Raw genomic sequence first — 57,671 nt, 5'->3', positions numbered from 1 at the left:
AGTTTCCTTAGTATATTAGACACACTTAACAATAAATCCACAATTACATTAGAATTAACAGAGTATTGTTAAACAGGTTCAGTATTTGACTACATTCAACAGTTTTTCTCTGGCATATATAGCACCTCCTCTTGCTTCCGGCATAGGGTCACACATAAATACTTTTTTCGTTGCAAAACCATCCATAACAATTGATTTTACCCACGGCATAAGGGTTCCGCCGCCATACAAAACAACACTATCAGCCTGTAAGCCTCCAAATTGGAACATTTTCTTTGAAATATTTCAGAATGACTGTAACAGTTCTACTTTATAATCATTTAAAACTTCATCCATGTTGCATTCGTAGTCAAAGAGGTAAGTCATTTTGTCTCTTATCCAGTTAGGGTCATACCTTGCTAAAATATCATGCCTCTGTATCACATTAAGTTGAAACGTAAAATCAGGATAGTATCCCTCTATCACACAATTCTCTTTTGCCTTTCTAATTTCGAAAAGCAACTCTAATAGTATGTTAACACTTTCCAAAGCATCACTCCGCAACTTATCCATCGTTTTTTGATAGACCTCCTGAAACCTCTCTTGTTTGCTATAATCAGCCAATATAATTTTTTCTATATTAGAAGCACCAAGCGAATAATCCGACCATGATAATTCAGGTACCACTATTCCATAATGCATAACTGTATAGTTTATCGCTGTGGGGCCGTAATCAATCAACAACACACATTTGTCTACATTTTTCTGTGAAACATCTTGCAAATAATAATTCGCATAAGCAGCAATACTTTCATTAATTGCCCACATTATCTCAACGCCAAACGGCTTAAGTGCATCATTAAGAAAGTTAGCATAATCCTGACCTTCCTTTTTTGTCCAGTTAGACGGGTATGTGACACAAAGATAAAAATTAGTACTGCCTTTACCATCTACCTTAAGTATATCGTTGTATTTAAGCATCAAGACATACAAAGATTTTATAAATGCAGTCAATGCTTTACAAGCTTTGCCATCACATCGAAGTACATCTATTTTGCGTATAAATCCAAATACCAATTCACCAATGTATGTTTCATATGAAAAATTTCCTACCCCATCATCATAAACTACAGTATTTAATTGTTGATCACTCCTGTAACATCCTTTCAACTTTAATACGTCTCCATATGCCCCAAATCTTTTGTCAAATCCGACAACCCAAGCACTCGTTTTGTAATTTCCAATCTTTATTGAAACTATGTATTCTTTCATCATGCAAAATTTAATACCCCACAATGCCACATCAGCATTGTGGGGCAGGAGTAAACAATTTTACTTTATGCTAAGCAAGTGCAACAATCAATATTTTATCCCTTGAACGTAGTCTGGAAAAGCTGATATTTGTAGAACACCTCTTTTGCAAGCGTTTTTACTTGCTGTTTTATGTTATCTACAGACGAAGCTAAACTGTTCTCATCGTATTTGAACCCCTTGCTGACTCCCTTTAACCAATTATGAATAGTCCCTATAATCTTTCTACATTCCGAAACAGTTCGCATCTTGTCCCATGTTATAGAAAAGAATGGTCTAGATATTTCACTTGATATCTTTTCATAGTATTCACCACCTTTTTCAAATCCTATTTCTGGAAAATTCAAAATATCAGGATTGATGTCTATATGAATGTCATCAACAGAAATGTCTATAGAGAACACAGATTGTACCACTTCCTTAATATCATTTGCTACTTTTTGGCTTATTGTCGTGCGAATGGTATCTGTCATTATGTTGCAGTATTTCTGGTTTTGGCTATTGAGACAGAATAGGAAATTTAAACCTTCGTCCCTTAACTCAGCTGCTGTATGGGAATTCTCACAAAGTTTGTCTGCAAAAGGTGGAAACAACTCGTCTACAGCTACATTCGTGGCTGTTCTGTCAGCATCAATATAAACTTCCTTATACTCATAGGCCTCAATCTTTTCCATAAAAAGCTCAAATGCCTTTATCTGATCACGCGCATAAAGAGCCGCGCCTTTTGACACTACAAAACTTGCATTGTTGTCAAGTTTGATTTCTGCTGTAGGAAAAGTGCTTTTCACCATTTCTTTAACCCATGGCATGAGGCTGGCACCACCGCTCATAATGACAGTGTCAACTTTTTTGTCCTTAAGTTTCTGAGAAATGTTTTTTGCAAGATTGGTAAAAGAGGAATGTACACCCTCCTTGTAGTCCCGCAAACACTTATCCATATCACATTCATAATCAAAGAGGTAAGACATTCTGTCTCTTCTCCAATTAGGATCAGACCCTACTAAAATATCATGCCTCTGTATCACATTATGTCGAAGCATAAAATCAGGATAGTATCCTTCTATCACACAATTCTCTTTTGCCTTTCTAATTTCAAAAAGCACTTCTGGCTGTATGTGAAGCCAACCTAAAGCATCGTGCCGTAGCTTGTCTTCTGTTTTTTGATAGACTTCCTGATACTCCTCTTGAGAGCTATACTCCATCAATATTGACTTCTCTATGTTGGAGGCACCCAAATAGTCGTTCGACCACTGGTCGTCAGAAATTTTCTTTCCATTATACATTAAGGTGTAGTCGATTGTACTTGAGCCGTAGTCGATGATGAGTACACACTTATCTGCAAATTCAGATGTAGAACCATGTGAGAAATATGCGGCATCGCTCTCGTTTATAACCCACATAACCTCAACGCCGAATTCTTTGAGAGCTTCATTGAAAAAGTCGACATATTCTATACGGTCATCATTGCTCCACTTTGTAGGACATGCTATACAAAGGTAGAAATTTGTATTTCCTTCTCCATCAGAATGCAAGCGGTCGTCGTTCATATTAAGAAGCCTTTTGTATATAGCCTTGATAAATTCTGTGTACGCTTTGTATTTCTGCGTATCTTTTCTCAAGTCACACACCTTTTTCTTAAACCCTCCAATCACATTTCCATCAGTATTATCAAGGCTAAAGTTTCCATTTTTGTCTTGATAGATAACGGAATAGATTGTGCGTAATTCTACTTTATTACTAGTCCTTAGTTTTAAAGCGTCACCTTGATGCTCCATTTGATTCTCCATTGGCACAATCCATGCAGACGTTTCGCCATGACCGAAATCCACTGCAACAATATACTCTTTTCTCATAATTGATGTTGTTTTTTAATAATTACATAGGAAACAACACGTTGCCCCTTACCACTATGTCTCCATTGCCCTTGTTGCGAACTGCTGGTTTTGTAGTTGCGGGTGATGTTATAGAGGGCGACTTGTCGGCATCAAAGAAGTCGGAATATTCAGGTGCAAAATCCACAAGCTCATATTTTATCTTCACAAGTAGCTTGCGTACCCCATTCTGAATTTCTTCATCACCTTCTACCCAAAGATCCTGTATCCACCGTAAAACCGAGGCATACTGATTCTCAAGTTGATTGCGGCGCACTATGTTGTGCATTGACTCATATATAAGGTCAATCTCATTAATGATACTTTGGGCCTCCTGATCAATTTTCACATTTATACTACCAAACTGACTGACCTTACTCATTGTAATTGCCTTACCCAAGAAAAAGCCTCCAATTGCCACTGCCAAACCGCCGCACCATCTTAGCATACTACTGTCATTCTGTATGAGCCATAAACCCAAGGCTCCAGCGATGCCACTACAGGCTAACTTAGACACCGATAATGGCTCGTGCTTAAACATCACAGTGCGTTTAATAACCAGTCTTGGAGTCACAAAATTAGCCAACTCGGCAACCATATCATGCAGAACATTGTCAGCATAACTATCCTCTTCCACACGCTCTTTAAGAATCTGGCGTACTGCCGCCATCGTTTCTTTCTCAACATCCTTAGTCCCAAGAGCTTGGATTATAAGGCGTTTCTCTTCATCTCTTTTCATAATAAATCGTTATCATTAGATTCTGTTCGTGGTTTTAAATATACACCCTTTGAAAGGCAAAAAGTGCTGTCGCGATTCGACATTACGGCTTTACACTGTGTTTCTGGTTCACTATTATTGCCCTCATCTGTTTCAAAATAGTCTACAGAGCTGTATTCATCGACACATTCCACATATTTTATGTCAAAATTTCTCGTCATCACCCTTTCAAGCAATTTTTGGTCCTCTGGTACCAAGTTCTTGTACACGTACGTATGCAAGTCGCCTATAAAAGCTTTATCGTCTTTTGTCATAAAATGCGCTTCAAGATATTTTCTAATCTTCCCCACAAAGACATCTATTTCTGACATTATTGACTCAGCCGTAGACGACATATTGACAGAATAGCCTTTTTTCTGCTTAATCACCAATTCATCATTTCTTTCACTTGGTTTCTCCTCATACTTGGTGTGTGTAATCACCACATACCTTAATGGCACTTTCCACAAATCTATCATGGTGTCAAACAGTTCTATATCGGCTTTAGGCACAGTAAGCTGCCCTTTTTGTGGGGTCTTGAAATTATCATCCAGCATCTTATGCAGTCTATAATGCATGATGTCATGTACCACCTTTTCCATTTCGCCAAAAGCTTTAGACGGATCAAACACGCCTTCGACAAAATTATTACTTTTGATGTCGTCAATTAACCTTGACAGTTTTTCTTCATCCATAGTTTATTTTCCCTAATGATTGACATTGTTTGTCGCATAAAACACATAGTTGTCATCGCTCTCTTGCACAAACGCCAAGAAATCATTGGCGTATTTCATTTTCTTGAAAGCCTCTTTACGCTTAATAAATGCATAGCAGCAATCAGGACAACGTATGTCCCCGTCTGATGTAGCCCATACAGGAAGACCATTCGCTAATGCCATCGACACGACATCGTCATGGTAGACCACACCATCACTTGGGGTATGCACTTCCATGCGTGTCCTTTTGGTTTCCACGTCTGCCGTCAAGCGCAACGACACCTTGTTCTGGTAGCTTGTTATCTTTCCTGGTAGTAAAACATGGCAAGCGTTACCGTAAAACAGACCTATAAGACATTCTTTTGGCTGCAGTACAGTATTCTTGATTCCCCATGTAACTGTTATTGGCTTTTGCGGATTGGCATTAACAAAGATACGGCGGTGAAGTGGGAACATCAGACCATCACCTTTTTCTATATCCACATCATCCCAGCACTCATTAAAATCTTTCAGTTGTAAACCAACCGTCTGTAGTTCATACACAACAGGAATATCGCTATCTTGCTCGTTTGCCCCTAATAACAGATACAAAACTGTTAGTCCGAGAATTGACTTTTTAGTCAGTCGGTTCTGCTTTTTTGCCTCATTTATGTAAGGCACGAGTCGATTAAGTTGAAATAATACCTTTTCACCGTTTTTTCCTGGCACATATAGTACATCTTTGTCCAACGTTGATACGGTTATTTCTTTGTCAGGATTTTCAAGCCATTGGCACAAAATGCGCAAAAGATAAAACTCTCTTTCATTATCGACAAACATCAGTGCATCACTCTTATTGCCAAAAGCACAATAACACCTTTGTTCCTCTATAAACATTTGGTAGAATTGTTCTTTCTTGTAAAGAAATTCGCCCAAGGTAAAGAACCTTCTGAAATCCGATATGCGCAATATTGTCACGCCTTGCATTGTTATCATTGCCATCTTTGTTTTACTATTTCCTTTGATATGCTATTAATTGTATTACGCACTATCACATACATACATTTGTCATACTTGCATGAGAGATGCTGATAGTGAACATCTTCCTTGTTACCTGTACGGTTAAGATCATAAAGCAAAGCCTTGCCGTTGTTCTCTGCTGACATATACAAAAGTTCATCATAGCCGTCAAAAGGCAATACCAATGAGTTCGAAGCATTCTTAAAATTATTAACAGACAATTGCCCATAGCAGCGTGCTATGTCGACAAGATTGGTTTCACCATAAGTCTTGGTCTCACGGATGGCTTCTCTAAGACATTCACAAAACTGCGGTGTATCAAACACGGCATCACCCACAGGTGATACATCTGAAGCATAGCCATTAAGAAATAGATTTTTCGCATTTTTTATGACTTGTTCGATGTCTGCACCAGTAAAGAATTTATTTAAGCGGTTAACACTTTTATCACAAAGTTCTTCCGTCAGCCATCCTTTCAGGCACAGAGATGTATCATTAAGCATCTTTTCAAATAAGGCAGCATTTACTTTTGACACATTGAAGAGAGGTAAAGCCTGTAGATTCTCACCTCTATCAGCTTCCTTGGTCTGCTTTCTGACAATAGATTCAAAAATCTTTCCACACTCCAGTGATGTAGGCATAAAGGTAAAGAACTTCTCATCAAATCGTCCATTGCGAAACATCTCGGGAGGCATCTTCGATATGTCGTTGGCCGTAGCAAACACGAAGCAAGACACATCACGATTGCCTTTTTCTTGCATCCACGTCAGAAACTTTCCGAACAAACGTTTGGTAACTTCTGAACCATTGACACCACTTGACCCAGAAAAAGCCTTTTCCATTTCGTCAACCCACAGTACACATGGGGATAACGCCTCTATCTTGGCCAATGCACTATCCATATTCTTTTCAGATTGTCCCACATACGTTCCTCCAAGATTTCCAAAATCCAACCTTACAAGGCTCAAACCAAAGCGTCCTGCCACATATTTTGCCATCATCGACTTACCAGAACCTGGCAAACCCGACACAAGAAGACCTTTTGGAGCCTCTTGCCTGTACTTCACGTACAAATATGGATTGGCCACTTGGTCACAGTGGTCGTTAAGCCATTTGGTCAAGCATCCAAGACCCGCAGGTTCGTTGACTGAAGGATTTTCTATTATCAACGCACGCGAATCTTCTATTATGCGGTCGGCATTTTTTCTTATACACTTCTTCAATGCGGCCATTCGCTCACTGCCGTTGCATGCAGATGTCTCAAAATATATTTTGCCAAGCTGCATACTACAGTCTTTTAGAACACTGTATATCTGCAGGTGTGTCATGCCACGCATGCAGTGATACAACTGCCTTAGAAAATCATTGTTACCAGCCATCAAATATCCATCGCTGTTCTTTTTCAACGAAACATCCTCTGTCTTGTTGAGATAAAGCGAAATCCATTGACAACATTCCTGCTCATCCATATAAGGGACAACAACTGTTGCTGTATACGGCTCTATGTATGACGGTATTTGAGGCTTCGACTTGGCGGGAATCAATATAAGCGAATTACGCATACAACACAATGTACGTTCGTTGCCTTTGGTCAATCGCATGTTGACATCAGCCAGACCGCAGCAGATATCAACATAGTTAGTCAGTGACATCAAAGGCAATTTAACCTGTTCGTCAACGGTATTGTCTGTAGTCCTGTACTGCGACTTGCCCATATAAACGAACAAGCGCGGTTTGCAGAACTCTGTCTGCTCGCCGACAGTGCTTTTTACAAACGTGTCATTATCAACAAACTTTACAGTAGGCGTAGGTGGTGTGTCATTGTTAGACGAGTTGTCACCAAGGCTATTGGGCAAAATTGCGGCTGAAGATACTATCTCTTTCGTGACATAACTATCTGCCCCAACAAGAAAACAAATATGTTTTCCCGAAAGATACGCTTTCTTCAGTTCCTCTATAGTTCTGCCAATGCAGCTCCTCAGATAAATACTAGCATTTTGCATAACAGTACAAGTACCTTTATTAAAGTTCTGTTTCAATCATTTGCTCATAATTGGTCTCAATATCTTTCAATTTCTGAGCCTCCCTTTCACATATCTTCTGATATTCATTCCAAACACCAGGGTTGTTTTTCCTTATATTATCCTTTATGACATCTATTGAACGGCGCGTTTCGTCCTTAACAACATGTTGTCCATTCACAAGAACAGAGAGGAGCGCATCAAGTTCTTCCATATTGCCATCAGCCTGCGCTTTCTTTATGTCGCCTATCATAAGCAAAGCCTGCAAGTCTTTGAATCCATACAAGACTTTCAGCTCCTTAGAGGTAATGTCGACATAATTACCAACAGAGTTTTTAACGCGTACAGTCAAGACGGGGAGTTCTTCAAACTCCTTATACTCCTTTATTGCAGCCTTTATTTCGGGGGATGAGTTATATATGCGATATGCTAGATATACTCTTTCTTTTGCTGTACTGAGCAAATTTATAATATCTTTTATTTTCATAAGAATTTTCTTTTTGTCATTATTTTTATACTAAACCACACCCTTACACTCATGAGTTTAATGCATTAAACACACTATTAGCGAAAAGATTGGCATCAAGCTCTATCACCTGAGCTACATACCCGCTATAATCAGCTTCGGTCTCACAACTCTGATAATGCTCCCAACTGTACAGCCACTGTGCAAGTCGTGCGTCAGAATAGCCGTGCTTGTTATCTACCAAAGAACAGAACTGTAGGCAATGGCGCAACTCGTGGCATATTGTCTTGACTGTCTGCTCTGGATCACTGAGCAACACGGCCCTGTTAATAACGATTCCTATAGAGTCTTGCCGAGGCTGTGCATAACCACGCATACATGGACTAAGATCCTCAAACTTAATCTCTTTCACGTCCACACCCATCTCTTTTGCAAGACCATTCACCACAACCTTGGTGAACTGCTCCTTTTCATCTACTGTGGAAAGTTGGGCATACCTACCGACTATATCGTCGCCAAAAATTTTTTGGAGATAGTCCTTGCAATTTGAGATAAGCTGATTATCAACCTCCTCAAACTGATAAGTTTGTGTGTATGACGCAAGAGCTGTCTGTAAAGATGATATCTGTTTATTCTTATCTTTCACTGCAGCGTAACATTTCATAGCCGCTGCTGTTACAGCAGAGACTAAAAGTACGGCACCGCCTATTATTACTGTAATTGGTTCCATAGATTAATCGATTTTTAAATGAGTTTCCAAACATAAACATTTAACATATGGAAACTGCCAAGCATGGGCAGTTTCCATACCTAATATTGCAACTTAAGCCATAGCTGGCTGTAAAGACTGCTGTGTTTCAGTCTCACCTGCAGGCTGTTCTACATTTGTACTGTTCTCCGAGGTTTGCGCTTTTGTTAAGACAGTACCGTTACATAGCGTGGTAGTAGCACTCTTAACTCGCTCCACCGCTTCTGCCGCCCATTCTTTAACCTTCGCTGCAAAAGTTTTCAACTTTGCGGTAAACGTCCCTATGTGGCTGTTATAGAATGTAACAAACATGTCAATAAGTTTTTCTGTTGCCTCAAAACCACGCTTTGACATATCAGACATAATAAACACCCCAACAATCAAGGACAGAAGAGAGGCAAAATAACCTATACCAATGATGTCCCAGATAACACTCATAACAGCCAATCCCACAAGTATAGAGAATGCGAACACTGCCAATGTGAGAGCTATGCCTATGGCTGCGCCCAGTATCCATTTCATAACAGTCTGCCATCTATCGAGTGAAATTTTTCCTTCCTCAAGTTCACCTGTAGTGATGATGGTTTCAATGCCAGCAGCGGCGAGAGAGCCAATCTGTTCAGCCGATAATTTATCACTACCGAAAGTTACATTCTCTTCACGTTGCTTGACATAGAGCCATAAAGCGACCATAAAGCGATTGTCATCCTTATGCAGTTTAATGTTTTCTGCAAGCTGCGCCATACCATCGGCACCAATACTTTCCATTAGCTTACCGGACATCGCCTTTATAGGCAGATTTGCATCAGCTACAGTCTCTATTGCCTTTAAGAGTTCATCCTCCGACATATTTGTGTTCTGATCAAGGACCTTTTGTGCTTCTTCCTTTGTGATTGTTTCAGCACCGGCAAGCTGGAGCGCAGTAAGCACGTTCACATAGCATGCCTTACGTTCTGCCTCACTCTTGTCTTTGGTAGCCTCTACAAGCTGACGAGCTATACCTGTATTGTTAGCTTCTGCATTGGCAGCAAACTGCTTGTCAAACTCAGCAATGCCTTTTTTTATGTCTTTCACAATGTCTTCTGCCTCAATTTGTGCCTCGCCAAATTTCTGCATTATCATTATCTGTGCCATTTCTTCCACTGACGTTACAGAACTATTCTCCCTTATAGAGTCAAAATCGTTCTGATAGTTTCTAATTGCCTCCACTGCTTGGTGAATGGTCTCTGCTGAAAAATTCTGTGTGTTCATAACAAATAAGTTTTTAATATGTTTTTACCTTATAGAGTACGTTAAACATCCCAATAAAGCAACTCAAGAGAATTTTTTATTCATTGTCATCTTTTTTTTCTTCGAAAGACACATCTGCAGCCATCCTTGGTAAAGAATTTAGGCTCTCTGTTCTGCCAATCGATGTCATGAAATCATCCTCACCTATCAATTGTTCAGCCTTTGCTTCACAACCTGCCTCATAAGCCAGCTGTAAGTGATAAAGCACGTCAAGCTCGCCGTTTTCTGCAAGTCGTTTTTTCAGTACTATTTTTTCGCTCTTTGACAGCCTGTCTTCAAGATAGTCCATCAATTCAATGTCTTTTATCAAATGTTTCATAATGTCTTTTTTCTTCTATATTCCTCAATAAGTTTGCGAAGGTGTTTTTTGGCACGCTGCTTCAATAGCGACATTGCATTCTGTCGCTGTGTGCGCGTGTAGCACGACGGCGGTATTTTGCTATCAACATATTGAATCAGTTCGTCAAACACGTCAAGAGAATTGCGTTCCTCCATCACAAGATATTTGAGCACAACGCGATCTTTCTCAGGAAGGTGCTTCCACGCCCAACCTATTTCTGTGTCTGTATCACAAACTTCGCCAATCTCGATTTCATCAAAACCGCTATACTTGTTTAGAATATCAAGACCTACATTTTCAATCACACAAAATGAGCTATTTGCATGTTTTTTTTCATTATCTTCTTTTTTCTTCAGCTTTACAAAGTAACGCATACTGATGGTACTAACATAAGAATAAAGCCTTGCAGGACGTTTGTCGCTAACAGTTCCCTTATACAGTTCTATCTTATGCCATGTCGGAATTCCATCATGAAATGCAGCTCCTATAAACTCAAAATATTCAGTTGTTACTGTAGGCGAATAACAGTATACACCTTTAACCAAGACTGGCGGACGGCACATAATGTTTTTGCCAATATAATCAAGAATTTTAATAGAAAACTCTTCTAAGAAAAAGTTCACCGCTAAAGAGTCATTTTTTACTACACGTCTAGCTATCTCAAGATCAGCATTGACATCTTGCATCTTTTTCAATACATCGAATGATAGACTGTTCATATCAGATAAACTTACATTCATAAAATCAATATTAAAGGTATTTTTCAATGGTTACACGCAAATCTTGTGTAAATATCTTTTTTACAATCATTGCTATGTCTATATAATAATGTATAGAAACCTTTTAATTCTGCTTATCTTATACCACCTCACAATAAGCACTCGGCACGTATGCCGTCATAACAGTCAGCAGGTTGTCCACTACAATACCCACTCGCTGCTGTCCTTTATGACGTGCCACTCTTCCCACAAAACCTTTAAACTCACCTTTAACCACTCGTACCAACTGACCTTTCTCAAATTTTTGAATTTCTTCAGAAACAATGATAACATCATCTTCTTCTGAAGTACACGCAATTTTGAGGCTTTTCATCTGATAGTCGGGAACTATTAATGGAGTCTTTTCGATTCTGCGACCAATGTGGACGTGTCGATAATAAAAACGAAGGAAGGAGAGGTTTACGTTGTCGTAAACATAAGTCTTGAGTTGTTCTTCGGTGCCGTAGGCGAAGAAAATGTTTGGTAAACGTGACTCGGTAACAACTTTGCGTTTACCATTTATGAGTTTAACCGAATTGATTGTAGGATAGAAAGCCGTAACACCTTTGGATTTCATATAGTCGTATGCTGTCTTTTCTCTGCCGTAAGTGCATCGTAGAGCATACCAATGTGGAGTGTCTTCCCCCGTTTGTGCTTTAGGCATTACTGCTAAATGTGCACTTCTGGTGGACACCCCTGTATGTGAGCTCTCGGCTTTTATAAAACTTTGAGCTTCGGGGAGGGCGTTGGAGATAAATCCAGCGCTGGGAGGGATTTCACCACCTCCATAGGTGTGTACATCTTTTAGTGTACGTTCATCGACTTTCATATCGGTGTTAACTTATTCTAAGCAGAACCCAGTTAAAAAAAGGCAAAAAAAGAGCGTGGAATCGTCCTGTTGTCCATTCCACACACTGAGGCTCTTCCAACTGCCTATCAAAGTCGAACAGACAACGTCAGAGCCCACGCCGATATGAAATCGATACCGTAAAGAGACCTATATAATACATTTGATTGCACCCAACAGGGTACAATCTATGCTTACAAGGTCTCCACGGGATTGATATAATCACACTCGGGACATCTACCGTTGACTATATTCGAGACTTTGATACTGATAGTTTTGGAAGATTTCAGTGTGTCTCAAACACAGCGTCGATAAACGCCTTCTATGTCTGGATTGTATTCCCACCCAAGCCCGCTTTCGTATAGATATGTCATGGTTGACTTCGCTACACTCAGCACGGCGTAGGCTGCCGACCCAGTTATCATGAAAGAACTCGTCTTACAGCGACAACTACAGTCTGGCTATACAATCCAAACGCAAAGATATAGAAAATAATTAAGATAACAGCAAGAAAAAATAAGAAATATTTATAGTTATATGCAAATTCAAGATTATTTATACTAACATTTTTGCAAGTCAAATATTTTGTATAAGCCAAAAGGTCAGGATGTATAAACATTGCATCCTGACCTTTATATTTATATTCGAATTTTATACTTCTACCACTATTGCTTCACCGTGCGGAACCTCTTCACTATACCTATCATGAGCGAATGGGTGTAGATGTGGGTCTTGAGGTTGTTCACCTGCGACTGTTCGATGGTTCCCAGGTAGCCGATGCGCCATGTAGTGCGGGCCAGACGGAAGTCGAGGGTGAGCATCTGACGCAACGACGGGGTTGACCCTACGGTCGTCGGCACGCAGTTGTGGTCGTAGTTGCCACGGTTGAATATCTCGTAATACGACTGTCCGTAGTTGGGCGAAAACATCAATCCGAACAAAGGTGCCGAGGCTTCGTAATGCAATACTACCGGATAACGAACTGCGTCGCCTGGTCGGAAGGCAATGCCACACTTGCCGTTTGGGCGTCCTATAGGATAGTCGAAGCCCACTGTAGGCTCTATATGGAGCGAAAGGCGCGCATTGGCAGGGTTGTTGCCGTTGCGGGTATTGTATATCATACCGATGTTGGCGGCTGCCGTTCCACCGGCAATGAGTTGCAACGGATGGCTCCACAGGCTTACGTTCCACTTGCGCAGAAGCGAGTAGCGAAACGTATAGCCTCCCGCCATCTCACCGCCATTGCCTGAGCGGTTGTCTGCATAGGCTACGTTGCCCTCGTGCTGGAACTGATTGATCCACACGGTGGAGTCCTTCTCGCGACGAGTGTGCGAGAGGAAGCGTATGTCAACGCCACGATACTTCTCGGGCGAGAGATAGGTGTCGAGCATATTGGTTGCTCCCACGCCTATCATCATGGCATTGGTCTTGAGTGTTGGACGCTCTCTGCGCACTGCTTGAGCCTCATCCTGAGCTGAACAGCACTCCGTTTTAGCCGAACAGCACTCGGTTTGGGCAGAAGCCGAAAGAGCGCCATTGCCAATCAGCGCGATGCCAATGAGTATATACTTAAAGATCTGCATTCTCAGTAAATATGTTGAGTTGTCCGGTCATTTCGTCTATCACCTGCTGCTGGCTCTTACCAGCATCGGGATCGAGGTTTTCGGGTTCTTCATCGGCAGCGTCGTCAGCCTCTTCTGTCTCCGGTTCGGGGAATCGTGTAGGCTCCAGTTCCTTTACGTCGGCTACTTCAAGCGTAGTCACACGTTTGCCCTTCGCCTTGAATCCCTTGACAGCGATAAACTCTTCGGCATCGATTTCGAGTGGCGGACGTTGCATGGTCGAGCCGTCAGGAGCCGTCGTCGGAGCATAGTCAATCTCGAAACGCGGATAAGCGGTATCGGTAAGCAGCACAAGTCGGCTATCGGGATTCTCACCAAGATAGTTTTGCTGACGCTTGGTTGCCTCCATACGGAATCGCTTCAAGTACAGGTTGTTGTCGTTGTCGGCATCGTACAGCACGGCTGTCCACACCTTGTCGGGATCCCACTTCTCGATTATCTTGATGTTCGACTCGTAATGGTTGTTGGCATCGAATGTCGAGATGTAGAAGTTGCAGTCGTCGAGCACTACGAGTATTGAGTCGTCGTCGTAGAACTCACCGAGCAGTCGGCCGTGCTCGTCGTAGTTGAGTCGGTTGACATCGGGGTCGTACCACACCTTGCGACCGCCCAGAGTAGAGTGTCCATGACTCTTCAGTCCGATGCGGTGGATGGGGTTGCGCGTCACGAGGTTGCCCTTCGATGTGCGTCCCTTGATGCCAATCTCCGAGAAGTCCTTGTCGATGAATATTCGCTTCAGCTTCGGATTGGCTTCGAGCGTAACCTTGATTACCTCAGCCTCGCCATTGGGGTTGGCTGTGAAATAGAGCACGCGCGAGCCAGGGGTGCCCTGCGTGAGGTCGTAGTCCTTGCCCACTGTCATTGTAGGCACAAAGAAACGCTTGATGTATGCGGGTCCGTTCTTGCCGTCGCGGTATACTACATTATAGATAGTACGCTTGTCGTTGCGCTTGAACACCTGAACGTGCAGTATGTTCTTGCCCACGAATATCTTGTCGGCAGCACGCACCATCTTGTATTTTCCGTCCTTGAAGAACACTATTATGTCGTCGATGTCGGAGCAGTTGCACACAAACTCATCCTTCTTAAGGCCGGTACCGATGAATCCTTCCTGTCGGTTGATGTAGAGTTTCTGATTAGCCTCTACCACCTTCGAAGCCTCGATGGTGTCGAAACTGCGTATCTCGGTGCGTCGCGGATGGTCCTTGCCATACTTGTCGCGTATGTATTCAAACCAGTGTATGGTGACGTCGGTCATGTGGGCGAGGTCGTACTCTATGTCGGCAAGTTCTGCCTTGATGCGTGCAATGAGTTCGTCGGCCTTGTCCTTGTTGTACTTCAGTATGCGCTGCATCTTGATTTCGAGCAGTCGCAGAATGTCGTCGCGTGTGATTTCGCGGTGGAACGTGTATTCCACCATCTCCTGCTCCACAATGCCTTCAGCCGAAGTCTTGGCAGAAGGCACCCGGAATATCTGGTTTTTGAACGGTTCGAGCTTTGAGTCGATGAACGCTACGACCTCGTCTTGCGACTTCGACTGCTCGAACTTCTTCTCCTTATATATACGTTCCTCAATGAAAATGCGCTCCAACGACGAGAAGAACAGCTGCTCTTCAAGTTCAGCCTTGCGTATGAGGAGTTCCTTGCGCAGCAGACCCATTGTGGTGTCGGTGCTGTGGCGCAGCACGTCGCTGACGGTGAGGAAGCACGGTTTGTTGTCCTCGATTACGCAGCAGTTGGGCGAGATGTTTATCTCGCAGTCGGAGAATGCGTACAATGCGTCGATGGTCTTGTCGCTCGACACGCCCGGAGCGAGGTGAACCTGAATCTCAACTTCGGCTGCCGTGTTGTCATCTACCTTCTTTGCCTTGATCTTTCCCTTGTCAATGGCCTTGAGTATCGAATCAATGAGCGTTGTGGTAGTCTTCGAGTAGGGTATCTCGCGTATGACGATGGTCTTCTGGTCGAGCTTCTCTATCTTGGCGCGCACCTTTATTATGCCTCCACGCTGGCCGTCGTTGTATTTTGCCACGTCAACCGATCCGCCTGTAGGGAAGTCGGGATAAAGCTGGAATTCCTCGCCACGCAAGTAGTGAATGGCTGCATCGCATATCTCGACAAGGTTGTGCGGCATTATCTTCGAGCTGAGTCCTACGGCAATACCCTCAGCTCCCTGTGCCAAAAGCAGCGGAAACTTGGCAGGCAGCGTTATCGGTTCCTTGTTACGACCGTCGTAAGAGAGTTGCCAGTCGGTAGTCTTGGGATTGAAAACCACGTCGAGCGCAAACTTCGAGAGGCGTGCCTCGATGTATCGTGGAGCCGCAGCACGGTCGCCGGTGAGTATGTTTCCCCAGTTACCCTGGCAGTCTACGAGCAGATCCTTCTGTCCCATCTGCACCAGAGCGTCACCTATCGAGGCGTCACCGTGCGGATGGAACTGCATGGTATGGCCCACAATGTTTGCCACCTTGTTGAATCGGCCGTCGTCCATGCGCTTCATCGAGTGCAGGATGCGTCGCTGCACGGGTTTCAAGCCATCCTCAATATGAGGCACGGCACGCTCAAGTATGACGTACGAGGCATAGTCGAGAAACCAGTTCTGATACATGCCGCTCAGATGATGAACAGCCGATGCGTCAAAACGGTTCACCGGCTTGTAATCGGAATGTTTGGTTGGAGCCGATGTCTCTGCCGCAGCATCGTCGTCGACTGTCTCAGTGTCAGCACTTTTTGTGGTGTCGTCGTTCGATTCTACGTTGTCCATCTTCATTTCTTCATTATCTCTTATCTCGTCGTCCATATATTGCCGTGTGGGTTTATAATTTTAAGTTGGGAATAAATTCAGTTGACTCGCAAAAGTACGAAAAAAAAGTGGAAAATCAAAATATAATGTGTACGTAACTACTGACGTAGCATTTTTTTCACATTCTCATATACCTTGTTTTGGCATATAATTTATAACTTTGCACATTGTGAACGTTAACAACATCAACAAGAATATGGAATCCAAACATCACTACACTGGTCTCACCGCGGCGCAAGTGGCAGAAAGCCGAGCTAAGTATGGCGAGAACGTGCTCACTCCGCCCGCTAAGGAACCGCTGTGGCGGCAGTTTCTCGACAAGTTCCGCGACCCGCTCATCATCATACTGCTCATTGCCGGCGTGCTCTCGATTGTAATTTCATGCTACGAGTACTTCGGTATGGACGACGGTATGACGGTCTTCTTCGAGCCTGTAGGCATATTCGTTGCAATTATGCTGGCCACGGGCCTTGCGTTCTACTTCGAATATCAGGCCGATAAGGAGTTTGCCATTCTCAATCAGGTCAATGACGACGAACCGGTGGAAGTGATACGCGACGCTAACACTACGCAGATACCGCGACGCGATGTTGTTGTGGGCGACATAGTGCTGATAAACACTGGCGAGGAGATTCCTGCCGACGGCGAACTGATTGAAGCCACACTGCTGCATGTCGACGAATCAACGCTGACAGGCGAGCCTATATGTACCAAGACGACCATAGAGAGCGAGTTTGATGCCGACGCCACATTCCCATCCAACCACGTAATGAAAGGCACCAAGGTGATGGAGGGACACGGCATAATGCGCGTGCTTGCCATTGGCGACCATACCGAGCAGGGCAAGGTGTTCGAGGCGGTGCAGATAGACAATTCGGTGAAGACTCCGCTCGACGAACAGCTCGACGGACTGGGTCGGCTCGTTGCCAAACTGAGCTACTGCGTAGGCGCTGGCATCATCATTGGCCGTATTCTGATGTATTTTCTTTCACCCTCTTACGAGCAGTTCGAATGGCTGCCGTTCATCGCCTATATGCTCAAGACGCTCATGATAGCCGTCACACTGGTTGTGGTTTCGGTGCCCGAGGGTCTGCCTATGGCGGTGACACTGAGTCTGGCGTACAGCATGCGACGCATGCTCAAGACCAACAACCTCGTACGCAAGATGCACGCTTGCGAGACGATGGGTGCCACAACAGTGATATGCACCGACAAGACGGGCACACTGACGCAGAACCAGATGCGTGTGGACAGCCTGCAGCTGTACGGACTCGACGAAAAGAGCTCGGCTGTGAGCGAGGCTATGGCGCTAAACTCTACAGCACAGCTCGACTTAACCGACCCCAGCCACCCTACCGTACTCGGTAATCCAACAGAGGGCGCACTGCTACTGTGGCTCTGTCAGCACGGCGTAGACTATCGTGAGCTGCGCGACTGTTCAAACATTGTCGACCAACTGCCGTTCAGCACCGAGCGCAAGTATATGGCAACTGTGGTAGACTCGGCGCTGATGCTCGGCCGACGCATTCTGTACGTCAAGGGCGCGCCCGAAATCGTGTTCGGCATGTGCCGCACTATGGGCGAAGGCGCTACTCGCGAACGTGTGGAGAAACAGCTGCTCGACTATCAGAACCACGCCATGCGCACACTTGGCTTTGCATTCCAGATACTCGAAGACGGCGACACCGCCATCAGCAACGGACACGTCACTGCCAACCGACTGCACTTTATCGGCATCACAGCTATTGCCGACCCCGTACGCAGCGATGTGCCGGCTGCCATCAAGGAGTGCATAGACGCCGGTATTAGCATCAAAATTGTTACGGGCGACACACCTGGTACGGCTCGCGAGATAGGCAGACAGGTGGGATTGTGGACCGACAAGGATACAGACCGCAACATCATAACCGGACCTGAGTTTGCCGCACTGAGCGACAACCAGCTGCTCGACCGCGTGCTCGACCTCAAGATTATAGCACGCGCACGACCTATGGACAAGAAGCGACTGGTAGAAGCTCTGCAAAAGCTAAATCAAGTGGTAGCCGTGACGGGCGACGGAACCAACGACGCCCCTGCCCTACGGGCTGCACAAGTGGGACTGTCGATGGGCGACGGAACATCGGTGGCTAAGGAGGCATCCGACATCACCATCATCAACAACTCGTTCTCGTCAATAGGCAAGGCTGTGATGTGGGGACGCTCGCTGTATCAGAACATACAGCGATTCCTGCTCTTCCAGCTCACCGTCAACGTAACGGCGTGCCTCATAGTGCTCATCGGAGCCTTTATAGGCACCGAGTCGCCACTCACCGTGACACAGATGCTATGGATAAATCTGATTATGGACACTTTCGCAGCCATGGCGCTGGCATCGCTGCCCCCGTCGGAGAGCGTAATGCACGACCGTCCGCGCGACCGCCACGCATTCATACTCACACGACCCATGTACGGCGAAATATTGGGCGTAGGCGGACTGTTCTTCGTGTTGCTGTTCTTCTTCCTGCTAGTGTTCAAACATGCCGACATAAGCAGTCTAAGCGATATGCTTACGCTCAACTATCTGCAGATATTCGCAGGATTTGGCACTCTGGCGTTTTGGACAGAGGGACATCTCACTGCCTACGAACTGACACTGCTGTTCACCATATTCGTCATGACACACTTCTTCTACCTGTTCAACGCCCGCGCCTTCGAGACGGGACGTTCGGCGCTCCACTTCGGCGGATGCAAGGGTCTGCTCACCATCGTTGTGATAATATTCGTAGGACAGGTGTTGATGGTGGAGACTCCGATACTGCAGAACTTCTTCAACGTGGTGAGCCTGTCGCTGCAGGACTGGATAGCTATAATCATAGGTTCGAGCCTCGTGCTGTGGGTGCGCGAGGCTTGGCACCTTGCAACTGCAAGACAACTCAAATGAATCTTTAATATTATATTTTAAATTATGACAAAACATTTACACATGATGACCGTAGCAATGCTGTTAACAGCATGCTCTATCGTAAGCAACGCCACAGAGGCTAACACTTACAATCAGTTAACTAACACTTCAGAAGAGAACGTAATCAATGCAGATGACAACAAAACTGAGAAGTGTGTAGAATTTGTAGCTGGTACGGACAATGGTACAACAGGAACTCTTGGAGGTGGTTTTGTTTCAGACGAAATCAGCAAGGACGGTGTAAAGGTACATTGTAGCCGTGCATCATTCAAGAACAATCCCTACCGCTTCAACGGCTCGAGCACAACAACCATTTCAACAGAGACCGGCAACATCGTAAAGATTGAAATCGTTGGCGACGGACTGACAAAGCTCGTAGAGAATGGTGAGGGCGAATACAGCATCACCAAGAACTTAATCGTATGGACCGGCTCATCAAAGAGCGTATCATTCAAGAACAATAAGGACTGGGCTAACTACGCAGCTGCTACCAACATCCGTGTATACGTAGAATTGCCAGGTACAACTACAGGTATCGGTTCTGTCAACATGGATACAAACAAGGCTGGCAACAACGCTGTATACAATCTCAAGGGTCAGCGCGTCGACGGCAAGTCGCTGCCTAAGGGCATCTACATCAAGAACGGCAAGAAGTTCATGGTGAAATAAACAACATAGAACATCAACCTATAATGCTCATGACGAGCATAAATACGAAAAAGGCTGTTTCGGTATTGTCCGAAACAGCCTCTTATTATTTTAAAATTATTATTTTCCCATTTAATTAGCCCGACCTCATTGCGTTTTGACTTGCGCTCCGTCTTGCCTCAGTGGGAGGACAAACGATCATTTACCGTTGCCTTCTCCCCACATTCCTATTGCAGCACTGGCTGCAAATAGGGTCATCATCATTGTCATCAACATAACCTTTTTACCTTTAAAACCATTAAACCTATTAACTTCCAATACCTTTTATAAATCTACCTATTGACTTCTCTTTACCTATTGTCTTTGTTATCCCTTCTATGCAATCTTCTGCTTTACCTTTGACTCTACCTATCTGCTTTGTTATCCTTCTTGCAATCTTCTGTCTTTACCTTTGCTAATACTCAAGAGTCAGTGTTGTTATCTGAATCAATCACTTTTTACCTTTCTCAAGTCATCCTAATCTTCTACCTTCTCTATTGAAGAATATCCTGATAGTCTATTTACCTTAAATCTCTCAAATTTTCAATACCTTCATATAGTGTTGTCTTTCGAGGTTGCCTCACGGTTCCCTTGTTTTGACGATGCAAAGTTACAATTGTTTGCGTACACAACCAAGAGTTTACCCCTAAAAATGCATCTTTTCGTATGATTTTTGATGTATGTCAAAAGAAATGTGCACGCACACAATAATTTTACAATACAATATTTGCATTTTCTGTCGCTGAGGAATGCGAGTTGAGCGAGCAAGACAATCGTTGGGTCGAAATTCGCGAGTTTTGAGCGTGCAACTCATAAATTACTAATATACAGAGCATTACAGCTACTGCGACTGAAGATGTGCAATAACGTAGTGCATAAAAACAGTACATTGCAGTGTAAAACGAGTACTATTACGATGCAAATGTGGTCGTTTTGCAATGCAAATGTGGTCGTTTTACACTCCAAATGGAGTACATTTGACTTGCAACTGTAGTCCTTTTGCAATGCAAAAGGGGTACAAATGAAGAAAAACATGGTGTAGCCGCCAGTGCGAACCCATAAAAACAGCTACGGGAATCTCTATAATCGATTTTTGATTTGTAACAGTTTTTTACTGCTTGGATTATATTTGCATAGGGTACAAAAAAAACAAGAACAACATTGCCTACTCAATGCGAGTGAAGCAATGTTGTTCTTGTCATTATTTATAATGTCTGATTGCCAAGGCTACGACGCTTACGTCATATGCCTACTAATCTAATTATTCGTAAATCCAGCGACCGGTAGACTCAGCAGACTGAGCATCGGCTACACGCGAGATAGACAATGGAACGTCGTTGGCACGATAGTAAGCCACGAGCGTTACGTCGAACACGAGTGTAGAGTATGCTGCACCAGGTGTGGTAGACGAGCCGTAAGCCAACTGCTGCGGAATGATTACCTGCCAGCGGTCGCCGATGTGCATATACTGCAGAGCGGTGCTAAATCCGGTGACAACACCTTTCACGGCAAACTTCACAGGCATCATTGTTGTGAGGTCGTAATCGCCTGTCCACGACTGGTCGAACACCTTGCCGTTGGGATAACTGGCAGAAGGCAGCAGTCGTCCACTGTAGTGTACCTTCACAGAGTCGGTATAGAGCGGGCATCCCGAGCCGTTTCCAGCCTTGAGCACGTTCACGACGATATGGTCGTAAGAGTGGGTTGCCACCTTCTCGTCAATGTTGTAAGCGCGCAAAACCTTACAGCTTGCGTCACCGGCATCAGCCTTCTTCTTAGCCTCGGAATAAGTCTTGTCGAAGTAAGTAGCGTTGACGTTCTGCCAATCGGCATACTCCTCAACCTCGTCCGATGTCTCGCTGCACGAGGCAAGTCCTGCAATGAGAACCGCTACGAGCGCCGAGAGTGCGAAAATATTAAAATTCTTCATTCTTTATATTACTGTAATTTCTTGAGGAGACTGGTGATGCTCACCTTGTCCTCGATGATGCTCTGAAGCTGATCGATGCTTACACGCTCCTGCTCCATAGTGTCGCGGAAGCGAAGAGTAACGGTATTGTCCTTCAGAGTGTCATAGTCGACAGTCACGCAGTAAGGAGTTCCGACTGCATCCTGGCGACGATAGCGCTTACCGATAGTGTCCTTCTCATCATAATGAGTGTTGAAGTGGAACTTGAGGTTGTTCACTATCTCGCGAGCCTTCTCTGGCAGTCCGTCTTTCTTTACGAGTGGGAGCACAGCCAACTTCGTCGGAGCGAGTGCAGGAGGCAGAAGCAGAACGACGCGGGTCTCTCCGTTGTCGAGCTTTTCCTCACGATAAGAGTGGCACATGATGCTGAGGAACATGCGGTCAACGCCTATTGAGGTCTCAATTACATACGGAGTGTACGACTCTTTGGTCATCGGGTCGAAGTACTTGATTGAGCGACCAGAGAACTTCTCGTGCTGTGAGAGGTCGAAGTTTGTACGGCTATGAATGCCCTCAACCTCCTTGAATCCGAACGGCATGCGGAACTCGATGTCGGTAGCGGCGTTGGCGTAGTGGGCAAGTTTCTCGTGATCGTGGAAACGGTAGTTCTCTGCACCGAAGCCGAGAGTCTGGTGCCACTTCATACGGGTCTCCTTCCACTTCTGGAAGTATTCGAGTTCGGTGCCTGGCTGAACGAAGAACTGCATTTCCATCTGCTCAAACTCGCGCATACGGAAGATGAACTGACGTGCAACAATCTCGTTACGGAAAGCCTTACCAATCTGAGCGATACCGAAAGGAATCTTCATACGGCCAGTCTTCTGAACGTTGAGATAGTTGACGAAGATGCCCTGAGCAGTCTCAGGACGCAGATATACCTTCATTGCGCCTTCAGAAGTAGAACCCATTTCGGTAGAGAACATGAGGTTGAACTGGCGTACGTCGGTCCAGTTCTTGGTGCCGCTGATGGGGTCAACGATTTCCTCGTCCGCGATAATCAGCTTCAGCTCGGCAAGATCCGGACCCTGCATAGCCTTGGTATAACGTTCGTGCAGAGCGTCGCGCTTCTGCTGGTGCTCTATAACGCGTGCGTTGGTGGCACGGAACTGAGCCTCGTCGAACGAGTCGCCGAAACGCTTGCGTGCCTTGGTAATCTCCTTCTCAATCTTCTCATCATACTTTGCTATCTGATCCTCGATGAGAACGTCGGCACGGTAGCGCTTCTTTGAGTCGCGGTTGTCGATGAGTGGGTCGTTGAAAGCGTCAACGTGTCCGCTGGCCTTCCATATAGTAGGGTGCATGAATATGGCTGAGTCGATGCCCACGATGTTCTCGTGGAGGAGCACCATGCTCTGCCACCAGTATTGCTTGATGTTGTTCTTAAGCTCAACGCCGTTCTGTCCGTAGTCATATACTGCGCCCAGACCGTCATAGATTTCGCTGCTTGGGAATACGAAACCATACTCCTTGCAATGACTCACAATTTTCTTGAAAACGTCTTCTTGTGCCATTTTTTCTTTATTTTGTTATTCTGATATCTGTCCTAAATTCACTATAGGATGCAAAGTTACGCTTTTTTGGTTGATTTTCTTGTCTTTATGGAGTTAAATGTTATGAAACCCGAACATTTGCGCTTATCGTTTCGGGGTGAGATAAAACTCCTCGTATCGTTGCTGCATGCTGCGTATGGAGAAATTAAGGCGTGCATACTGCTGCGCCTTGTCGGCTATTCGGGTGCGGAAAGCGTCGTCATAAAGGCACTCGAAGATGCGGCGATAGTCGTCCAGGGCATTGCCGTGTGCCATAAGGGGCCAGTCGGGGGGCAGCGTATCGCGCAGTCCGGGAGCGTCGTTGGCTATGACGGGCAGACGGTTGATGCTTGCCTCCATCGAGAGCATGCTCAGTCCCTCAAATACCGAGGGCATAAACAGATAGTGGAACGATGCCAGATATGAAGGGAGTGAGTATATAGGCGGAAGAAGACGGGCGTTAGTGAGCGGCAGTCCGGTTTCGCCGCCTGCCAAAGTGTACTCCACGAGTGGGCGTTGGGAGCCGTCGCCAGCTATGGTGAAGAAGAAACGCTGGTCGGCAGACATCATGCGCAGCACGTCGCAAAGCACGTTCACGCCCTTCTGCGGTTCGAGTCGGCCGGCAAAGAGGATGTTCACCTTGCCCGGATGCAGCTGTGTCCATGGCTGCTGGGGCACCTCGCCCACCCCGTTATGTATTATCGGCGGCTCCGAGCCGAAACGTCCGGCATAGGCGTCGCGCACCGAATCGGATATGGCTACGTTAGACTGACGCTTTATGAACATACGTTCCACCCAGAGGGCTGTGCGTGGCAGTCCGGTCCAGAGCCTCGTATTGTGTATGGTGCGCACTATGCGTGTATGGTGAAAGAGCCACGGCATGAGTCTGACGCACACGTACAGAGCGAGGTCGGGGGTCTCGGTGTGGGTGTGTATGACGTCGGGGCGCAGTCGCAGCATAATATACAGCATGCGCAAGGGGAACAGCAGGGCTGCAATACGTTCCACAAGGAAGTGCCAACTGATGTCGGGTATCCACGAACGGTGGCACTTCACGCCGGCGGCGCGCAGCTCCGAGAGAAACTTGGGGGTGTAGTCTGAACGTCCGCGCAGTATCTCAACGACATGATATTCCATACCTTCGCTCGTAGACGCGGCTATGTTGGCGGCGACACGTTCGGCTCCGCCAAGGTCAAAATGGGTTATCAGATGTAAGATTCGCATAGTTTTATCTATCACTATTTATACAGGCTGTGCCTGAAATATACACGTATAGGCTGAAGGGCTACAGCAGATAGCCTACGATTATTGTTCCGTTCCACGCCCACAGCCATACCGTCAGCGCAGCAACGAGCAGTCGAAGCGCTCCCGAGGGGCTACGGCGCAGCAGATAGGCGGCACCTATAGGGAAGATGAATGCCCAGTGGGCGGTCATGATGTACACCTCGTTGAGTCCGAATCCGAAGCCCATGTGCATTGTCATGTCAAATATAAACCACGAAGCTACTACGAGGAAGAAGCGTTCGCGACGCGCCACCCATGCACTCACCACAAGCAGGAGTACGAGCACAGCCTCAACGACGTAATTAATAAAGGAACGATAGCCCACGAATACGGGGCGCTTCTGTTGCACATCCTCCATAAGGTGGTCGCGATGCAACTGCAACGACTCGCCCATAAGATTGTGTACTGCCGACTGCCAGCGCGATGTGGTCATGTCGCTCCATTCAAGCAGGGGCACCTTCTTGGTCATAGCCTCACCGTTTTGACGGCGAACGAACTCGTCGTGCTTCTTCAACCGCTCTATACGTGCAGGATCTTTCTTAGCCACATGCGCCTCAATGCGCTTGATGCTACGCTCCTGCGGGGCTATGATGATGTTCTGCGTACCTATATATATGGCTCCGAGTATGACGGTTGGCACCACGAACGACAGTATGCTGCGCAGCGTGAAGATGCGCTTTCCGTTGGCTATCCATGCTGCCAGCGCCACCTTGACGCCATTGGTGAGCGTAACGCCGGCGGTGAAGAAATACAGAACTGCCGACTGCCACAGCGGCATGCGTGTGCCGTGCAGCAAGTGCTTGCCTGTGACATAGAGCGTAAGCATGAGCAGGGGCAGCGACAGTGCGAAATGGTCGGGCACCATCGTTGCCACCATCACGTGCGCTATGCCGTAGAACATGGCTGTGAGCATGGCGGCATCCGAGCGGTTGGCACCTACAATATCGCGCAATATGCGGTGCAGAAGTACAGCTCCTGCCACGTCGCACACTATGAGCAGCACCGCCATGAGGAACGGTGCGAAGTTGAACTCGGTCGGTGGCATGAGCTGATGGTTGATCCAGTAGAGCGGCAGCAGCAGGAGCACGAAGAGCGGATGGCGCAACGAGTTCCAGTGCAGGCGCATGCACGAGATGAATATCAGCGAGAACACGTCGTAGCCCGACATGTTCAGGTGGTTGTAGAACACCGACCAGAAGCCCACATGTGCTCCACGTGTAAAGGAGTCGTAATGGGCATATATGAGCAATGCGTTGAGCAGGGTGAACACTATTGCGGCAACGAGTGCCACGGGGCGTTCTTCTTTTCTTATCAACATGTTTGTCAGCGATGAGTATTATGTGTTACTGTTAGTACAGATAGCCTACGATGAGCGTCACGTTCCACGCCCACAGCCACACGGCGAGCAATGCAAGCACGCCTTTCAGCGCAAGCTGGTAGCGGCGGCGACCCACGTTCTTTAGCAGGAATGCCACGGCTATAGGTAAGGCGTAAATCCAATGTGCCGACATGATGTACACCTCGTTGATGCCGAATCCCAATCCTATGTGCAGCACCATATCGAGAGCGAAATAAGACATGACAAGCCACATGAAGCGCGAGCGGCGTCCTGCCCATACTCCCAGCACAAAAAGAAGGGCTATAAGTCCCTCTACGGCGTAGTTGTACCAGTGGCGATAGTGTACTATCATAGGGCGCGACTTGAGCACATCGCCCAGCACATTATCTTGATGCAGCTGTATCGACTCGCCCAAAAGGTTCTCGACTATCGACTCCGAGCGCGAAGTGGTGATGTCAGTCCAGCCTATGAACTCGCCGTTGGCTATCGGTTTGCCGTTCTTGCGGCGACGTACGGGCTTCGGCTTTGCCTTGGCTATGGAGTCGCGCTGCACAGAGTCGCGGCGTAACGAGTCCATCTGCTCCACGGTAAACGATGCTATGCGAATGGAGTCCTGACGGTAGCGTTCGGCAGCTTCAGCCTTCTTCTTTGCCTCTTTGGCTGCCTTTGCCTTGGCACGTGCCGCCTTGGCAGCCACATCACGCGGCCATACGATGTGGTCATAGCTCATGCGTGCCGCTCCCCATGTGAGTGCGGCAGGCAGAAGAATGGCAAGGAAGAGAAACTTGGGGCGGAATATACGGAATCCGTTGACAAACAGATTCGACAGGTATATCTTCAGTCCGTTGTTGAGCGATGTTCCGGCTGTAAGGAAGAAGTAGAGTGCCGACTGCCAGATGGTGAGCTTGCGGCGGCGTATCATCAGTTTTCCGCTGACGTAGAGGGCAAGCAGCAACAGCATCATGGATATGATGAAGTGGTCGGGCACCATCGACGAGAGCATGACGAAGGCGAAACCGAAGAGCAAGAAAGTAAGCAGCGTTGAGTCGGTGCGGCTCACGCCCACTATCTCACGACAGATGCGATAGAGGAATATGGCTGCGTAGAAAGCCGAGAACAGCTGTATGGCTGTGACGATGAATATGGCGCAGTTGATGCCCGTAGCCCATATCAATGCCTGATTAATAAGATATGGCACGTACATGTAGAACGCCAACAGCGGATGGCGATAGACATTGTAGCCTGCCGTCCAATCGCTCACCACCGAATAGGTGATGGGGTCGAAGCCCGAAATGTGGAACTTGGATATGAACAGATGCCAATAGTGGGCGTTGAGCGGTGTGAACACGTCGTAATACTTGCACACGACGAGCGCATCCAATGCCAAAAACACCAGCAACAGCACTATTGCCAGCGCGCGTTCCTCACGCTTTATGCGAAAGAGCGACGTGAAAATCCTAACCAGGGGGTTGTCTTTTATATTCATATCAATATCTCAATTGTAGCTTTATTACTCGTTTTACTTTTTTACCTTTTTACTCTTTTACCTTTAAAAAGTATCTCACCAGCACGAAGTTGACTGGCACGCATACGGCAAACATCGGTATGGGTGCCAGTTGTTTGGACAGTCCCAACCAGATGAACAGATTGAGCGTGAGCATCTGAAGTACATAGTTGACGGCATGGCTTAGGGCGAAACCGGCTCCACGACGTGCCGAAGCCTTTACGCGGAACGTGTAGCGTGTTGATGCTACGAAGTTGAAGGCGAAGCTGACGGCATAGGCTATTGTCATGGCAAGCGTTGGGTTGAGCCACAGCACCAGCACGAAATATACTCCGTACTGTATCAGTGTGGCTGCGACACCTACTATGGCGAAGCGCAACACCTCGCCCATCTTACCGTCAAATTTATTCTGAATGTCTGTATACATTATATTATCAGGTTTTTACCTTTCGACAAAGGGGCGGTAGAAGGCATTGTCGGCGAAGGCAAGCAGTTCGCGGTCGCCACGACTGTCGCCATAGGCTTCTACTATGTACGAGGAGCGATTGCCGGCAAGATCGGGATATTCGGCAAGTACACGACGCACCTTCTCCGCACCGTAGCAGTTGTTGGTGAGGAAGCGGCCGGTGAGTAGTCCGTCGTCGTCTACCTCTACCTTGGTGCCTATCACACGAAAATCAGAACAACTTCCTACTATGAGCTGGTCGAAGAACGGACGCACCCAGTTGTCGATGCTCGCACTGACTATTGCCACAATACAGTTACGGGTAAACAGCTCGTGCAACTTTTCGAGAGCCAGCGGTCGCATCAGATGCTTGTTGTCGGCAGCAAAACGACGACACAGGTCGTCGAATTCGCTGAGCTTCATTCCGCGGAAATACCATGAAAATAGGTGCTGCTTGGCTCGCCAGTTGGCATACAGATGCAACTTCATCAACACCAGTATCGGACTGAACAGCACAAATCCCAACACAAAGCGCCACTTGCCGCAAGCATAGCGTATGAAGCACAGAAGGGTGTCGGCGGAGGTAAGCGTTCCGTCGAAATCAAACAGATACAGTCGTCGCATCATATCACGTATATCATAAGGAGGAACGATAGAATCCACGCCACTACTATAATCTGCGAGAAGTGGTCGCGCAGGATTATCTTGGTGGGGTCGCCACTCTTCTCGTCGACTACGGCTATCTGGATGTAGCGCAGCAGTCCCAGCAGCACGAATACGAACGTGAGGTATAGATATGGCGTGTCAAAACGCTCGCTCACCTCAGGCGACACGCAGTACATGATGTAGCATACGAGTGTCACGGAAGCGGTGATGGTGATGGCCTGGTTGATGAAGGTGAGATTGTAGCGCACGGTATTCTTGCGCGGTGCCTCGCCTGTCTCGTTCATGCGCAGCACGTCGTCGCGTCGCTTGGCAAACGACATGAACAGTGTGAGCAGGAAGGTCATGATGACAATCCAGTTGCTCAGCGCCAACTCGCAGGCGAAACCTCCTGCCAGTATGCGCAGCACAAATCCGAAGGCTACTATACACACGTCGAGAATGGCAAACTGCTTCAACTTGGAGCAATAGGCAAGGTTGAGCACATAGTAGAACACGATGACTGCCATGACCTGACTCATCACTTCGGGGGGGAGCAGGAACAATACACCCATACCGAGGCAGAACGTCAGAATCATGAGTATATAGCCCATGCGTATGCTGACTTCGCCCGAAGCTATCGGACGCAAGCACTTGACGGGATGATGGCGGTCGGCATCTACATCGACAATGTCGTTGTAGCAGTATATCGACGAGGCTATCAGACTGAAGGCGAAGAACGTCAGCACAGCGAGCCACACGCTGTGCAGGTCGAACAGTTCGCCACCAAAAAACATCGGGATAAAGACGAAGAAGTTCTTTATCCATTGCTTAGGGCGCGTAAGGCGCAGGATGCTGTTTATCATATTTGTTATTTTTTTAATTGTTTGTCTATAATCGGGCAGACACGAAGCCTATGGCGCGCTGCAACAGCCATGCTATGGGCAGCGTTATGGCTACGGTGATGAGGAAGGTGGGCCAATAGCCCATATGATAGGGCTGCACATACACAAGCACGAAGTGGATGTGGATGAGATAAGCCTCCAGACTCAAGGCTCCAACAAAGCGGAACGCACTGTTCACCCACTGCGGCGTGCGGCGGAAGATGCGGTTCATCACGAGCACCGTACACACAGTGAAGGGTATGTAAAGCATTCGCTCAACGAAGAGCGGGAAGTGGCCGTGACGCACTTGCTCAAGATAGAGGCACGTGCCGAATGTCATCAGGAATGTCAGTAGCAGCAGCCAGACTGACTCGCCGGGCAACTGACGGCGTGTGCGCACCAGCTCGCCGAAGTTGATGCCGATAAAGAAGATGGGCACACGACTCCAGAATATCTCCAGATGGCCCACCGCATGATGTATGGGCAGCACCCACTGCACCATGACACACCACACCACCATCAGCAACGGCAACCATCGGTAGATGGGGCGACTCTGCACAAGGCGCATATACCATGGCGCCACGAGATAGAGAGCCATGATGGCTGGTACGTACCAGAACGTAAGCTCGTCGTGAAGCCAGAAGTCCCAGTTGATGGTGATGTCGCCTATGAGGTCGACAATGCTGCGCGAGAAGCGACGCGCCCCAAGATAGTCGGGCAGATAGAACGCTGTAGCAACGACAAGCCATGTGGGCACTATGCGCAACAGGCGACGGCGGTAGAAGCGGCGCACGTCGGGTGTCTTCACCCACGAGAACCACAGCCCTACTCCACTCAGAAACAGGAATATGTCGACACCCACATTGCCACAACGCCGCAACCCGTAGAACTGGTCGCCACGGTCGAGAGCAACGTGGAAGAGTATGACGAAGAGCATTGCGGCTCCCATCTGCTCAGCACGAAATCGTGATATGTTACCTAATTCAATGTCGGGTATCTTCATTGCGCAACTTGAAGTTATGATAGAACCATGCCAATGCTATTGACGCTACGATATAGAGCAGCAATCCCGTATATACGTCGCCGTGGCGCGATATGGGGATGAATATCTTGCGTGTGATGGGATGCAGCACGAAGAGGGCTGCCGATATTGATCCCATCCAAGCTATCCACTTGTTTATCTTGGCTGGCGTGAGCTTGGCTATTCCTACTGATGCCGAGCACACAAAGAGCGGTGCCCACAGCCACATCTGGAAGTTGAAGCTGAAGAAGAACACGAGCACTATGCTAACAATGGTCTGTGTCACCCAGAAGGCGTGGCTAATCTGCTTGTTGCCATGACGGGCATAGAGCAGTCCGGCGCAGAACGGCAACACTCCGCCCATGAAGTTGTAGCGCACGCGGTTGAGCGTGTCGCCCTCGGGATCGCAGAATGCCTGCATAGCCCAACATATCACGATGAGCAGCAACGGGAAGATGTCGCCCTTGCGCCAAAGCAGCAGACGATAGACTATGTATAATTGCATCATGAGTCCGAAGAACCAGTATGGTCCGGGCCAGATTACGTGGTCGGGGTCGGGCATCATGTTGTTGAACATAAACAGCTGACCGAGTATGTCCATCACCTGATAGTTGTGACGACCTGGTGTAATGGCATCCACCATGGTGAAGATGACAAAACCTACTATCATCATCTTGAAGAGCTTGACATAATGATGGCTTACAAACGGTAGAAAGGCGGTCTGCTTTGCCGATGGCTTGCGGTCGCCACGGTTCTCATATTTCATCACCAGTCCGTAGGCTGAGAGAAAGAGAAAAACAGGCACGCCATAATGGCCGAAGAACGAGAGCAGATGGATGGGCAGATTCCAGTCGGGCGACATAATAGCCTGAATGAGCTGCGAACTCTTCGATATGGTGAAGGTATATTCGTTCTCCTTCACGGCAAAGCCAAGCCAGTGGCAATAGTTGTGAAGGAAAATTCCTATGATGGCAAGTCCGCGCAAGGCGGAACATTCGGTGCGGGTGAGCATGTTCTTGAGTTTTGAATTTTGAGTTTTGAGTTATTCTAATTCAACTTGTCGTAGTCGGCTGAATTCTTGAGTATTCGCGGACGTGACTCGTCGTAGTGCGGTGACAGCAGATTGAGTCTGTCCTGATATTCGGGACACGAAATTCCGGCAAGATATAGTAGCAGGTGGGGCAATGCGTCGGTCATATATCGACGGTTGCGCGATGCCATTATCTCGTGGAATATTTCCGGACGACGGCGTATGTACTTGCGCGAACACCATATCCACATCGATATGTCAAACTCGGCGTGAGCAAGACGGGCGTCTACCTTGGCAGAGTGCATTCGGCAGAAGAAGTGCATATCGCCCTCGTAGCATTCCTCGCCATGGTCGGGAACATAGAGCACAATGGCATCGTCGTTCTCAAACTTCTTCACTATCTCGGTCACGACAGAGTCGTTGTAGAGTATGGCATTATCGTAGTCGGCAAGTATCTGACGCTCGCGGGCGTTGAGATTTGGCTTGAGTTCCTTGTAGTCGTTGCCGTGGAAGTGCTTGCGATTCCTTGGCGAGCGCTGACGATATGCCACATGCTGACCCAAAAGATGGAATATGATGAGATTGTTTTCGCCGTTCTGTCCCTGCAGCTCGTCATAATCCTTGAGAAGGTCCTCATCAAACTCGTGCAACTTGGTGTTGCGAGTGTCAAACTGTGCCGCACTCAGCTTCGGGTTGTTCAAGAAGAAACCGCCACTGAAGTCGTACACAGCCTCGCCCGCCTTAGGCAGAAACTGGTTGGTGATAAAGGTAACGTGATAGCCTGCCTTGCGGAACACAGCAGGGAAAAGCGGATAGTCGCACCACTCGCCCTTGTCGCCTACGGTGTAGAGCGAGAAGATATGCTTGAAGACAAAGCTCGTAAGATTCCACGGACTCACTACGTCGGTATATTTCACAAGTCTGCCCTGCTTCTCAAGCTTCTGCTGACGTGGCGTAGTAGGCATGCTGTAGCCATACTGTGCAGAGTGATGGCGGTTGTAGCTCTCGCCTATGATAAGCACGATATTTGGCGAGCGGAACGAACAAGAGTCGACCTTCACCTTGTCTACTCTTGCCACCAAGCGGTCCACCTGCTTTGCGGTGAGCGTATTGGCGTATATACTGAACGCCAATCGGTAGACGGGCTGGTAAAGGTTGGCTTTGTCCTTCTCTGTAAGCGTATGCTCTACTTCGCCTATTGTACGGCCCGACATCAACTTGATGAAGGCAGCCTTGTTGTGAATGCTGTAGCACGTCGACACAACAAGCAATATAAGCACAGCCCACTGACTTACGGGACGCACTCGCTTAAACATCAGTCCGAAACGGTCGAGCAGCGACCAGAACAGACGACACCAATTCTTTGGTACAAAGTGAGGAAAGCGCAGCTGCAACGTCACAAGCAGATGTATGAACATAAGCAACACCACCCATCCCACGTTGCTGAACAATATGTCGGGCGCCACACATGAACGCAAGAACTCGCCTGCTTCGCGGGTGTCGGTTTCGCCTACAAGCAATAGCATCGTAGGTGTGAGCGACGAATGGAACTTGACAAAACAATAGACATCGACCAATGCCGTCACATACAGTATGAAATAGAATATGCCACGCACCCATGGACGCACACGACGGGGCAGCAACGTGAGCACCAAGGTAAGCATATATACATCGAGAAAGAGTTCGGGAAACAGGTTCTTGTACAGATGTGCTCCTCGAACATCAGGCAATGTCGCCCAGGCGCATATACATCCAAGGACATACATGAACACAAAAAAAGGGGCATTGCAACGCAACGGTTCTGACACAAGAGCCACGAATCGGCGCATCATTTGTAAGTATCTCATTCGAATGTTGATTTATTTTACGCAAATTTACATATCTTTTTTCAATTATGGAGCTTAAAACAACCAATTATAGAACCTATAGACATAAAAAAAGGTGCCTTCCTTGCGGAAAACACCCATAATATTTGTTTTTTTTGACTATTACGTCTTGTATAGCTAAGCGTTGCCGAATTACTCAGCAATCTTAACTGTAGCACGACGGTTGTAAGAAACCGGTGAGAGGTCGCTTACACCACCCTTACCCTGTGTAGAAATCTTGTCGCGGTTAACACCCATCTTAACAAGCTCGCTAGCTACAGTCTCAGCACGACGCTCAGAGAGACTCTGGTTGTAATCAGCTGCACCAGTAGCGCTGTCAGCATAACCTGTTACTACGAGGTTTGAGTTGTTCTCCTTAGCATAGTCGGCAAGCGACTGGATGTTAACGAGGTCCTTACGTGAAGCAATGTTTGACTTGTTGATGTTGAAGAATACTGACAACGGAGTGTTGCTGTAGTTCTTAACGATAGGAGCCGGCTCTTCCTTCTTCACAGAAAGAAGGTTCTTCAGACGAGCGTTCTCTGCATTAGCATCGTTGAGCTGTGCATTGAGGGCATCAATCTGGCTCTGTGAGAGAGCCTTGATAGCGTCTACGTCAGGAGTCTTGCTCCAAGTGCCCTTACCAAGGTTGAATGTAAGACCAACTTCAGCATAGAGCTTATTGTCGTGGCAATCCCAACCACGGTTGCCTACACCGCTTGTCACACCGTCGAAATCACTCTCAGCCCAGTTCCAACCAAGCTCGAAGTTGACAGCAACCTTATTGCTTACACGGAATGTGTTGAGGATACCTGCAGAGAGGTTCATTGCATAGCAATTGTAGTCACAGTTACGGCTGATACCACCACCAACAAAAGGAATGAAGTTCCATACACGTGTCGGATTGTAACCGTAAATCATATTGCTGAGGTTGAAGAGTATGTTCTCGTTGAGAGTCCAGTACTTGTTAGAGTGCTTGTTCTCGTCGATTACAGTACGACCCCAAACGCCAGAGAACTTAGTACGAAGACCAAGACCCGGTGTGAACCACTTACCAACAGCTACAGACAATCCAGGAGCAGAACGGAAACTCTTGAACGGACTGCGTGAAAGTCCAGCACCATGCTCTTCGTTTGAATAGAAAGCGTTCCAGTCAGCACCTGCCTGAATAAACCAATTGCTCCAGAATGAGTTTGTTGCAACGCTGTACTTCTGTACTGGGTCTGTTGTTGTATCCTGAGCCATTGAGCTCATAGTCAGACCACACATTGCTAAAACTAAAAATAACTTTTTCATAACCTTTATTAAATTAACAATCTTATATTTTTCCTTTTTTCCTTTCGAATAAATGCTAAAGGGCATATTCCCTATCAAATTTTGCGCAAAGTTACTAATAAAAACCAAATAAGCATACTATTTTGACAAGATTATTGTCAGAATGGCTAAAAAAGATAAATAACGAATATTCTTTCAAACATTCATTTTGTCTCTAACCAAGCATACGCTGTATTTCAGTCTGCCGCAGAATAGAAAGTATCTTGCTACCATCGGGTGCATAGTTGAAGTTGGAGCACGCAAAGAGGTCGTTTACGATATTTTCCATCTCTTCATTGCCAAGCACCTGACCATAAGCTACAGCGGCACTGCGAGCCAGACATAATGCCACAGTATGAGTAGCATGATCAAGTGCCGAACTGGTATTGTCGGCTGACGAGGCTACAATGTCCTGCACAAGCGACACGTAGTCGAGACCGTCAAGTCCTGAAGGAACTCCACAGATGGAATACACACCGCCTCCAAGTTCACTCAAATCGAAACCTGCCGACTTCAATTCGGGCAACAGTTGCTGCATAATGACATCTTCCGACTGGGCAAACTGCACTGTCTCCGGAAACATCAACTTTTGTGTAGCCGACTTGTGCGCTTTTATCTGCTCGGTATATCGCTCGTACAATATGCGCATATGAGCACGGTGCTGGTCGACAATCATCAGCCCCGACTTAACAGCTGTCATTATATACTGACCCTTATATTGATAATGTACTGGCGATTTATCCTCTATCGGTGATGCAAACACTGCAGACGGAACTTCTGCCTGAGCCATACTTGATGCAATAGGCACGTCGGCTGAAGGTGTCGACATATTGACAGATGGTATAGGCTGACTGCTTTGTGTGGCTACGGGCTGAAGGTCGGGTATGTCGGGCATTGGTTCCATTATGCTCTTGTTGGCCTTCGACCCTACTATCACGTCGTTGCTGCCATCGAACAGCGAGGTCTGACGCTGACGTGACGTGCTGCTCTCCAATCCGTCGAACATTCGTTCCCACTCCGACGGAGCCGAACGGCGGACAGACGGTTCGTTGAACGGATTGTACGAGGGATTGTACTGCAACTTGGGTGCACGCACCTCTTCTGCCGACCCCAATGCGGGGATTTCAGGCTGTCCCTCGGTGTCAAACTCAATGGCTGTTACGTCGCTGAACATTCCTACAGCATCTTTCACTGCCGCTGCAAGAATCTGCCATATTGTAGGCTCGTTCTCAAACTTTATTTCGGTCTTTGTCGGGTGTATGTTTACGTCGATGTCTTCGGGCTTGACGGTGAAATATATGAAATACGGCACCTGGTCGCCTTCGGGCACAAGTCGCTCGTAGGCTGTCATCACTGCTTTGTGGAAGTAGGGATGCTTCATGTAGCGGCCGTTGACGAAAAAGTATTGGCGCGCTCCCTTACGTCGTGCCGACTCGGGTTTGCCTATGAATCCTGTTAGTTTGCACATCGTGGTGTCGATGTCAATAGGCAGGAGGTGCTGGTTTATCTTCTTGCCGAACACGTCTACTATGCGCTGACGCAGACCGGCAGCCTTCAGATTGTACAACTCGTTGTCGTTGTTATAGAGTGTGAATGCCACGTCGGGATTGACAAGGGCTATACGTTCAAAGGCAGTGACAATATTGTTGAGTTCTGTAGCATTCGACTTGAGGAACTTGCGCCTCACGGGAACGTTGTAGAAGAGGTTTTCCACCATAAAATTGCTGCCCACTGCACACGAACATGCCTCCTGCGACACAAAGCGCGACCCTGCCAATGAGAGTTGTGTGCCTAAGTCGTCGTCAGCCATGCGTGTCTTGAGCGTCACCTGCGCCACAGCGGCTATCGAGGCGAGTGCCTCACCGCGAAATCCCATCGTGTGCAGATTGAAAAGGTCGTCGGCCTTGCGTATCTTACTTGTAGCGTGGCGCTCAAACGAGAGTCGGGCGTCGGTCTCCGACATTCCCTTACCGTTATCTATCACCTGTATCGAAGTGCGACCCGAATCGACACACACCACCTGTATAGACGTAGCTCCTGCGTCAATCGAGTTCTCGACAAGTTCCTTAATGACACTTGCAGGACGCTGTATCACCTCGCCTGCCGCAATCTGATTGGCCACTGAATCGGGCAACAGTTGTATTATATCACTCATAGGGTTTTACAGTTTGATTAATATAACAGCAAGTAGGAAAGCAAGTATTACCACTATCATGACTCCTATCATGAGGAGCAATCCTCTGCCATGTCGGCGGCTTCGTCCACGACTGGCATGCTGTGCTTCCTCTTCAAGCGAGCGTTGCGCCAACACATCTGGCGGAACGCCACGACGCAGGTTGTCTATCAGGTCGCGGCGCTCATTACTGAAGCGCATTGTATAGTGAAAGCCGCGTGGACGGCGGTTGAAAAAATACATGCTTTTTATATTATTCTAATTTCTGCAACGGTGCCTCACGACGCGGTATAGCCTTCAATTGCGAGCCACCCTTTTTACCTCGCCACTCAAAAATATCGTTCTTGTCGAGCGGACGTATATAGTCGAACCATTCGAATGCGCCAAGGTGCAACTTGTCAGGCGGCACCTGGGTGATGGGATACATTGTACCGGAAGCCTTTGATGTCCATATACGTTCAAGCTGACGATCTGCCGAGATAAACATCCGCATAGTATCTGTCTCGAGATAATTGAGTTCGGTGAGTACAGAATCTTTTGAATCGGCATTGTAATATATTGTCATCACATTGCCTACAGCATCTGTACGGCGTACCGCTCCATCGGTGAAATAGGTGTCCATACGCTTTGAAGACACCTGATTGAAGCGGTTTTTACCGTCAACCAATTCCACTGATAGAGCCTGATCAATGACCTCGGCTTTGCGAACAGTAGAATCGGCAAAGTATACCTTTATCTCTTCGCCAAGTATCTGGCGGTTCAGATTCCATGCAATCGGGTCGCGATACATTGTCATACACGAGTCGAGCGAGCTGAATACGAGCGAGTCGCACACAGCCTGCACGTCCTGACGATAGGCTCGCACATGCGGAAAGGCATGCACCTTACGATAAACCGAGTCGGTATTGATATGGAAAGTAAAAATCTTCAATGAGTCGGCATGCATCCACAGTGTGTCACGCTGCGAGTAGTCGAGCAACATGGCGCGGTCGGTGCCATATCCATATCCGGTCTTCTCGTTATAGAACAGACGGTTGGCATGTAGCTCGTTCTTGTTCTTCTTGTCGATATACACTACGTTGCCAAATCCCTCGTTGTCGCCGTTAGAGTTGTCGTGGTATAGCGAATCGCCCGTAATGGTCTTGTCACCATCAACGATTGTTGAGCGGCCGAACAGCTGCGAGCGGTCGGTACGCGAGTTGGTATAAGCATCGGTAGTGTGTATTATCGTACCCTTGGATGTTATGGTCGACGGTCCTACAACATGTGCTACCGACGTACGAGTATCATAATGCAACGTATCAGTAGTAATATGGTTCTGGCCTGAGAACATCTCCACTCCATAGTAGAATGAAGCCTCGCGTGTTGCTGTGCTGTATGCACCCCAGTCGCTGACAAGCCGGTCTTTGCCGTCAACCAGTTTTCCGCCCTCAAAGAAATAAGCGAGGTTGTACAAGCGGTCGTAATCGAGCGAGTCGGTATACAATGTCTGCTTACGATGCTTGAGAACCACATTATTGCGGGCATGCATCATCTGGTCGGCACCATTGTAGTCAGCACGGTCGCAAGTGAGCGACAGGGTATCGCCCTGCTTAAAGCGGACATGTCCGAAAGCCATAACCGAATTTTCTACCTGAAAGAAGTAGGCACTGTCGCACCACAATTGCGAGCCGGCATGCGTGAAGTGTACCTTACCTCGGAGTATCTGTGCTCCTGGTACAGCTCCCCACTGGTCGTAAGTCAACTCATCAGCGTGCTTCAGATACACACGTTCGTCGGTTTTCTGGCGCTTCTTCTTTTTGTCAGGAGCCGCAACTGTTGTTATAAGACTAAAGCCAAAAAGGCATAGAATCGTCATTACGACGACTCTATGCCACTTTATACTTGTATGATTATTTTCATTCATTGCCATTAAACAATAAGCCTTTTAAAGCATAACTATACGGGATGAGAGACACTACTTTATCCAACCCTCGTACTCAAACTTGCACTTCTTGCAACGGTCGTTCATCTTGACATATGTAGTCTTAATTTTGTTTACCACCCACTGGTGCAAGAAGTCGGCACGTTGTTTCTGTAGCACCACATTCTTCATCACCTGATAGTCTTCGGTGATTGTGGCACGGTGGGCTGGGGTACGGCTCTTAAGCTTTACGATGGCTGCCACAGTCTTGCCTTTTTCGTTAATCATCTGGAACGCCTTGCTCACATCGCCCACTTCCATGTTTTCTACCTCGCGAGCCACCTCGGTTGGGAGGTCCTTCATCTGGAACTTCGATGTGCGTCCGTCCTGACTGTTATACGACATAAGACCGTGATTGTTGCGTGTATCCTTATCGTCAGACACAACCGAAGCAGCCTCCTCAAAGGTCACCTTTGCTGCACGTATGTCTGTTGCAAGCGAGTCAAGACGTGTGCGCATTGAGTCGACAGCCTCGGTAGACACACGTGGAATGCGCAGTATGTGGCGCACCTTGATTTTGTCACCACGCTTGTCGATGAGCTGGATAATATGGAAACCATACTCCGACTCTACAATCTTCGAAATCTTCTTCGGGTCGGTCAGATTGAATGCTACGCTTGCAAATGCGGGGTCGAGCATACCACGACCTACATAGTCCATCTCTCCACCCTGACGTGCCGAACCCGGATCCTCTGAATAAAGACGTGCCAGTGTACCGAAAGAAGCCTCGCCCTTATTTACACGGTCGGTATAGTCGCGCAAGTCGTTCTTCACACGGTTTATCTCATCTTGTTCAATCTTAGGCTGACGGGTAATGATCTCAACCTCAACCTCGGTTGGAACGAAAGGAATGCTGTCCTCAGGCATATCGCGGAAGTAGTTGCGAACGTCAGACGGTGTAACCGTTATATCGCTCACCAACTTCTCCTTCATCTGCTGAATAAGCTGATTGTTCTTGAAATCATCGTGCAACTGTGAGCGCATCTGTGCCACAGTCATTCTCTTGTATTCCTCGAGTTTCTCCTTCGAGCCAGCCTGCTGTATCCAGCGGTTTATCTGCATGTCAATGTTCTGTGCAATCTCACCCTCAGTAACTTCAATTGAGTCGATTGCAGCCTGATGAAGGAAGAGCTTCTGCACAGCTATCTGCTCGGGGATAGCACAGTCGGGGTCGCCGTGCCACGTAACACCTTCAGCCTCACCTTGGAGTCGTGTCATCTCGACATCCGACTTGAGTATAGGCTCATCGCCTACAACCCATATCACCTCGTCTACCACACTGTGCTCAGGTGCCTTGAAATCAGCATTTACAGCACGGGCGTTTGCCGTATCAGAAATGGCAACAGCTGCCGTATCAGTCTGCGACTTGGCGTCAACCATATGACCCTTGCCACGCTGTGCATTGGCTCCAATACCAGCACAAAGCAACACGGCTACAAGAGCTATCAATATTGATTTTGTTTTTTTCATTTATCTCTTTTTGTTTTGATCTATTTCCTTACTTATATCTCTCTATACAGTATTGACGGCATTTTATCAATGCTTGTTGACAGTATTAAGCACCTCACGGTTGACATGCACAGCATATTTGCGTCGCAAATCAGCCACCCATTTATGTTCGAGCTGCTCCTGAAGGTCGGACACTACCAGTTCGCGTACATCGACATATGTCTGCGGACGCTTTATCTTCTTGCCGAAAGTTCCTTCAACTTTATATACATTATCAATAGCTGATTTCGCTTTTGTCTTGTCAACACCATACTCAGCGCGGTCAACCGTGGAATTGTCGCCCTTGGCAAAGATGCCTATTGTGGCCTTGATGCGTTCTGTAGAGTCGTTGAACTGTGTCTTCAGTGCCTCTGCCCACTTGTCGAATGGCGTAGAGCGCAGCAGTTTTCTCACAGCCTCGGCATCTGTCTGATTGCGTGTATAGAATGCCACTCCCTTGAATCGCGGTTCAGCCCACGCATATTTCTTGCGGTTCTTCTTGAAGTAGGCTTGTTGTGCCTTGGTGTCGTTGGCGGCGCGTTCCCACACTGTGCGGTTTGATATTTCGTACAGCAGGAGTCCGTCGTAATACTCGCGTATCAGTCCGCTCATCTCCGGCGACTTCTCTTCCAGTTCCTCGGCACGGCGTTCTATCACCTGTTCGGGTGTGAGTGCCGGCTTCGAGAGCTTGGCTATGGAGTCGATGCGTTGCGAGATTATGCGCTCGCGCAGTCCGCGGCTTTCGATAAATCGGCGTATGTCGGCTCTTACTGAGTCGTATGGAAAGAAGTTGCCCCTGTCTACCACTCTTATAATATGGTATCCGAACGGTGTCAGGAACGGCTTTGATGTCTCGCCCTTCTTCAAGGCATACGCCTGGTCTTCAAACTCCTTTATAGTCTGTCCGCGCTGTATCCACGACAGATCGCCTCCGCGCATGCCCGAGGCCTTGTCGTCCGACAGTCGGCGTGCCATGTCGCCGAAGTCGGCACCTGCCATCAGGGCTTTATATATAGAATCTGCCTTGAGAGATGCGGCGCGCTGCAGCTGTGCGTCAGCCTGCTGCGACAGCGCCACGAGGATGTGCAACGGATGCACCAGTCCGCCCCCGGCGTCGATTCGTGTCTGTGTCTGCTTGTATATGTTACGTGCCTCGCGCTCTATGTCGTCGTCGACGATGAACGTAGGACGTATCTGTTGGTCGCGATACATGAGAAATTCCTTGCGAAATGCGGCTGTGGTATCAATGCCTGCCTCTTCGGCGGCTATCACCTTCAGCTTGTAGTTGACAAACAGGTCGACATATTCGTCTATGCTCTTCTTGTCTATCGTTGTCTCAGCTGCATTCTTATTGTAGGCATACTCAAACTCCGACCGTGTGACGTTCTTGCCACCGATGGTCATTATTATCGGGTCGGCGGTCTGGGCGAATGCGCTGCCTGCCATAAGCGACATAGCAACCAACAGTGATTTTATCTTCATCGTATGTAAATATGGAGAATCCTCCTTAATTTATAGTTACATTATAACCCGTGAAAGCAATGGTCCGTGTCGCAGCCTTATACAGTCTGCGACACAAGCCATTGCCTTTTATGCTTTTGCCCTATATTTAGGGTTTCGCGTTGTCATGTTCGTAATGCTACAGTGTGATTACTGCGGACGTGAGTAGTTAGGAGCCTCACTTGTGATGGTGATGTCGTGAGGATGGCTCTCAAGCACACCAGCATTGGTGATGCGTGTGAACTTGGCGTTGTGCATTGCCTCGATTGTTCCGGCACCACAGTAGCCCATACCTGAACGCAAACCACCGATGAGCTGATAGATAACCTCCTGAACGGTTCCCTTGTAAGGTACGCGTCCGGCGATGCCCTCCGGCACGAGCTTCTTCACATCGGCTGTTCCTGCCTGGAAGTAGCGGTCCTTTGAGCCATTCTCCATAGCCTCAAGCGAACCCATACCACGATAGCTCTTGAACTTACGTCCGTTGAAGATGATGGTGTCACCGGGGCTCTCCTCTGTACCTGCTACGAGCGAACCGATCATTACCGAGCTACCGCCAGCGGCAATAGCCTTGACAACGTCGCCTGAGTAGCGCAAGCCACCGTCGGCAATCAAAGGTACTCCTGTGTCCTTCAAGGCTGAGTAAACGTCGTATACAGCGCTGAGCTGCGGAACGCCTACGCCAGCTACGACACGTGTTGTACAGATTGAGCCCGGGCCGATACCTACCTTAACGGCGTCAGCACCATTGTCAACGAGCATGCGGGCAGCCTCGCCTGTAGCCACATTACCTACAACGATGTCTACGTTGGGGAATGAAGCCTTTGCCTCGCGCAACTTCTCGATAACGTACTTAGAGTGTCCGTGTGCCGTATCGATAACGATAGCGTCAGCACCTGCCTCAACGAGTGCGCTCATACGGTCGAGTGTGTCTACTGTCACACCTACACCGGCAGCTACACGCAGACGACCCTTCTCGTCCTTGCATGCCATTGGCTTGTCCTTTGCCTTTGTGATGTCCTTGTAGGTGATAAGACCTACGAGGTGGTTCTCGGCATCAACAACGGGCAACTTCTCAATCTTGTTCGACTGCAGGATGTCGGCAGCTGCCGAGAGGTCGGTCTTGATATGAGTGGTCACGAGGTTCTCCGATGTCATCACGTCGTCGATGAGCTTGTCGAGATGACGCTCAAAGCGAAGGTCACGGTTAGTAACGATACCTACGAGATGGCACTCGTCGTCAACAACGGGGATTCCTCCGATGTGATACTCGGCCATCATGTCGAGAGCATCCTTTACTGTCTTGCCACGGCGGATTGTCACCGGATCGTAGATCATGCCGTTCTCGGCACGCTTAACGATGGCAACCTGGCGCGCCTGGTCCTCGATTGACATGTTCTTGTGAATAACACCAATACCGCCTTCGCGTGCGATGGCAATAGCCATAGCCGACTCCGTTACGGTGTCCATGGCTGCTGTGACAAAGGGCACATTCAGGCTGATGTTACGAGAGAACTTGGTTTTCAACTCTACCGTCTTGGGCAGTACCTCTGAATAAGCGGGGATAAGAAGGACGTCATCGTAAGTGAGACCGTCCATTACAATTTTATCAGCAACAAATGATGACATATAACTTAAAAATTTATTGCGTGCAAATTTAGCAATAAAAATCCAATCGGGGACATTTTCTAACGACTTTATTTCAAGCGTTAATGCAAATTAACGGCTTTGGCAGCTGAGTTGAGAATTGAGAGTTGATGTTAGTTGAGAGTTGAGAGTTGAGAGTTGAAAATTGAAAGTTGAGAGTTATGATATGTTTTGTTTGCAATACCTTTATTATATATGGTAATCATAACTCTCAACTATCAAATATCAATTCTCAACTACCATCAATTTCCCTGCTCCGACATAAACTTTATTCTTACTAATCGGATTTCATTCTCTTCGTAGTCGCCACCGAGCTCTTCCACAGCCACTTTTATACTGTCAGTGTCCGACTCACGGAAATACTCGTAGATGTCGTCTATTTGGTCGTCGTCCATCACATCCTCAAGGAAGTAGTCGATGTTCACCTTGGTGCCACTGTAGACGATGGCATCAAGGTCGTCGAGAAGGTCGCTGAACTCCAGGTTCAATGCCGAGGCGATGTCGTCGAGCGGCATGCGACGGTCGAGATAATGGATTATCTTAATCTTCTTCATCGAGTCCTTGGCAACAGTGCGCACGAACATCTCCTCTGGACGCTCAATCTCGTTGTCCGAACAATACTGGCGGATTAGTTCGCAAAACTCCTTGCCGTAGCGCTTCGCCTTGCCCTGACCTACACCCTGGATATTGCGGAGCTCCTCGATAGATACGGGGTACATCGTGGCCATCTGTTCGAGCGAGATGTCCTGGAAGATGACGTAGCCCGGCAGCGACAGCTTGCGTGCCATCTTGCGACGCAGGTCTTGCAGCATGCTGTAGAGCGTAGGATCGAGTGCGGCAGCTCCATGGTCGTCTGTCTCCTCGTCGGCGTTGTCGGTGAAGTCGGTGTCTTCTACGTATGTGAACGGTTGCGGATTGCGCACATAGCGCTTGCCTGCCGCCGTCACCTTGAGCAGTCCATAACTTTCGATGTCCTTATGTATATATCCAGCTATCATGCCCTGACGTATCACAGGGTTCCATGTCTTGGCAGGCATGTCCTCACCAGCGCCAAACTCCTCGAGCTGGTCGTGATGATGCGACACGACGTCGTCGGTAGCGCGACCCTTGATGAAGTCGATAACATAGTCCTGGCGGAATCCCTCCTTCAGGGCAAGCAGCGAGCGCAGCACTATGAGTAGCGCCTCCTTACCATCGCGCTGAACCTTCGGATGCAGACAGTTGTCGCAGTTGCCACAGTTGGCCTTGGGATATTCCTCGCCAAAGTAGTGCAGCAACAGCTTGCGGCGGCACACCGACGACTCGGCATAGGCAGCCGTCTCCTGAAGCAGCTGCCGGCCTATGTCCTGCTCTGCCACAGGCTTACCCTCCATGAACTTCTCGAGTTTCTGCAGGTCCTTATGCGAGTAGAAAGCGAGGCAGATGCCCTCTCCTCCGTCACGTCCGGCGCGTCCGGTCTCCTGATAGTATCCTTCCAGACTCTTGGGTATGTCGTAGTGGATTACAAATCGTACGTCGGGCTTGTCGATGCCCATGCCGAAGGCTATGGTGGCTACAATCACGTCGTTGCGCTCCATGAGGAAGTCGTCCTGTGTCTGCGAGCGTGTGGCCGAGTCGAGACCAGCGTGATAAGGTGCCGCCTTTATGTCGTTGGCCTTAAGCACAGCCGCCAGATCCTCCACCTTCTTGCGCGAGATGCAGTATACAATACCGCTCTTGCCCGCGTGTTGTTTGATGAATTTTATTATCTGTCGGTCGATGTCCTTGCTCTTCTGGCGTACCTCATAATATAAGTTGGGGCGATTGAATGACGAGCGGAACTCACGTGCCTCGCTTATGCCGAGACTCTTCTTGATGTCCATGCGCACCTTGTCGGTGGCAGTAGCAGTGAGTGCTATGACTGGAGCGTTGCCAATCTTCTGTATCGTAGGGCGTATGTTGCGGTATTCCGGACGGAAGTCGTGACCCCACTCCGATATACAATGTGCCTCGTCGACTGCATAGAACGAAATCTTGAACGAGCGGAAGAATTCGAGGTTATCCTCCTTGTTGAGCGACTCTGGAGCCACATACAACAGCTTGGTGCGTCCGGCATAGATGTCGCTGCGTACCTGATTGATAGCCGCCTTGTTGAGCGACGAATTGAGATAATGAGCCACGCCCGATTCCTCGCTCAGCCCGTTGATTACATCCACCTGATTCTTCATCAGCGCGATGAGCGGCGACACGACTATGGCGGTGCCGTCCATAATGAGCGACGGCAACTGGTAGCACAGGCTTTTGCCACCTCCCGTAGGCATGAGCACAAAGGTGTCGTTGCCTTCAAGAAGATTGCTTATGATGGCTTCTTGTTCGCCCTTAAACGAGTCGAACCCGAAGTAGTGTTTCAGTTGTTCATTGAGGTTAATTATCCCAGTCATAGTAGTAATATTTGTATGAATTAGGAGTTAGGAATTAGGAGTTAGGAATTGATTGCCTTTGGCAATTTGGAGTTATGAATTAGGAATTATAAATTAAGGATAAAAGAGTCAAAATCAATTCCTAATTCATAACTCCAAAATCCTAACTCCTAATTCCTAACTCCTAATTCCTAATTCCTCAAGTTTGACTTTTCAAGTTGTTTCTTGGCATAGTCGAGTGTCACGGTGAACTCGTCGACCTTCTTCGATGGCACCTCAAACATGGCGTCCATCACAATGGCCTCCACGATAGAGCGCAGTCCACGTGCTCCGAGCTTGTACTCCACACCCTTATCTACGATAAACTCCAGAGTGTCGTCGTTGAAGTGGAGCTTGATGCCGTCCATCTCAAACAACTTCTCATACTGCTTGATGATGCTGTTCTTGGGCTCTACGAGTATTCGGCGCAATGCGGCACGGTCAAGCGGATTGAGATAGGTAAGCACCGGCAGTCGGCCGATAATCTCGGGTATCAGACCGAACGACTTGAGGTCTTGCGGCAGGATATACTTCATGAGGTTGCCCTTGTCGAGATGGCGCACGTTCTGCACCGAGTTGAATCCCACCACGTGTGTGTTCATACGCTGTGCTATCTTGCGCTCGATGCCGTCGAATGCACCGCCACAGATAAACAAGATGTTGCGCGTGTCTACATGGATATAGTCCTGGTCGGGATGCTTGCGTCCACCCTTTGGCGGCACGTTCACCATGGTTCCCTCAAGCAGCTTGAGCAGACCCTGCTGCACACCCTCGCCGCTCACGTCGCGCGTGATGCTGGGGTTGTCGGCCTTACGTGCTATCTTGTCGATCTCATCGATGAATACGATGCCACGCTCGGCTGCAGCCACGTCATAGTCTGCCACCTGAAGCAGACGCGAGAGAATACTCTCCACGTCCTCGCCCACGTAGCCCGCCTCGGTGAACACCGTAGCGTCGACAATGGTGAATGGCACCTTGAGCAGCTTGGCAATGGTGCGAGCCAGAAGAGTCTTGCCCGTACCAGTAGAGCCCACCATGATGATGTTGCTCTTCTCTATCTCCACACCGTTGTCGTCCTGCGGCTGCTGCAAGCGCTTGTAGTGGTTGTAAACAGCCACCGAGAGATATTTCTTTGCCTCGTCCTGACCTATTATATATTGGTCGAGATATTCCTTTATTTCCATCGGCTTTGGCACATCGCTCAGCGCTACGTCAAACTGCGACTTGCGCTTACCCTTGGCGTCCGGTCCTATGCCTGCCTCGCACACTATCTGATATGCTTGCTGCGCACACTGGTCGCAGATGAATCCGTTGAGTCCTGTTATGAGGAAGTTCACGTCCTTCTCACTTCTTCCACAGAAGCTACATACTTTTCTCGCCATAGCTCTACGTCTTTACTCCTTTCCTTCGCTTTGTGCAACATCCATTCCGTCCACGCCTGTGAGCGACGGCTTTCTTATCAGCACGGTGTCTATCATGCCATACTCCTTCGCCTCCTCGGCTGTCATCCAGTAGTTGCGGTCGGAGTCGGCCCACACCTTGTCAAACGGTGTGTGCGAGTGGTCGGAGATGATGGTATACAGCTCCTTCTTGAACTTCTGTATCTCGCGCGCCTCAATCTCGATGTCCGAAGCCTGGCCCTGCACACCGCCCAGCGGCTGGTGTATCATCACGCGGCTGTGCTTCAGCGCCGAGCGCTTGCCCTCCTTGCCTGCCACGAGCAGCACGGCAGCCATCGAGGCAGCCATGCCGGTACACATGGTCGACACGTCGCTGCTGACGAACTGCATTGTGTCGTATATGCCGAGACCTGCAGTCACGCTGCCGCCGGGTGAGTTGATGTAGATTGAAATGTCCTTGCCTGGGTCTACCGAGTCGAGATACAGCAGCTGGGCTGTGAGGGTGTTGGCTGTGTAGTCGTTAATCTCGGTGCCAAGGAAGATGATGCGGTCCATCATCAAGCGCGAGAACACGTCCATCTGAGTGACGTTCAACTGGCGTTCCTCAAGAATGTACGGGTTGAGATACTGCGCCTGGGCTCTCATCACATCGTCGAGCACCATGCCGCTCATGCCGCGGCTGGTAGCGAATTTTCTGAAGTCGTTCATATGAATATTATCTTTTCTATCTGAATCTATCTGTGTATTATATATAAATAATGTAGAGAACACAACCGTTTGCCCTACATTATACAAAGATACAAAAAAAATATTATAACCAAATTTTTTAACACAGATATTTTCAAACACCGCGACAACATCTCAACCGGAGACTTTTCCTCAATACAATATTTGCATTTCTAACCGCTCAAAACTGCGAGCTGAGCACACTAAGAAATCTTTGGCTCGAAATTCGTGAGTTTTGAGCATACAGTGATATCAAGTTAATAATCAGCGCATTACGATTAAAACAGCGTTTGTGTGCATTTTTTAAGAACCAAAGAACAATCGTTTTTATAGCAAATGGACTACTTTTGACCTCCATTAAAGCTCCATTTGCACGGCAAAAGTTGTCCCGTTGCACTCCAAAAGTAGTCCTGTTGCATTGCAACGGAGGCATAAATGAAAAAAGTCATGGCTTCGGACACTGCGAAACACCGCAAAAACGATTCGCGAAATCTCTAGAATCAATTTTTTGTTTGTAACAATTTTTTACCATAATCACAATATTTGCCTGCTCCAACTCACCACGATGCTCACTTTATTAGCACCACGATGCTCAATCTTATTAACACCACGAATTTCACGAATCTCACGAATCATTCCCCCAATCCAAAATTCGTGTGATTAGGGCAATTCGTGGTGAGACAAAGGGCAATTCGTGGTGAAATAGAAAGGACTACACCAGCGAGTCAAGTCGTCGTTTCAGCTCCTTCAGTTCGTCGCGCACCGAAATCAGCGTAGCGAGTATGTCCGAACTCTTGTCCACACCGGCGCGGTTCTTGTTGAGCATCTTGCGTGCCGCCGCCAGCTTGAAGCCGCGCACTTTCACCAGATTGTGTATGGTGCGTATCTGCTCAATGTCCTTCTCGGTGTATTGGCGCACGCTCTGGCCCACCGTCTTGGGTTTGAGATGCGGAAACTCCGTCTCCCAATAGCGCAGCGTCGACTCACGCACGTCGAACATTGCTGCCACCTCCTTTATGGAGTAGTATAATTTCACATTCTTGTTGGTATTCAGTGCCATATTAGTCTTAATTTATTTGCAAAAATAACCAAAACAGAGTACCTTTGCAAACGTTTTAGGAAGAATTTAATACAAAGTACGTAATATTATATAATATGATGACAGCTAACGAAATCCGCGACTCGTTCAAAAAGTTCTTCGAGTCGAAAGGACACACCATCGTGCCCAGCGCACCTATGGTAATCAAGGATGACCCAACGTTGATGTTCACTAACGCAGGTATGAACCAGTGGAAGGACATCATTCTCGGCACACGCGAGCCCGAACCGCGACGCCGTGCCGACACTCAGAAGTGCCTCCGTGTGAGCGGAAAGCACAACGACCTCGAAGAGGTTGGACACGACACTTATCACCACACCATGTTCGAGATGCTCGGCAACTGGTCGTTTGGCGACTACTTCAAGGAGGGTGCCATCGACTACGCGTGGGAGTATCTGGTCGACGTGTTGAAGCTCAATCCTGCCGACCTCTACGTCACAGTGTTCGAAGGTAGCGAAGAAGAAGGATTGAAGCGCGACGACGAGGCTGCATCATATTGGGCTAAGCACGTGCCTGCCGACCATATCATCAACGGCAACAAGCACGACAACTTCTGGGAGATGGGCGACACAGGTCCTTGCGGTCCTTGCTCGGAGATTCATCTCGACTCACGTACTCCCGAGGAGAAGGCTAAGACTCCAGGACGTGAACTCGTAAACAAGGACGACCCACAGGTTATCGAGATTTGGAACATCGTGTTCATGCAGTATGAGCGCAAAGCCAATGGCTCGCTCGTTCCGCTGCCTATGCACGTTATTGATACCGGTATGGGCTTCGAGCGTCTTGTTCGTGCTATGCAGGACAAGCACTCCAACTACGACACCGACATCTTCCAGCCAATCATCAAGGAAGAGGAGGCCATTACAGGCTTGAAGTATGGTGTAAGCGAGGAGACCGACGTGGCAATGCGTGTATGCGCCGACCACTTGCGTGCTGTAGCTTTCTCTATCGCCGACGGCCAGTTGCCTTCTAACGCCAAGGCAGGCTACGTAATCCGCCGTATCCTTCGCCGTGCTGTACGCTATGCTTACACATTCCTCGGACAGAAGGAGGCATTTATCTATAAACTCATCCCCGTATTGACCCGTGAGATGGGCGAGGCTTTCCCCGAACTCAAGGCTCAGCACGACCTCATTCTCCACGTCATCAAGGAGGAGGAGGACTCGTTCCTCCGCACACTTGAGAAGGGCATCAACCTTCTCTCTTCGGCAATGGAAGAGCTTAAGAAGCAGGGCAAGACACAGCTCGACGGCGTGCAGGCTTTCCGTCTCTTCGACACCTACGGATTCCCGCTCGACCTCACCGAGCTCATCTGTCGTGAGAACGGATTCACCGTTGCCGAGGACGAGTTCAACGCCGAGATGCAGAAGCAGAAAGACCGTGCACGCAACGCCGCAGCCGTTGAGAATAGCGACTGGGTCAACCTGCGCGAGGGCGAGCAGCAGTTCGTGGGCTACGACTTCACCGAATATGAGTGCCACATCCTGCGCTATCGCAAGGTGACTCAGAAGAAGAATACATACTACGAGCTGGTACTCGACAACACTCCGTTCTACGGCGAGATGGGTGGTCAGGTAGGCGACAATGGTGTTCTCGTGAGCGAGAACGAGACTGTGAACATCACCGACACAAAGCGCGAGAATGGTCAGTCAATCCATATCGTTAAGGCTCTACCTAAGAATCCGGAGGCCGACTTTATGGCATGCGTTGACGTTGACGCACGCGAGGCTTCGGCTGCCAACCACACCGCTACCCACTTGCTCGACTACGCCTTGAAGCAGGTGCTTGGCGACCATGTTGAGCAGAAGGGTTCGTTCGTATCGCCAACAACATTGCGTTTCGACTTCTCTCACTTCTCTAAGGTCAGCGACGAGGATCTGCGCAAGGTAGAGCGTGTAGTCAACGACCTCATCCGTCAGGACCTGCCGCTCGACGAGCATCGCGACACTCCATTCGAGGAGGCTAAGAAGCTGGGTGCCATCGCCCTCTTCGGCGAGAAGTATGGCGACAAGGTGCGCGTAGTGCGTTTCGGACCGAGCTGCGAGTTCTGCGGTGGTATCCACGCACAGTCAACTGGCCGCATCGGTTTCTTCAAGATTATCTCTGAGAGCAGCGTTGCTGCCGGCATCCGCCGTATCGAGGCTAAGACCGGAAAGGAATGCGAGGAACTGATGTACAACATCGAGGACGGAATGAAGGCCATCCGCGCACTCTTCAACAACGCTAAGGACCTGCAGGCTGTCATCGGCAAGTATATCGAGGAGCACGACGCCATGAAGAAGAGCATCGAGCAGTTCCAGGCTCAGGCTGTAGAGCGTACCAAGAGCGAACTCATCGCTAAGGCTCGCGAGGTGAACGGTGTTAAGGTTATCACCGCCGTATTGCCTATGGAACCATCTGCTGCCAAGGACCTCATGTTCAAGCTGCGCCAGGCTGTAAGCGAGAACATGCTTGCCGTCGTCGGCACAGTATCTCACGACAAGCCAATGCTGAACGTAGCAATGAGCGACGATCTCGTCAAGGACCACTCGCTCAACGCCGGACAGATGGTACGCGAGGCTGCCAAGCTCATCAAGGGCGGCGGCGGCGGTCAGCCTCACTTCGCCCAGGCAGGCGGCAAGGACAAGGATGGTCTGTCAGCAGCAGTAGATAAGGTAGTTGAGTTGGCTCAGCTGTAATAAGGATTTTAACAATAAGCAATGCAATGAGCGTTGCTGAACATAAATCGAGTAGGAGGTAAACACTAATCATAGATGTTTATCTCCTATTTTCATGTTTACCGACCTCTCACACCACCGTACGTGCCGTTCGGCATACGGCAGTTCCTATTTTGGATGCCATTCGAGATACGCCCCCATTAAATTACTATCGCTTAATTATTAGGTTCTGCCCTTCGTGCAACTTTATCGACGTATTGCACTACGATGGCGTCTGCTGACTTCTCACGGCACGATTTGTTTCACACCTGCACTTAAAACAAATCCACTGAGTGGATAAGCCACTTTCAAAAGACAGAAGCACCCTACAGGAAAACTTGTACTATGAAAACATAAATTGCAAATATAACGAGAAGGCCAATGCCACTAATAGCCATTTGCCTAACAACTTGTTTCACATTAGAGATTTTTTTGTTTTTATATCGTCTGTACAAGCGAACCATGCTCTTGAACGTAGCTATGCCAGGTTCGGCAGCAACCATTAAAAACAAAGCTTTGAATAAAACTGATAACATCATCCTATACCTCCAACACAAAGACCCCACAATCCAACAGTAACAGCAACTCCACATGTAGTCCCTAACGTTGTTTTGGCTGCTTGTTTTACAAGTTGCAGCGCTATTTTTTTCGAAACTCCTTTTTCGATAGCAGCCCTAACAGTAGTTGCCAAATCCAATCCAATGGCAGAAAGCGCACAATCAATGTAAACATTTCCTGTAATTGCACGTGTTGAGGAAGAATCATTATCGAGAATTGAGCTCATAGCAATAAGTCCTGCATAAACCACAGCTTCCTCGTTTCCATTCCCTATTTCTCTTATAATTTCTTCTTTTGCCAAGCCGATTTCCGAGAAGAAGTTGTAAGATGCATCCAAGAGGATTCTTTCATTTTTCTCTAACACATCTTTCTCATCGCCAATAAGTATGATACTGTCTGATGCGCCACAACTAACAGCCCTTGACTTCCCGGTATAAATGTAGGAGTAGCACGTTTTATTGAAAGAATCAACAGTGTTTTTCAGCTTTTTCGCATTGGCAAGAGAAAGAACCTTACTTTCTTGCGAAAACCCATCAAGATCGGACTCGTTCGAACAAGACGCAACAACAAACAACAGTGTCAATGCAGAGAAACAAAATAACAACTTTTTGACGGAGTCTACAGCTATAAGAAGAGTTGCCATTACCTTGAATGATTTCATATAAAATGAATTTTAACGGTTTATAAATAATTATTAGAACTCGGTCACAAATATATGACAAGTTATCAAATAAACAACACCAGCTTATGTTAATTTTTCCAAATCAAAATTATTTCATCCTCTATCTTGTTCATTTTCTATCTTTTTCCTGACTTCGTCATTGTGTCACCCAATACTAGGTGACGCAAAGATACATAATATTGTTTATCAATCAGTTACAAAAAAATGTTTTTTGAGTGACGAAGTCAATCGAGTAGGAGGTAAACACTAATCATAGATGTTTATCTCCTATTTTCATGTTTACCGACCTCTCACACCACCATACGTGCCGTTCGGCATACGGCGATTTCGTGCTTTTACACCTCACGGTGTGTAACAAGTTGTTTTCAGCCATCCCTTCGAGATACGTCACTTCTATTCTATTGTCGGATTCCGTCATATCGTGTGAATAGAGAGTTCCTTTCTGGCATAATGCACGCAATGTAGTAAATAGGTAGATAAGTCACTCCATCCTTAACTTCCACATTCTTGGCATTCGACAATACAAAAGCCTGATGAATGTTATATTCCTTAATCTGCAGGAACTTATCCAATGCGCTATGCACCTGATAATCTTTGCCAGACTTTATCTCCAGTGGAAGAACAGACAGATTGACCATGTCGTCGATGAGATAGTCCACCTCGCCTGTTTTCTTGTTGTCGTAATAATAAAGGTTGAATCCGTGTGCGCGTAATTCCTGCGCCACAACCGTCTCATAGACAGAGCCAAGATTGATGCTTGCCATGTCGTCCATAATGGCCTTTATGTTTGTGCCATAGAAAATACCTGTCAGAATGCCCACGTCGTTCATGTACAGCTTAAGAAGATTTTTTCCACTATTTTCTATTAATGGGAAACTCGGCTTGCTTATAGCTTTCACTTCCAAGGCAATGCCTGATGATATGAGATAGTCAAACTCCTCAACATAATCGCTCATACGTTTGCCTTTCTTGTCTTCTATGTCTTTGGCAATCACCCGTTTCTTCTTGTTCTCCAAGTTTGAGGGAATCATACTGTAGATACGTTGTATTTTCAAACGGTTATGCGTCTCCTCATATCTTGCTGCGTCCACACCATACAAATGGTGTATGTTGTTCTGTATGTTCCTTACGGTAGTGATGTTTTTAGTGTTGACAAATTCTTTAACAGCATCCGGCAAACCTCCCACAAGTAGATATTTCTTGAATAGGTCGAGCAATTTGTTGTGAATTGCATCCGGCATTTGTTTGCGTTCGGCAAAATTCCGATGCATAGTGTCCAACACCAACTGTCCTACACCATTGGCAATAAGAAATTCCTCGAAATCCATAGGATACATGTGTTTGATGATGATGCTGCCTAATGGAATTGACGATGTTATTTTAAGAGTTACGCCAAGAAGAGAGCCACTGGCTATATAAGTGAACTTGTCGTCTTCGCGCAAAAACTTCAACAATGTCAGGAGATGGTCGTAAGCCTGTATTTCGTCAATGAAGATAAGCGTGTCTTGCTTGCTTCCCATTCTGTCGCCTGCAACAGAACTTAACGCAAGATAGAAATCATCCTTGGTTCTTGCATCAGCAAAAATTCGGTCGCCCAACTTGTCTGTCTCCATATTTATCTCGATATAGTTAGGAAAAAGTTTCTTTCCAACTTCTCTAATTATATACGACTTTCCAATCTGGCGTGCACCATCAACAATCAGAATCTTGTCAGTCCTTGATTGTAAGTGACTTACAATGTCGTTTTCTATTTTACGGTATAGCATAATTACACTTTTCTTGTTATATAACTATTGCAAAAGTACACTTTTCCTATGAAATATACAAGCGAAAGATATACTTTTCCTGTGAAAATTGTAGGCTAAAACTACACTTTTCCGATTCTGTCTATGGATTATATTGTATTTATCACATTTTTTCCTTTTCTTTTCAGTCTTCTTATTTGACAACATTTATTATCTTTGTAGTCAAATAAGAAAAAAATACAACCGTTACAAAATATTGATTTGTGTGAGAGGTTGTAGGTTGTTTATGTAAGAAGAAAAATCAATATTTGAAATAGAATGTTCTACGAACTTATAAGAAAGAAACGTAACGAGTGGCTGCAATCTGCCGACTGCACCATACGCCCCATGCTCCAATACATAGAGCAGAGGGGAAAAATGCGTGACGCCCAAGTCGAAGCTATAAAAACATACCTATATCTAAAGATAGCCTGTAAGGGAAAGCCGCTCTATAAATTGTTCATAGAGGGATATTTCAACGACACGGAGACAAACACAAAGGAACTTACTGTAGAAACTCGAAATGTACTTGAAACCAACAAGGCTGCATTGGCCCTGTTTCAATATTCATGCTTGAAGGACCGAAATGGACGTCAGCTTGCTCCAGAGTTGGAGCAGTTCATACGTCATCATGCCACAGAAGTGGACTACGAGCAGACGTTGCTTGACATATTCTATGGTGTGACCTATACCGACTATCTCTTCTCGCTTCCAATGGGTGCCGGCAAGACTTATCTGATGGCAGCCTTCATATATATCGACCTATACTTTGCCCAGAACGAACCTGACAATCCCGTATGGTCGCACAATTTCTTGATTCTTGCTCCGTCGGCTCTGAAGTCGAGCATAATACCAAGTCTTAAGAATATTCGCGAGTTCGACCCTTCATGGATATTCTCAGAGGTTGAGGCGCAGAAGCTCAAACGACTTGTGAAGTTTGAAGTACTCGACGAGCAGAAGTCTGGCAGCAAGAGCAATATCGTGCGCAACCCTAATGCCCAAAAGATAAACACCCATCTGTATGGCAACAATGTAATGGGCATAGTGGCACTTACTAATGCAGAGAAAGTTATACTTGACCGTATGGACAACACGGCGAGTGATGCAAAGGCTTTCACCCCTGAGGAGCTGAAGAAGTGTGACATAGCCAACGAATTGCGCTCTGTTATAGGCAAGATACCACATCTGTCGGTGTTTATTGACGAGGTGCACCATGCTACCGACGGCGATATAAAGCTGCGCAAGGTAGTGACAGCCTGGGCTACAGAAAACCACAGTTTCTGCAACGTTTTAGGTTTCTCCGGCACGCCTTATCTTGACAAGGCTGAGAGGACAACGATAGGTGGCACATTCACAATAAAGAACACTAATATCAGTAATGTTGTTTATTACTATCCGCTAATGGACGGTATAGACAACTTCTTGAAGCGTCCGGATGTGAAACATGTAGACATATCGTCCGAGGAGATTCTTCAAAGTGGAGTGCGCGAATTCCTGAACACTTATAAGGACACCGTATATGCTGATGGCACGTGTGCAAAGCTTGCCATATATTGCGGTAAGATAGCCACACTCGAAGACAATGTTTATCCTCTTGTGGCAGAGATAGCCACAGAGTATGGGCTTAATCCTGCTGAGGTGATTCTGCGTAGGCACAAGGGCAATACCAAATATCCCGAGCCAGAAGGTTCGGAGGCAATGTTTGCTGCGCTGTCGTCGCCTCTTAGTAGGGTGCGCATTGTGTTGTTGGCACAGATAGGCAAAGAGGGATGGGATTGTAAGAGTCTCACAGGTGTAATATTGCCGCACGAGGGAGCTTGTCCTAACAATATGGTGCTGCAAACCACATGCCGTTGTCTGCGCCAAGTGATAAAGGGAGAGCGTGAGACGGCTCTTGTATGGCTGAACAAATCGAATGCCGACAAGCTTAACAAGGAACTCAAGCAGCAACAGAACATCACGCTCAGCGACTTCAGCAGCAAGCCACCAGTGGAGACTAAACATATAGAGCGGTTCGTGCGCAAGGAAGTTCCGTCTATCGACTTCTATCAGATACGTGTGCAGTATAGAACCATCGTCAAGGAGTCGCAACCTAATACTGCGGCACGTCTTGCCGACCCCGACATTCTGCGCAAAAAAGACAAGGCTCTTGTCACTATTCAGAACATGGAAGGACAAGTGACTGGTTATGACGAGATTCTTGAAGGCAATGCCGAGCAACTGTCCTTCAGATGGTGGCTGCATACTATTATGCGCGAATCGTTTGGCATGCTTTCCATAGCCAAACTCATGGAGCATGAGCCACGCCTTAGAGCCATCTACGACGAGACACATGCAAGTGCTGAGTACGACCATTGCAAGATACGCTCGATGATACGCAAAGCCTTTGTGCCTAAGCGCGACTTCAGCATTGTTGAGGAGGTTGTGCCCTACGAGGCAAGCATACTGTCGCTTGAGCATCTTAAAGCCATCGATGTGGCAGACCTAAGCCTTGTCTATCCTAAGGAGGAGGACGTGAGGGAGATACTCGATTGG

At 47.5% G+C, this 57,671-nt stretch carries 43 protein-coding genes (1 of these 43 only partly in view); 4 read left to right on the top strand and 39 right to left on the bottom strand.

The window, feature by feature from the left end:
* Positions 1–78 precede the first annotated feature (78 nt).
* From I6E38_RS01205 to I6E38_RS01135, 15 genes are all read right to left on the bottom strand, one after another.
* A complete protein-coding gene (locus I6E38_RS01205; protein WP_235392270.1) occupies positions 79–270 on the bottom strand; it encodes a hypothetical protein in 192 nt (63 codons plus the stop codon).
* 15 nt (positions 271–285) lie between these two features.
* Positions 286–1,254: an acetate and sugar kinases/Hsc70/actin family protein gene (locus I6E38_RS01200; protein WP_235392269.1), complete on the bottom strand. Its 969-nt coding sequence runs from the start codon at positions 1,252–1,254 to the stop codon at positions 286–288.
* A gap of 92 nt (positions 1,255–1,346) precedes the next feature.
* Positions 1,347–3,143, bottom strand: a complete 1,797-nt coding sequence (locus I6E38_RS01195) for an Hsp70 family protein (RefSeq protein WP_235392268.1) — start codon at positions 3,141–3,143, stop codon at positions 1,347–1,349.
* Between the two features lie 22 nt (positions 3,144–3,165).
* Positions 3,166–3,900 carry a hypothetical protein gene (locus I6E38_RS01190; RefSeq protein WP_235392267.1) on the bottom strand — a complete coding sequence of 245 codons (735 nt, stop codon included), beginning with the start codon at positions 3,898–3,900 and terminating at the stop codon, positions 3,166–3,168.
* Positions 3,897–4,613, bottom strand: coding sequence for a hypothetical protein (locus I6E38_RS01185; protein ID WP_235392266.1), 717 nt, complete (start codon positions 4,611–4,613; stop codon positions 3,897–3,899). The genes I6E38_RS01190 and I6E38_RS01185 overlap by 4 nt, the downstream gene beginning before the upstream one ends.
* Positions 4,614–4,625: 12 nt before the next feature.
* Positions 4,626–5,615, bottom strand: coding sequence for a hypothetical protein (locus tag I6E38_RS01180; RefSeq protein WP_235392265.1), 990 nt, complete (start codon positions 5,613–5,615; stop codon positions 4,626–4,628).
* The gene (locus I6E38_RS01175) at positions 5,606–7,489 is read right to left on the bottom strand and encodes an AAA family ATPase (RefSeq protein ID WP_235392264.1); all 1,884 of its coding nucleotides are present in this window, start codon (positions 7,487–7,489) and stop codon (positions 5,606–5,608) included. The genes I6E38_RS01180 and I6E38_RS01175 overlap by 10 nt, the downstream gene beginning before the upstream one ends.
* A gap of 166 nt (positions 7,490–7,655) precedes the next feature.
* Positions 7,656–8,141: a hypothetical protein gene (locus I6E38_RS01170; protein ID WP_235392263.1), complete on the bottom strand. Its 486-nt coding sequence runs from the start codon at positions 8,139–8,141 to the stop codon at positions 7,656–7,658.
* 49 nt (positions 8,142–8,190) lie between these two features.
* Positions 8,191–8,850, bottom strand: coding sequence for a hypothetical protein (locus I6E38_RS01165; protein WP_235392262.1), 660 nt, complete (start codon positions 8,848–8,850; stop codon positions 8,191–8,193).
* Positions 8,851–8,943: 93 nt separating this feature from the next.
* Complete coding sequence (locus I6E38_RS01160; RefSeq protein WP_235392261.1) at positions 8,944–10,119, bottom strand: hypothetical protein; 1,176 nt, start codon at positions 10,117–10,119, stop codon at positions 8,944–8,946.
* 76 nt (positions 10,120–10,195) lie between these two features.
* On the bottom strand, positions 10,196–10,477 hold the full coding sequence (locus I6E38_RS01155) for a hypothetical protein (RefSeq protein ID WP_235392260.1): 282 nt from the start codon (positions 10,475–10,477) through the stop codon (positions 10,196–10,198).
* Entirely contained in the window at positions 10,474–11,238 is a 765-nt protein-coding gene (locus I6E38_RS01150) for a hypothetical protein (protein ID WP_235392259.1), read from the bottom strand. The genes I6E38_RS01155 and I6E38_RS01150 overlap by 4 nt, the downstream gene beginning before the upstream one ends.
* A gap of 118 nt (positions 11,239–11,356) precedes the next feature.
* Entirely contained in the window at positions 11,357–12,085 is a 729-nt protein-coding gene (locus tag I6E38_RS01145) for a UpxY family transcription antiterminator (RefSeq protein ID WP_235392258.1), read from the bottom strand.
* A 683-nt stretch (positions 12,086–12,768) separates the two neighbouring features.
* Positions 12,769–13,686, bottom strand: a complete 918-nt coding sequence (locus tag I6E38_RS01140) for a DUF3316 domain-containing protein (protein WP_235392257.1) — start codon at positions 13,684–13,686, stop codon at positions 12,769–12,771.
* Positions 13,673–16,525 (bottom strand): DNA gyrase/topoisomerase IV subunit A, encoded by a 2,853-nt coding sequence (locus tag I6E38_RS01135; protein WP_235392256.1) that lies wholly within the window; start codon positions 16,523–16,525, stop codon positions 13,673–13,675. Before I6E38_RS01135 ends, I6E38_RS01140 begins: the two co-directional genes overlap by 14 nt.
* Positions 16,526–16,724: 199 nt before the next feature.
* Here I6E38_RS01135 and I6E38_RS01130 point away from each other — a divergent pair, with 199 nt between their 5' ends.
* Together I6E38_RS01130 and I6E38_RS01125 are read left to right on the top strand one after the other, a co-directional pair.
* Positions 16,725–19,448: a calcium-translocating P-type ATPase, PMCA-type gene (locus tag I6E38_RS01130; protein WP_235392255.1), complete on the top strand. Its 2,724-nt coding sequence runs from the start codon at positions 16,725–16,727 to the stop codon at positions 19,446–19,448.
* Positions 19,449–19,472: 24 nt separating this feature from the next.
* Positions 19,473–20,138 carry a hypothetical protein gene (locus I6E38_RS01125; RefSeq protein WP_235392254.1) on the top strand — a complete coding sequence of 222 codons (666 nt, stop codon included), beginning with the start codon at positions 19,473–19,475 and terminating at the stop codon, positions 20,136–20,138.
* A 1,279-nt stretch (positions 20,139–21,417) separates the two neighbouring features.
* On the opposite strand, the gene I6E38_RS01120 is transcribed toward I6E38_RS01125, so the two are convergent.
* From I6E38_RS01120 to I6E38_RS01015, 22 genes are all read right to left on the bottom strand, one after another.
* Entirely contained in the window at positions 21,418–22,086 is a 669-nt protein-coding gene (locus I6E38_RS01120) for a BamJ family beta-barrel-assembly machinery protein (RefSeq protein ID WP_235392253.1), read from the bottom strand.
* Positions 22,087–22,094: 8 nt separating this feature from the next.
* Positions 22,095–23,636: a glycine--tRNA ligase gene (locus I6E38_RS01115; protein ID WP_235392252.1), complete on the bottom strand. Its 1,542-nt coding sequence runs from the start codon at positions 23,634–23,636 to the stop codon at positions 22,095–22,097.
* A gap of 123 nt (positions 23,637–23,759) precedes the next feature.
* A complete protein-coding gene (locus tag I6E38_RS01110; RefSeq protein ID WP_235392251.1) occupies positions 23,760–24,878 on the bottom strand; it encodes a glycosyltransferase family 4 protein in 1,119 nt (372 codons plus the stop codon).
* Between the two features lie 61 nt (positions 24,879–24,939).
* The gene (locus I6E38_RS01105; protein ID WP_235392250.1) at positions 24,940–26,256 is read right to left on the bottom strand and encodes a DUF6080 domain-containing protein; all 1,317 of its coding nucleotides are present in this window, start codon (positions 26,254–26,256) and stop codon (positions 24,940–24,942) included.
* Positions 26,257–26,287: 31 nt separating this feature from the next.
* Positions 26,288–27,763: a DUF6080 domain-containing protein gene (locus tag I6E38_RS01100; protein WP_235392249.1), complete on the bottom strand. Its 1,476-nt coding sequence runs from the start codon at positions 27,761–27,763 to the stop codon at positions 26,288–26,290.
* Positions 27,764–27,812: 49 nt separating this feature from the next.
* The gene (locus I6E38_RS01095) at positions 27,813–28,208 is read right to left on the bottom strand and encodes a GtrA family protein (RefSeq protein WP_235392248.1); all 396 of its coding nucleotides are present in this window, start codon (positions 28,206–28,208) and stop codon (positions 27,813–27,815) included.
* Positions 28,209–28,223: 15 nt separating this feature from the next.
* The gene (locus I6E38_RS01090; RefSeq protein WP_337395553.1) at positions 28,224–28,853 is read right to left on the bottom strand and encodes an HAD family hydrolase; all 630 of its coding nucleotides are present in this window, start codon (positions 28,851–28,853) and stop codon (positions 28,224–28,226) included.
* The gene (locus I6E38_RS01085) at positions 28,850–29,731 is read right to left on the bottom strand and encodes a decaprenyl-phosphate phosphoribosyltransferase (RefSeq protein WP_235392336.1); all 882 of its coding nucleotides are present in this window, start codon (positions 29,729–29,731) and stop codon (positions 28,850–28,852) included. Before I6E38_RS01085 ends, I6E38_RS01090 begins: the two co-directional genes overlap by 4 nt.
* 28 nt (positions 29,732–29,759) lie before the next feature.
* Complete coding sequence (locus tag I6E38_RS01080; RefSeq protein WP_235392247.1) at positions 29,760–30,755, bottom strand: acyltransferase family protein; 996 nt, start codon at positions 30,753–30,755, stop codon at positions 29,760–29,762.
* Complete coding sequence (locus tag I6E38_RS01075; RefSeq protein WP_235392246.1) at positions 30,736–31,785, bottom strand: acyltransferase family protein; 1,050 nt, start codon at positions 31,783–31,785, stop codon at positions 30,736–30,738. Before I6E38_RS01075 ends, I6E38_RS01080 begins: the two co-directional genes overlap by 20 nt.
* Before the next feature lie 35 nt (positions 31,786–31,820).
* On the bottom strand, positions 31,821–33,650 hold the full coding sequence (locus I6E38_RS01070) for a phosphoethanolamine transferase (protein ID WP_235392245.1): 1,830 nt from the start codon (positions 33,648–33,650) through the stop codon (positions 31,821–31,823).
* A 171-nt stretch (positions 33,651–33,821) separates the two neighbouring features.
* Positions 33,822–34,964, bottom strand: a complete 1,143-nt coding sequence (locus I6E38_RS01065; protein WP_235392244.1) for an OmpA family protein — start codon at positions 34,962–34,964, stop codon at positions 33,822–33,824.
* 193 nt (positions 34,965–35,157) lie between these two features.
* Positions 35,158–37,137 (bottom strand): DNA mismatch repair endonuclease MutL, encoded by a 1,980-nt coding sequence (mutL, locus tag I6E38_RS01060; RefSeq protein WP_235392243.1) that lies wholly within the window; start codon positions 37,135–37,137, stop codon positions 35,158–35,160.
* A gap of 6 nt (positions 37,138–37,143) precedes the next feature.
* Positions 37,144–37,398 carry a hypothetical protein gene (locus tag I6E38_RS01055; RefSeq protein ID WP_235392242.1) on the bottom strand — a complete coding sequence of 85 codons (255 nt, stop codon included), beginning with the start codon at positions 37,396–37,398 and terminating at the stop codon, positions 37,144–37,146.
* A gap of 10 nt (positions 37,399–37,408) precedes the next feature.
* Positions 37,409–39,013 (bottom strand): OstA-like protein, encoded by a 1,605-nt coding sequence (locus I6E38_RS01050; protein WP_235392241.1) that lies wholly within the window; start codon positions 39,011–39,013, stop codon positions 37,409–37,411.
* 99 nt (positions 39,014–39,112) lie between these two features.
* Positions 39,113–40,588 carry a peptidylprolyl isomerase gene (locus I6E38_RS01045; RefSeq protein ID WP_235392240.1) on the bottom strand — a complete coding sequence of 492 codons (1,476 nt, stop codon included), beginning with the start codon at positions 40,586–40,588 and terminating at the stop codon, positions 39,113–39,115.
* Positions 40,589–40,654: 66 nt separating this feature from the next.
* On the bottom strand, positions 40,655–42,088 hold the full coding sequence (locus tag I6E38_RS01040) for a peptidylprolyl isomerase (protein ID WP_235392239.1): 1,434 nt from the start codon (positions 42,086–42,088) through the stop codon (positions 40,655–40,657).
* Positions 42,089–42,256: 168 nt separating this feature from the next.
* Positions 42,257–43,735: an IMP dehydrogenase gene (gene guaB, locus I6E38_RS01035; protein WP_235392238.1), complete on the bottom strand. Its 1,479-nt coding sequence runs from the start codon at positions 43,733–43,735 to the stop codon at positions 42,257–42,259.
* A 260-nt stretch (positions 43,736–43,995) separates the two neighbouring features.
* The gene (gene recQ, locus I6E38_RS01030) at positions 43,996–46,173 is read right to left on the bottom strand and encodes a DNA helicase RecQ (RefSeq protein WP_235392237.1); all 2,178 of its coding nucleotides are present in this window, start codon (positions 46,171–46,173) and stop codon (positions 43,996–43,998) included.
* A gap of 170 nt (positions 46,174–46,343) precedes the next feature.
* The gene (gene clpX, locus I6E38_RS01025) at positions 46,344–47,573 is read right to left on the bottom strand and encodes an ATP-dependent Clp protease ATP-binding subunit ClpX (RefSeq protein ID WP_235392236.1); all 1,230 of its coding nucleotides are present in this window, start codon (positions 47,571–47,573) and stop codon (positions 46,344–46,346) included.
* A 12-nt stretch (positions 47,574–47,585) separates the two neighbouring features.
* Positions 47,586–48,299 (bottom strand): ATP-dependent Clp endopeptidase proteolytic subunit ClpP, encoded by a 714-nt coding sequence (gene clpP / locus I6E38_RS01020; RefSeq protein WP_235392235.1) that lies wholly within the window; start codon positions 48,297–48,299, stop codon positions 47,586–47,588.
* 730 nt (positions 48,300–49,029) lie between these two features.
* Positions 49,030–49,377 carry a MerR family transcriptional regulator gene (locus I6E38_RS01015; protein ID WP_235392234.1) on the bottom strand — a complete coding sequence of 116 codons (348 nt, stop codon included), beginning with the start codon at positions 49,375–49,377 and terminating at the stop codon, positions 49,030–49,032.
* A gap of 95 nt (positions 49,378–49,472) precedes the next feature.
* Between I6E38_RS01015 and alaS the strand changes: the two genes are divergently transcribed.
* Positions 49,473–52,094: an alanine--tRNA ligase gene (gene alaS / locus I6E38_RS01010; protein ID WP_235392233.1), complete on the top strand. Its 2,622-nt coding sequence runs from the start codon at positions 49,473–49,475 to the stop codon at positions 52,092–52,094.
* A gap of 553 nt (positions 52,095–52,647) precedes the next feature.
* Here alaS and I6E38_RS01005 read toward each other — a convergent pair.
* Both I6E38_RS01005 and I6E38_RS01000 read right to left on the bottom strand, forming a co-directional pair.
* Positions 52,648–53,331, bottom strand: coding sequence for a hypothetical protein (locus I6E38_RS01005; protein ID WP_235392232.1), 684 nt, complete (start codon positions 53,329–53,331; stop codon positions 52,648–52,650).
* 419 nt (positions 53,332–53,750) lie between these two features.
* On the bottom strand, positions 53,751–55,118 hold the full coding sequence (locus I6E38_RS01000) for an ATP-binding protein (protein WP_235392231.1): 1,368 nt from the start codon (positions 55,116–55,118) through the stop codon (positions 53,751–53,753).
* Between the two features lie 297 nt (positions 55,119–55,415).
* On the opposite strand from I6E38_RS01000, the gene I6E38_RS00995 reads away from it, so the two are divergent.
* A protein-coding gene (locus tag I6E38_RS00995) for a DEAD/DEAH box helicase family protein (RefSeq protein WP_235392230.1) crosses the window boundary here: on the top strand, positions 55,416–57,671 show its 5' portion. It continues 597 nt past the right edge of the window; the window shows 2,256 of its 2,853 coding nt (coding positions 1–2,256); the start codon lies at positions 55,416–55,418; the stop codon falls past the right edge of the window.

Source organism: Leyella stercorea (assembly GCF_021531355.1).
Lineage (GTDB): Bacteria > Bacteroidota > Bacteroidia > Bacteroidales > Bacteroidaceae > Prevotella.
Note: the sequence above shows the minus strand (reverse complement) of the source record. Positions and strands in the feature narration are given on the sequence as shown.

Bases quoted from the DNA above. Each gene is read 5' to 3' on its own strand.
- I6E38_RS01110 (WP_235392251.1), bottom strand. From the start codon at position 24,878: ATGCGAATCTTACATCTGATAACCCATTTTGACCTTGGCGGAGCCGAA.
- I6E38_RS01040 (WP_235392239.1), bottom strand. From the start codon at position 42,088: ATGAAGATAAAATCACTGTTGGTTGCTATGTCGCTTATGGCAGGCAGC.
- clpP (WP_235392235.1), bottom strand. From the start codon at position 48,299: ATGAACGACTTCAGAAAATTCGCTACCAGCCGCGGCATGAGCGGCATG.
- I6E38_RS01095 (WP_235392248.1), bottom strand. From the start codon at position 28,208: ATGTATACAGACATTCAGAATAAATTTGACGGTAAGATGGGCGAGGTG.
- I6E38_RS01155 (WP_235392260.1), bottom strand. From the start codon at position 10,477: ATGAAACATTTGATAAAAGACATTGAATTGATGGACTATCTTGAAGAC.
- mutL (WP_235392243.1), bottom strand. From the start codon at position 37,137: ATGAGTGATATAATACAACTGTTGCCCGATTCAGTGGCCAATCAGATT.
- I6E38_RS01080 (WP_235392247.1), bottom strand. From the start codon at position 30,755: ATGAAGATACCCGACATTGAATTAGGTAACATATCACGATTTCGTGCT.
- I6E38_RS01190 (WP_235392267.1), bottom strand. From the start codon at position 3,900: ATGAAAAGAGATGAAGAGAAACGCCTTATAATCCAAGCTCTTGGGACT.
- I6E38_RS01115 (WP_235392252.1), bottom strand. From the start codon at position 23,636: ATGGCACAAGAAGACGTTTTCAAGAAAATTGTGAGTCATTGCAAGGAG.
- I6E38_RS01170 (WP_235392263.1), bottom strand. From the start codon at position 8,141: ATGAAAATAAAAGATATTATAAATTTGCTCAGTACAGCAAAAGAAAGA.
- I6E38_RS01015 (WP_235392234.1), bottom strand. From the start codon at position 49,377: ATGGCACTGAATACCAACAAGAATGTGAAATTATACTACTCCATAAAG.
- I6E38_RS01005 (WP_235392232.1), bottom strand. From the start codon at position 53,331: ATGAAATCATTCAAGGTAATGGCAACTCTTCTTATAGCTGTAGACTCC.
- I6E38_RS01135 (WP_235392256.1), bottom strand. From the start codon at position 16,525: ATGGACGACGAGATAAGAGATAATGAAGAAATGAAGATGGACAACGTA.
- I6E38_RS01090 (WP_337395553.1), bottom strand. From the start codon at position 28,853: ATGATGCGACGACTGTATCTGTTTGATTTCGACGGAACGCTTACCTCC.
- I6E38_RS01055 (WP_235392242.1), bottom strand. From the start codon at position 37,398: ATGTATTTTTTCAACCGCCGTCCACGCGGCTTTCACTATACAATGCGC.
- I6E38_RS01165 (WP_235392262.1), bottom strand. From the start codon at position 8,850: ATGGAACCAATTACAGTAATAATAGGCGGTGCCGTACTTTTAGTCTCT.
- I6E38_RS01075 (WP_235392246.1), bottom strand. From the start codon at position 31,785: ATGCTCACCCGCACCGAATGTTCCGCCTTGCGCGGACTTGCCATCATA.
- I6E38_RS01130 (WP_235392255.1), top strand. From the start codon at position 16,725: ATGGAATCCAAACATCACTACACTGGTCTCACCGCGGCGCAAGTGGCA.
- I6E38_RS01120 (WP_235392253.1), bottom strand. From the start codon at position 22,086: ATGAAGAATTTTAATATTTTCGCACTCTCGGCGCTCGTAGCGGTTCTC.
- I6E38_RS01145 (WP_235392258.1), bottom strand. From the start codon at position 12,085: ATGAAAGTCGATGAACGTACACTAAAAGATGTACACACCTATGGAGGT.
- I6E38_RS01045 (WP_235392240.1), bottom strand. From the start codon at position 40,588: ATGAAAAAAACAAAATCAATATTGATAGCTCTTGTAGCCGTGTTGCTT.
- I6E38_RS01105 (WP_235392250.1), bottom strand. From the start codon at position 26,256: ATGTTGATAAGAAAAGAAGAACGCCCCGTGGCACTCGTTGCCGCAATA.
- I6E38_RS01195 (WP_235392268.1), bottom strand. From the start codon at position 3,143: ATGAGAAAAGAGTATATTGTTGCAGTGGATTTCGGTCATGGCGAAACG.
- alaS (WP_235392233.1), top strand. From the start codon at position 49,473: ATGATGACAGCTAACGAAATCCGCGACTCGTTCAAAAAGTTCTTCGAG.
- I6E38_RS01065 (WP_235392244.1), bottom strand. From the start codon at position 34,964: ATGAAAAAGTTATTTTTAGTTTTAGCAATGTGTGGTCTGACTATGAGC.
- I6E38_RS01070 (WP_235392245.1), bottom strand. From the start codon at position 33,650: ATGAGATACTTACAAATGATGCGCCGATTCGTGGCTCTTGTGTCAGAA.
- I6E38_RS01140 (WP_235392257.1), bottom strand. From the start codon at position 13,686: ATGCAGATCTTTAAGTATATACTCATTGGCATCGCGCTGATTGGCAAT.
- recQ (WP_235392237.1), bottom strand. From the start codon at position 46,173: ATGACTGGGATAATTAACCTCAATGAACAACTGAAACACTACTTCGGG.
- I6E38_RS01050 (WP_235392241.1), bottom strand. From the start codon at position 39,013: ATGACGATTCTATGCCTTTTTGGCTTTAGTCTTATAACAACAGTTGCG.
- I6E38_RS01000 (WP_235392231.1), bottom strand. From the start codon at position 55,118: ATGCTATACCGTAAAATAGAAAACGACATTGTAAGTCACTTACAATCA.
- I6E38_RS01160 (WP_235392261.1), bottom strand. From the start codon at position 10,119: ATGAACACACAGAATTTTTCAGCAGAGACCATTCACCAAGCAGTGGAG.
- I6E38_RS01150 (WP_235392259.1), bottom strand. From the start codon at position 11,238: ATGAATGTAAGTTTATCTGATATGAACAGTCTATCATTCGATGTATTG.
- I6E38_RS01100 (WP_235392249.1), bottom strand. From the start codon at position 27,763: ATGAATATAAAAGACAACCCCCTGGTTAGGATTTTCACGTCGCTCTTT.
- I6E38_RS01180 (WP_235392265.1), bottom strand. From the start codon at position 5,615: ATGGCAATGATAACAATGCAAGGCGTGACAATATTGCGCATATCGGAT.
- I6E38_RS01125 (WP_235392254.1), top strand. From the start codon at position 19,473: ATGACAAAACATTTACACATGATGACCGTAGCAATGCTGTTAACAGCA.
- clpX (WP_235392236.1), bottom strand. From the start codon at position 47,573: ATGGCGAGAAAAGTATGTAGCTTCTGTGGAAGAAGTGAGAAGGACGTG.
- I6E38_RS01200 (WP_235392269.1), bottom strand. From the start codon at position 1,254: ATGATGAAAGAATACATAGTTTCAATAAAGATTGGAAATTACAAAACG.
- I6E38_RS01185 (WP_235392266.1), bottom strand. From the start codon at position 4,613: ATGGATGAAGAAAAACTGTCAAGGTTAATTGACGACATCAAAAGTAAT.
- guaB (WP_235392238.1), bottom strand. From the start codon at position 43,735: ATGTCATCATTTGTTGCTGATAAAATTGTAATGGACGGTCTCACTTAC.
- I6E38_RS01205 (WP_235392270.1), bottom strand. From the start codon at position 270: ATGTTCCAATTTGGAGGCTTACAGGCTGATAGTGTTGTTTTGTATGGC.